We start from the raw sequence: 57671 nt of genomic DNA, 5'->3' as shown, positions 1-57671 counted from the left end.
TCGTCCCCTTCTTCGGTTTCGACGTAATGGTCAGTACACCATTCAATAAACGGCTTCGCGTACGCATGTTATTGAGGCCATTGATCGCGCGTAGGTTTTTTTCATCGGTTGGCACCGTTTTCATAACGAACCCTTTGCCATCGTCGTCAATAGTCAGAACCAGTTTACTGGTTTGTTGCTGTAAGGTAATTTTAATTAGCTGCGCATCGGCATATTTCACGGCATTGTGCAACGCTTCCTGCGCAATACGATATAAACCAATCTCCATGGCCGAATTCAGTCGCCGGGCATCCGTAGGGCCGTTAAAGACAATGTTAAGGCCCGTTGAGCGCGTTGTTTGTTCGGCCAGTAGCTGCAACGTCGAGCCCAAACCGAAATCGCTTAATGTCGATGGCATCAAATTATACGAAATCTGCCGTGTCGTTTGAATCGTGTCGGCAATGAGGTCGCATAGGTCGGAAAAACGAAGTCGCTGTTTTTCGTCGACAAACGAAGTCGACTTCAACTTCTCTGCCTGTAGCTTCAAGCCGGTCAGCATCTGGCCTATGCCATCGTGCAGCTCGCGGGCAAAGCGTCGGCGTTCCTCTTCCTGGCCTTCCAGCAAGGCCGCCGACCGAACCGTATCTTCAGCCAATTGCAGCTGATACTTTTCCTGAGTCGTGCGAACCAGTTCCTGCTGGGTATCCACCAGTTTTTGATTCGAGGCTGCCAGGTTCTGATTGGTTGCCTCCAGCTCGCGGTTAGCAATTTCCATACGGTTATTGGCGAGCTGAAGCGCTTTTTCTGACCGTGCCAACTGACGAATGACATGCCTGGTATGATTGACCACTGGTCTGAAAATAAACAGGCCCTCGATCAATAACGTCAGCAGGGTGGCCATCGTCAGCAGCCATTCTATTCGTTCAAGTTGCTTGACCCGATCAAAGCTTTCCGTATCGAACTGAAAAACAATATCGTTCATCTGTTGCAGAAAAGGAAACTCATTCTGCAGAATAACCCCAAGAGCGGCTTTTTTGTCGTTAAGCGTCGTTTTCGGGTTGTTGATCCGAACAAAACTCTGGTAGATCGACTGGAAAAGTGGCTCAATGCGCGTAAACATGCTATCGAGCTGTCGGCTTTTCCGAACGGTATACAGCTTTTCCATAGGCAGTATACCCGTTCGTAACTGTATGTGGCTTTGGGCCCAGGAATGAAGCAGTGAGTCGGCCGAAACGGTATCGGCAGTAGCGAGGCCCTGGATTTGGAGCATGGCCAGTTTGGTCAACCGCTGGCTCAGCATCCGTTGGCGCCCAGCCACGTTCATAACCCGGCTGTCGTTGTAATGCGTGCTGATTGTGTGCTTGATAAACAGTAAACCACTTAGCGAAAGCACGGCAATGACGGCGAGGGCCATCATATAAAACCGGGTTAATCGGCTGGCTACCTGTTGATCGAGTTGAGTCATGAAAAGTCGGTTTGCGGTGTACGGTATTTGGCAGGCGAACAGGAATCTGTTTTTCTGTAAGGGTTTCCGTGGGGGCAGATGGTTGCTCATTCCTGTGGGGGCAGGTTTGAGAACCTGCCCCCACTAAACAAACCGTACCCCGAATCTCATAGTCCAATATACACAATCCCATCCACGGCCTTTACGGGAAACGTATTTATTGCGTACCCGTCGTCGTTGAGGCAAGCGCCCGTTTCAAGCGAGAATGTTTTTTTGTGGAATGGGCAGGCGACCTTAGGTTCTGCGCCCTGACTACCGATCATACCGCGGGACAGAGCCATTTGCTGGCGGTGCGGACATTCGTTATCCGTGGCATACCACTCGCCCCGGCGGGTGAAGTTGAAAACGGCGATCTGCCGGCCATTGAGCAAAACGCAGGCACCGCCATCTTCAGGAATGTGGTCGGTTGCACAGGCCGCGTGCCAGGTGATTTTATTGGTATTGATTGTGAGCGTTTCCATGATTGTACTAGGATTTTGATTTAGTAACGGCTTTGATCTGCCTGGCCGAAGCCGTTATTAAAAATGATAAAACTAAACCCACTCTTTTGCTCGTTTCTGATCGCGTAACGACTCGAAGGCAACGCTTGGATCTTTCTGTTCGGGCGCATTGACGAAGTGCGCAAACCGCGCGCGTAGCGCCGGGTTTTCGACAGCTTCTTTCCATTCGCATTTGAACGTATCGACCAGCAATTGCATCTCGCGCTCAAGATCACTGGCGATTCCAAGTACGTCATCGACGACAACGGCGCGCAGATACGTCATGCCGCCTTCCAGCTTGTTCATCCAGGTTGCCGTACGCGTGAGTGGATCGGCCGTTTTGATGTAGAACATCAGGAATCGGTCGATGTAACGGGTACAGGTCTCTTTGTTTACATCGGATGCAAGCAGCTGGGCGTGCTGGGGCTTCGAGCCTCCGTTGCCACCTATGTACAGATTCCACCCTTTTTCGGTGGCAATGATGCCAAAATCTTTGCTCTGCGCTTCGGCACACTCCCGGACGCAGCCCGAAACCCCCGATTTGAGTTTGTGCGGGGACCGAATGCCCTTGTATCGTTCCTCGACCTCGATGGCAAACGAAACCGAGTCCTGCACGCCGTACCGGCACCAGGTGCTGCCTACGCAGCTTTTCACGGTGCGCAGCGACTTGCCGTATGCGTGACCGCTCTCGAAGCCAGCCGCTATGAGTTCCTCCCAAATGACGGGCAGATCACCAACGTGAGCCCCGAAGAGATCAATGCGCTGGCCCCCGGTAATCTTGGTGTAAAGGCCGTATTTCTTGGCAACCTGACCAATCACGATCAGCTTGTCGGGCGTGATCTCGCCACCCGGAATGCGGGGCACAACCGAATAGGTGCCGCCTTTCTGGATATTGGCCAGAAACCGGTCGTTTGAATCCTGAATTGTCGCCCGTCCTTTTTCCAGAATGTTCTCGTTCCATAGGCTTGCCAGAATCGACGCCACGGCGGGCTTACACACTTCGCACCCATCGCCTTTGCCGATGTGGTCCAGAACCGTATCGAACGTCTTCAGTCTGTTGATTTTGACCAGATCCAATAGCTCCTGTCGTGTGTAGTCGAAGTGTTCGCACAGGATATTCCGAATATATACGCCTTTCTGCTTCAGCACGCCCTGAATGATGTCTTTCACCATGGGCGTGCAGCCTCCGCAACCCGTGCAGGCTTTGGTCGCTTTCTTGAGTGCATCAACGGTATTGTGGCCATTCTCCCCAATCTCGTGGCAAAGCATGGCTTTGGTTATCGCTTCGCAGGAACAAATCAGCGCATCGTCCGGAAGGCCCATGACACCTGCTCCTGCTTCCTCGCCACCCCTTGACCCCAGAATCAGATCTTCGGGATCGGGCGGGAGAATGGTTTTGTTTTTGCAGGTTTGCAGCAGCATATTGTACTGTTCGGCATCACCAACCAGAATACCGCCCAATAACTCTTTCCCATCCGCCGAGATATTGACCCGCTTATAGATACCTTTTGCTTTATTTTCGTAGACAATCGTTTTACAGTCCGACGCAAATGGATCGCCGAAGGAACCCACGTCAGTGCCGATCAGCTTCAGCTTCGTGGACATGTCGTACGGCTTGAACTCTTTTTCAAACCCCGTCAGGCGGGCGGCTACCACCTCGGCCATCTCGTAGCCGGGGGCCACCAGCCCATAAATCATGTGGTGAGCGACGGCACACTCGCCAATGGCAAAAATAGACGGGTCCGATGTTTGCAGGTAATTGTCGACCAGGATGCCCCCGCGCGGATGGGTCTCAAGGCCCGATGCTTTAGCAAGTTCATCGCGGGGACGAATACCGGCCGATATAACCAGCATATCGACGTCAATGTGTGACCCATCCGCAAACTGCATTCCGGTAATGGCATCGTTGCCCGTGATTTCCTGCGTACTCTTCGATAAGTGAATCGTTAGCCCCAGCGATTCCAGTTGATGCTGCAGAATGCCCGATCCGGCGTCATCAATTTGCCGGGGCATCAGCCGGGGGGCAAACTCAACGACGTGGGCTTCGTCCAGGCCCAGATCGAGTAGAGCTTTAGCCGCTTCCAAACCTAATAAACCGCCACCCAGTACGGCCCCGCGCCTGGTTAATCCAGGTCGGACTTTGCGCGCATAGTCTTGAATAAGGTCGAGGTCTTCGATCGTACGGTACACAAACACGCCGTCTTTTTCCACACCAGCTACGGGCGGCACAAATGCCCCCGAACCCGTAGCCAGTACCAGATAGTCATAAGGTACTACGATGCCGTGGTGTGAGCGAACCTCTTTCCGTTCCCGGTCGATGTCTACGACCGGATCGGTGAGGTAAAGCGTAATATCATTTTCGGCATACCAGCGCTGGGGCGCCAGTGTCAGATCGTCGGCCGTTTTGCCATCGAAATAAGCACTTAAATGAACCCGGTCGTACGCTACGCGCGGTTCTTCCCCAAAAACCGTAACGGTGAATTGTTGACCATTTTTTTCTTTAGCTACCAATTTTTCGCAGAATTTGTAGCCTACCATGCCATTGCCAATGACGACGACACGCGTGTTTTTGTTTGTGTTCATAGTTAATTGTAACTATATCATTATGAAAACCCCGGTTTATTATTGCACTTTACTGATAAATATGCCTTTTTCCTCCCAAAATAGGCAAGTCAAAAGTAAGAGGTGTTTTTTGTAAATCCTAGCCTATTATTCGGTTATAGGTTGATTATGAAACACATTTTTTTGAAAAAAGCTTGTTTTTAAGAATTTCATATCTACTTTTGAACTGAAAATAAGGCATAGTATAATTCGCCTATAGATAGTTAAATAGTACTATTCCAGTATAAACGGTAAAGTCAAATGATGCCAAAGCTAACACTCGTGGGGGCGGGTCCGGGCGATGGCGAACTGATCACTCTGAAAGGAGTCAGGGCGCTTCGGCAGGCAGATGTCGTTTTATATGACGATCTGGCCAACCACACATTACTGGATTTCGCACCTGAACAGGCGCTGAAAATCTACGTAGGTAAACGGGCGGGTCAGGCGTCGTTTACACAAGAAGAAATCAACGAGCTGATTGTTCGGTGTGCGCAGGAGCATGGCCATGTGGTTCGGCTTAAAGGGGGCGATCCGTACGTATTTGGGCGTGGCTTCGAAGAGTGTGAATACGTACGGCAATACGCCATTGACTGCGAAGTTGTGCCGGGCGTATCGAGTAGTATAGCCGCACCGGCGTCGCAGGGTATTCCCGTAACGAGCCGGGGTGTTAGCGAAAGCTTTTGGGTCATTACCGGTACTACACGGAATGGCGAACTTTCGGATGATCTGTACCTGGCCGCTCAGTCGAAAGCAACCATTGTTGTGTTGATGGGCATGCGCAAAGTAAAGGAGATATGCACCATTTTCTGCACGGCCGGACGCGGCCATTTGCCCATGGCGATTGTGCAGAACGGGACGCGTGCCGATGAACAGTGCGTCATTGGTCAGGTCTGGAATATGCCACAATTGGCGGCAGAGCAAGGCGTGGGGGCGCCCGCTGTGCTGGTCATCGGTGAGGTTGTTTCGTTACATCCGTCTTACCTGGCGGAGTCGATGCGCAACTTTTCTATGGCCTATTAATCAGTTTGCTGATAAGGGTTCTGTCGTTGGCGGCAGCGAACCAGAAATGGCAAACCACAAACAAAAAAGCCGATCCGGTGTGGGGGCACCTTTGGATCGGCCAAAACAGGGTTGTCTATGCGAAAAACACAAACATGTCAAAGAAAATGAAAAAAAGCAGCTAAAGCAAATCGACCTCTCACCGCCACTGGCCGCACTGTAGCCCGCCAGTCTTCGCCGTAGTCCTTTCAGAACCACCCGTCCGGTCTGGTACACACGTTCTTACCCATTTCTGGGCAGGTACACTCGCTATTGTCTTCGCTGTTCATTTTCTTCTTAATCGGATTGCCTATTCTCATGAAGTATACATTCAACCGATTGGCCATTGCCGGTATTCTGCTGCTGGTAACCTGGTCAACAGGGGTCGCACAAATCTCACTTGTCGGGCAGCTTCGTACCCGAACCGAACGGCGAAATGGCGTTGGTAACCTGCCGCCGAGAGATGCTCCGGCTGCTTTCTTTACGTCGCAGCGTACTCGGCTGACGTTCGGCTATAAATGGGATCGTGTCCAGTTTCAGACCGTCATTCAGGACGTTCGGGTGTGGGGGCAGGACGCATCCACGATCAATAACGCCGATGGCAATCGTCTGATGGTTCACGAAGCCTGGGCCGAAGTGAGCCTCATCAACAGAGCGGACACAACCATTAAATTTCGACCTATCCAGCATCTTTCCCTTAAAATTGGCCGTCAGGAGCTGGTATACGATGATGTTCGGCTATTGGGTAATCTCGACTGGCTCCAGCAGGGGCGTCGCTTCGATGCGGCTCTGCTGAAAGCGCAGCACATGGGCTGGGCGCTCGACCTCGGGGTTGGATTCAATCAGAACACCGATGCCTTTGGTACGGTGGGAGATAACTACACGCCGGGAAACGTCCCCGTATCGGCCCTATCGACCCAGAACGTATCACTAAACATTCCGGCAGGCTTCATCCCGACGGCCGGTAAAGGGGGAGCTCCGGTCTTGGCAACTCCCCTGAGCACAAACGGCCAGAACCAGCAATTTAAGTCGTTCCAGATGGTTTACCTGACACGCAAGTTTGGCGGTCCGGCATCCGGGCAGACGAAATTCTCGGCGCTACTCTTTAAAGATGATTTTCAGAAGTACCGGCCCGATTCGCTGGGAAGTGCTACGGCAGGTTACGTATATGGGAGACGTTACGATGTAGCGGGTACTAATTCGCGGGTAACGTACGGGGCCATGCTGGTCGGTCAGCTAGGGAGCGACGCAGCTAAATTGGGTAAAGTACAGTGGCAGGTGTTTGCTTACGGGCAAAATGGCAAAGACCGCGACGGCCTCAGTATCAGAAAAGCCTACCATTACGGCGGTAATGTCATGTTTCAGAAAGGACTATTGAGCTTTGGCCCTGGTTATGAGGTGCTTTCGGGTAACAATGCCACAACGATCCAATCGGGTGAAACCAGCCGCTTCGACCCGCTATATGGCACACCGCACCGCCACTGGGGTTATATGGACTACTTCTATGTAGGAACGGGATCGCCCGCGGGCGGCTTGCAGGATGCGTTCCTGAAATTCAAATACACCAGTACCCGACTGACAACCACCTTCGATGTTCACTATTTCGCGCTGGCTGCACCGACGTACAACAAAATGCCGGATGCACCCGTCGGAGCACTGCTCTCGAACAAACTGGGTATAGAATATGACTTTGTGGCCAACTATGTGCTCAACAAATTTACCAGTCTGGAATTCGGCTACTCGGTTATGAATGGAACGAACAGCCTGGAATACACCAAACAGGGGACGATGGGTGAGAAGAACCACATCGGTACCTGGTCGTACCTGATGATCAATATCCGCCCGGATTTCTTCTATACGAAGCCGACGGCAATTAAGCCGTGACGGATGTGCTAGTAAATTGATAAACAGGCTATTGCCTATTAATCGTAAACTCTTTTAGTTGATCAAACCATGCAAACGAATAAACCTCTCGAATCGTTGAATGTCTTCCGTTTTAGCGGTGTGCAGATGCGTACTTTCCACATCACCTGGCTCACCTTCTTCGTCTGTTTCTTCGGCTGGTTCGGGCTGGCCCCGCTGATGCCCGCTATCCGGGCTGACTTAGGGCTGACGAAACCGCAGGTGGGCAACACCATTATTGCTGCGGTATCCGCTACGATCCTGGCCCGACTGGTGATTGGTCGGCTGTGCGATACCTGGGGACCGCGGAAAACCTACACCGCTTTGCTCGTATTGGGTTCTTTGCCGGTCATGTTCGTTGGGCTGGCGTATGATTACACCACTTTCCTGTTGTTTCGTCTGGCCATTGGCGTCATTGGGGCCTCCTTCGTGATTACGCAGTTCCACACGTCGATTATGTTTGCGCCTAATATTAAGGGAACAGCCAATGCCGTGGCTGGTGGCTGGGGTAACCTGGGCGGTGGCATCACGCAACTGGCCATGCCGCTGATTATGGCCACCATTGTTGGGTTTGGCTACACCAAGCACGAAGCGTGGCGTCTGGCAATGATCGTACCGGGCGTTCTGATGCTTGTTATGGCGTTCATTTACTACCGCTTCACGAAAGATACGCCTGCTGGTAACTACCGGAGCGCCGGACCGGACGAAATTGAGCGCTCGGTGGCAACCAGTGAGAAAGTAAGCTTCTGGGCCGCCTGTGCCGATATTCGGGTGTGGGCGCTGGCGCTGGCCTATGCCTGCTGCTTCGGTATGGAAATTACGTTTGATGGCGTAGCCGCCCTTTATTTCTTCGACAACTTCAAGTTGGCTGAAACTGAAGCCGGTTTCTGGGCAATGTTGTTTGGGGGGATGAACATCTTTGCCCGCGCCCTCGGCGGTATCGTCGCCGATAAAGTGGGTAGCAAATACGGTATGCGTGGCAAGGGTGTTTTGCTGGCAGGTATGCTGGTGCTGGAAGGTGTGGGCATTATGCTGTTTGCCCAGGCGGGTAGCTTACCCATGGCGATTCTGTCTATGATCACGTTTGCGCTGTTCCTGAAAATGTCGAATGGCAGCACCTACGCTATTGTGCCTTTCGTGAATCCGAAAGCTGTCGGTGCTATATCGGGTGTGGTTGGTGCCGGAGGCAATCTGGGCGGTATGCTGATGGCGTTCCTGTTCAAGTCGCAATCAATCAGTTACGGGCAAGCGTTCCTGTACATTGGGTGTGCTGTAGCGGCCATAGGACTGCTTTTATTTCTGGTGAATTTCAGCAAAGCGGTCGTTGTCGAACCGGCCGAAACCGAATTGCAGCCAGCTTGACTAGTGAGGAATAAGTCGTGAATCGTGTAGCGTTCAGAATAACTACGTTGAAAGCCAATCTCATTCCGAACGCTACACGATTCGCTCTTAATATAAAGAACAATGACTCATCAAACGACCTGTTGCTATTGTGGTGTTGGCTGTGGAATTGTAGTCAAACAGGAACCGAACGGACGATTGACCGTTGAGGGCGACAAACAGCACCCATCCAATCGGGGTATGCTGTGCTCGAAAGGCATGAATCTGCATTACACCGTCATGGATCAGTCGGATCGGCTGCTGTATCCGCAGATGCGTCTCAACCGCAATATGCCTATGCAACGGGTGAGTTGGGATGCCGCGCTGGAGCGGACAGCTGCGGTATTCAAAACGTTTATTCAGAAATACGGTCCGGACTCAGTTGCGTTTTATGTGTCGGGGCAATGCCTGACGGAAGAATATTACCTGGTCAATAAACTCATCAAAGGCTTTATCGGCTCAAACAACATCGACACCAACTCCCGCCTGTGCATGAGTTCGGCGGTGGTGGGCTACAAACTGTCGCTGGGCGAAGATTCGGTGCCGGTTTGCTACGATGATATCGAAGAAGCCGACGTTTTTCTGGTCGAGGGGGCCAATCCGGCCTGGTGCCACCCTATTTTATGGCGACGGATTGAAGCCCATAAAGCGGCCAATCCAACCGTCAAAATCATTTGTGTCGATCCGCGCCGAACCGATACGGCCCGTTCGTCGGATCTTCATTTGCCCCTTCGGCCCGGTACCGACATTGTGTTGAACAACGCCATCGGTCGATTGCTGATCGAGAATGGTGATATTGACGCTGAGTTTATTGCTAACCATGCCGATGGATTTACCGCCTACAGCGAGCAGGTGATGCAGCGCAGCCTTACTGAAGCCGCCGACATTTGTGGTGTTTCGGCCAATGCCATTCGGCAGGCAGCTGAGTGGATCGGCCGGTCGAAAGGCTTTCTGTCGCTCTGGACGATGGGGCTGAACCAGTCGGTCATCGGGGTAAACAAAAACCTGTCGCTTATCAACCTACACCTGATTACGGGGCGCATTGGCAAGCCCGGCAACGGCCCATTCTCGCTCACGGGTCAGCCTAATGCGATGGGTGGTCGCGAAACGGGTGGTTTGGCCAACGTGCTGCCTGCCCACCGCGAGGTAACGAATGCCGCTCACCGGGCCGAGGTCGAAGCCTTCTGGAATAGCCCGGTTAACATTGCGGCAAAGCCGGGTCTGACGGCCACCGAAATGTTCGATGCGCTGGCTGATGATAAATTGAAGGCCATCTGGATTATCAACACCAATCCGTTGGTTAGTATGCCGGATGTCAATGCTGCCGAGGCCGCTCTGAAAAACGCGCGGTTTGTTGTCGTGCAGGACGTATCGAACCGGGCGGATACGGTGCCGTTTGCCGATGTAGTGCTGCCTGCTGCGGCCTGGCTCGAAAAAGAGGGAACGATGACCAATGCCGAACGCCGGATTGCGCACTTGCCTAAAGTGCTCGACGCACCCGGCGAAGCCTTACCCGATTCGGAAATTATCTGGCGATTTGCGCAGAAAATGGGTTATGATGATGCCTTCTCCTATGCGAATACGTCGGCTGTTTATGACGAGTACGCCCGGCTTACTGAAGGGACCAACGTCGATATAACCGGCGTAAACTATGAGTTGCTCAGGCAAAAGCGCACCATTCAATGGCCTTATCCAAAAGAAGAAAGTAAGGAGCTAAACCGGAAACCGCCTATCCCGGCGGGAAATCGCGAAAACCAGACCGGAACAAAACGGCTCTTTACCAACCATACATTCTACACGCCTAACGGTCGGGCGCAAATCTATGCTGTGCCCGACGAGAATACTTCCGAACCTACCGACGAAGACTTTCCGCTCATCTTAACCACTGGTCGTATCCGCGACCAGTGGCACACCATGACCAAGACCGGGCGTGTGGCCAAGTTGAATCAGCACAGTCCACAGCCCTTCCTGCAAATCCACCCGGCCGATGCGAAAGCACGGGGCATTGAAGAGGGGCAATTGGTTGAGGTTCGGGGTCGCCGGGGAGAAGTTCGGGTAAAGGCGCAACTCACGGAGGATGTTCGTCCTGGTTTGTGTTTCTTACCCATGCACTGGGGAAAGGTAATGGCCGGATCGTCGGAGGGTCGCCACCTGAATCGGGCCAACAACCTGACGAATGCGCTTGTCGATCCCCGCTCTAAAGAACCAGATTTTAAGTTTTCGGCAGTCGAGGTTGTTCCGTATAGCAAGCCCGTCGAAAAAATTATCATTATCGGGGCCGGATCGGCCGGACTAGGCTTTATCAATGCGTATCGAGCCTTGAAGTCAGGCCGTGTTGAGAGTCCTGTAACGCCGGTCGATGACGAGCTTCATGTTTTCTCCAAAGAAATCTACCCGTTCTATAACCGTGTTTTGTTGCCCGATTACATCAGCGGAGCGCAATCGTGGGACCAACTGGTCAAGTTGCGGGAAGACCAGTTTGCCGAAGCCCGCATCGTTGTGCATAAAGGGGTAGGCATTGCCCATATCGACCGGAACGCGAAGGTGGTGATCGACACCAACGGTGTGGAACATACCTACGACAAAATTATACTCGGTACGGGTAGCCGGGCATTTATGCCTAAAGGAATTCCCCGTTTGCCGGGAATCTTCAACATGCGCTCGCGGCTCGATGCGGATTCGCTCCTGCCATTCCTGAATCAGAACGACCCACATGCCGTCATTGTGGGTGGTGGACTGCTGGGGCTTGAACTAGCCGCTTCGTTGCGGCAGATACAGGTACGGGTAACGGTTATTCAGCGGGCCGGCCGGTTTATGGAACGTCAGCTTGACTCGCTAGCCAGCGAACTGCTGTACCTGGAACTCATTGACCGGGGTATCGAAATTTATTTTAACGAAGAGGTGCAGACTTTTATGGGAACCGATACCGTTGATGGAATTCAACTGAAGTCGGGCAAAAAGCTTCATTGTCAGGTAGTGGTGATGGCTATTGGTACGGTTCCCAACATCGAACTCGCCCGCGAAGCCGGTCTCAGCTGCAACCGGGGCGTGGTGGTGAACGATTACCTGCAAACTTCCGACCCCGACATTTTTGCCGCTGGCGAAGTGGCGCAGTGGAATGGCGAGATGTGGGGCATTACCCTTGCCGCCGAGCAACAGGCCGAAACGGCGGCTCGCTTCATCGCCGGTGATATTTCACAGCCTTATAAGGGCAGCCTCGCCATCAGTATTCTAAAAATGGAAGGCTTGCACCTGTGCAGTATGGGACTGACCGAAGTGCCCGTCAATGCTGGGCGCGACTACGAAGAGATCGTCTTTATCGACAAGTCGAAACGGTACTATAAAAAGTGCATCGTTCAGGGAGATAAGCTAGTCGGAGCTATTTTAGTGGGCGACAAGAATGAGTTTGCCGAGTTTCGGGAATTGATTGCCAATGGCACCGAACTATCCGAAAAACGACTTCAACTCCTGCGGGCCAGCAAACAAGTTGATCCGCTGGAAGGCAAGCTGGTCTGTTCCTGCAATACGGTTGGCCAGGGCAACCTGGAGCGGGCTATCCAGGCAGGTTGCACGGATTTTCAGCAGTTATGCCAGAAGACCGGGGCTGGAACCGGCTGTGGCTCATGTCGCCCGGAAGTGCGAAGTATTCTTTTATCCATGAGCGAATTAGTGTAGAGACGCACATTTGCGTCTTAGCTTTCTAGTGTTGCTGCCGCATGCTGAGACGCAAGTATGCGTCTCTACAAAACAAAAACAATGCGCGACTACTACAACGTAAAAATCAACATGCCCGCCGGGATTGTTTCGCCCGGCACGCTGCAAACGATATTGTCGCTGGCTTATGAAGCGAAGGTTCGGCGGGTACGCTTTGGTGCCCGTCAGCAATTACTAATGACGGTGCATTACGAAGACATGCGGTTTCTGGAAAAAGACCTGAAACAGCATCAGATTGCGTACGAGTTGAATACGGAGCAGTACCCCAATATCATTAGCTCCTACTGCGGAGAAAATGTGTTCCGAACGGGGGCCTGGCTGCGGGAAAGCGAATACCATACGGTGCTGGACCAATTTGATTATCAACCACAACTCAAGGTAAACCTGTCTGATTCGAACCAGAGTTTTACACCGTTCTTCACCGGAAATCTCAATTTTATCGCTTCATCCGAACCTCATTTCTGGTATCTGTACGTCCGCCCGAAACAGCACAATGGCCTGTTTCGATGGCCGGAGCTGGTATACACCAACGACATTGGTCGACTGGCCAAGGCGGTTGAAGAGGCTATGCTAAAACAGGAGTATGTGCGCGAAGAAGCTTTGTATAAGCTCGTTACGGGCGGACAGAATTTTATTACCCAACCTGCCCATGAAGAGGTTGAACTGCCTGATTTTTCGCTGCCCTACTACGAAGGATTTAACCGGTACGGGGAGCGTTCGTGGTTGGGGCTTTACCGTCGGGATGAGCAGTTTTCGATTGCTTTTCTACTGGATGTCTGTGCCTTATGCCTCAAAACCCGCATCGGAGAATTGTGTGTTACTCCCTGGAAATCGCTCATTGTCAAAGGCATTGAAGAGAAAGACCGTGCTGCCTGGTCGTATGTATTGGGTAAACACAACATCAACGTGCGCCATGCGGCCAATGAGTTAGCTTGGCAAACCGAAGACCATACCGATGCCGGTACGGAATTGAAGAATTACGTGATCCGGTATTTCGAGAAAAATGACACCCGGACATTCGGCCTTTGTTTTGGTGTCCAGACGCGCGCTAAATCAGAAGTGTTCGGGTCTGTTTTAATTCGAAAACGTCCTTTAATTCGGCTAGGGCAATTGGCCCTGTTCAGCGTGTATGATTTGTATTACACAGAGAATTTTAATCCCAACAGCCGGACTTATCACCTGGCTGAAAAAGGATTGTTGAAAATGCACGTGCCCAACCAGTTAAATCGTTTGTGTCGGAAGTTTAACGCGCGCCGGTCGCAGGAGCGGGTAGAAACGGTTCGGGTAGAAAAAGAAAGAACAGAATCAGCTCTACCCGCAGATACTACAGTTGTCCACCAGTGTCGCCACTGCTTTACGGTCTACGACGCTCACTACGGAGACGCTCGACGCGGCATCTTCGCCGGCATCGCCTTCCGTGATTTGCCAATTGATTATACGTGTTCAACCTGCGACGCGCCGAAATCAGATATGCGTGAAATCGAGACTGCGTTCGTTTCCTGAAGCAGACACGACATGTAAAAACAAAAATCAGTATTATTAGGGTATGAGCAGTCATACCAACGAACTCAAACAGCAAATCGAACACATTCTACGCTGGGAGCAGTCGTCACACTGGCGTCTGCGCGATTTTGAGTCGTTGAGCCAACTGATTTTCCTTCACACAAACCGTCAGGTAGACGCCCACGAGTTGCAGGCATTCTGGGTATCGTCGGCCGTTTCCTCGGCATCGTTTCTGGATACTCTGGCCTGCTATGCCGACTATTCGGATTGGAACGAGTTCTGCTCCCGAAATTTCTATGGTGAAGTCGGCCTCGACGATGAATCGGTGACGCTTCATGCGCCGATGTGGGAAATTCCCATTAAATGGGTCATTTTACTTTGCTGGCTATCCCTGATCGCGTCGGTTCTGGTTGCCATGCTTCTGGTGTGGAAACACTAAACGATTCCCTCTTTCGCAGCGTTATTATTCCATAGTTCCTAGTCAACAACCAAAACCCAATTCAAGCGACCGAATGGTACGTTTTCCTTTATGCCTGAGCCTGTTGCTCAGCGCAACCCTGGTGCTGGCTCAATCTGCACCCAAAGCTAAGTCAGCTGCGACAAAGCCCACCCTCCGGTCCTCGCAGACCACATTTTCCAACCTCAACAGCCCGATCCCACTCGACCCCGACGTTAAAGTTGGGAAACTGCCCAATGGGCTGACCTATTACATCCGTAAAAATGCAGAGCCAAAAAAACGGGCTGAACTGCGGCTGGTCATTCGCGCGGGCTCGGTGCTGGAAAATGACAACCAGCAGGGGCTGGCCCACTTCATGGAGCATATGGAGTTTAATGGCACGAAGAATTTCCCTAAAAATGAACTGGTCAACTTCCTGCAATCGGCAGGGGTGCGTTTCGGGGCCGATCTGAATGCCTACACGGGCTTCGACGAAACGGTCTATCAACTGCCCGTTCCGACGGATTCTGCCCATGTCTTCCGTCAGGCCTTTCAAATCCTCGAAGACTGGGCACACAACGCGACCATAGACCCAATCGAAGTCGATAAAGAACGCGGTGTCATTCTGGAAGAACGGCGGCTAGGGCGCGGGGCCGGTCAGCGGATACGGGATAAGTATTTTCCGGTTCTTCTGAACAACTCGCAGTATGCCAAGCGACTGCCCATCGGAACCGAGCAGGTGTTGACCACGTTCAAGCCCGAAGTGCTGCGGCAATTTTACAAAGATTGGTATCGCCCCGATTTGATGGCCGTTATTGCCGTTGGGGATTTCGATATGAAGCAGGTGGAAGGAATCATCCGCGAAAAATTCGGCCGGATTCCCGCGGTTAAAAGCCCTAGGCCGCGTACCGAATATGACATTCCGGCGCACAAAGACACGAAAGTAGTTATTGTTACGGACCCCGAACAGCCCAATACGGTAGTGCAGGTCATTTACAAGCGGCCCGAAATCAAGGAAAAAACACTGAACGATCTACGGGAGAGCATCAAACGGGGCTTATTCAACACCATGCTTGGCAACCGGATTCAGGAATTGACGCAACGTGCCGATCCGCCATTTTTGGGTGGTTACAGCAATTACAGCGATTTCCTGGGCAACCTCGATGCGTTTACCTCCATTGCCGTGGCAAAAGAAGGAAACGTTGAACGGGCTATCCGGGCGGTGCTCGATGAAAATGCCCGTGTGAAACAGTTTGGCTTTACACCAACGGAGCTGGCTCGTGCCAAGCAGGAGTTTATGACCAGTGTGGAACAGGCCTACAGCGAACGGGACAAAACCCGTTCGGCCAATTACGTGAATGAGTACGTACAGAACTTCACGGATAAAGAACCATACACCAGCATTGAGTTTTATTACAACTTCCTGAAGAAAGAGCAGGATGGTATCAAGCTCGCCGAAGTCAATGCGCTCGTCGATCAGTTTATTCACAACGACAACCGGGCCGTTATCGTTATGGCCCCCGAGAAAGAAAAAGCCAATCTGCCAACGGTGGAGCAGATCATTGGCTACGTTGATGATGCAGGGAAAGGGCTGACGGCTTATGAAGACAAAACGCTTAGTACGCCTTTGTTGGCTACCCAGCCAACTGCTTCGCCGGTGGTAAGCGAAAAGCAGATCAAGGACATCGGCGTGACCGAGTGGACGTTGAAAAATGGTGTTCATGTGGTCGTGAAACCCACTAATTTCAAGAACGATCAGATTCTGTTTTCGGCGAGTAGCCTTGGCGGAACCTCCCTGTATGACCTGAAAGACTTTCAGTCGGCGCGGTTCTCGTCTACGCTGGCGGCAATGGGCGGAACGGGTGCCTACAATCAGATTCAACTGGGCAAGTTTCTGTCGGGCAAACAGGTGAGCGTGTTTCCGTATGTGGGCGAACTGAGCGAAGGCGTCAACGGCAGCGCGGCTCCGAAAGATCTGGAAACCGCGCTTCAATTGCTCTACAGCTACTTTACGCAGCCGCGCAAAGATTCCGACGTGGTGAAAGGTTTCCTGTCAAATCAGCGGAGTGCTTTGCAAAACCGGATCAATACACCAACACCACAGGGCGTATTTCAGGATACGTTATCCGTTACGCTGGGCAACAACAACCCCCGGCGGCAACCGCTCAAACCCGAAGACCTGGACAAAATCGATCTTGACCGAGCGTTGGCAATCTACCAGGAGCGATTCGCGAATGCCGGTGATTTTACGTTCTATTTCGTTGGTAATGTCAACGAAGCTCAGTTAAAGCCGCTGGTCGAAAAATACCTCGGTGGTCTGCCTGCTACGGGTAAATCGGAGAAATTTACGGATCTCGGCATCCGGGCACCCAAAGGGCAGATTAGCAAAACGGTTTATAAAGGCGTTGATCCCAAAGCCGCCGTGCAGCTGATTTACACGGGCGATATTACGTGGTCGCCGGAAACCGCTACCCAACTGGATGCCTTGGCCGAAGTGCTGGAAATCAAGCTGATCGAGAAACTTCGGGAGGAAGAAAGTGGCGTATATGGCGTTGGGGCTACTGCCGCTTATGCCAAGTATCCGGTGCCGCGCTATACTTTCCGCATCAACTTTGGCTGTGCGCCCGAAAATGTTGACAAACTCGTTGCCAAAACGCAGGAATTGATCGATGATCTCAAACAGAAAGGAGCTTTACCCGCCGATATTGCTAAGTTCAAGGCCGAAACCCGTCGTGAAACCGAAGTGCAACTGAAGGACAATCAGTTCTGGCTGGGCTATCTCCAAAATCAGTACTACAACGGCGATGCGCCGGACGAGGTTTTGCACGAAAGTGAGCAGTTGAATAAGGTGACCGTAGAAAGCACAAAAGCCGCAGCCAATCAATACTTTGGTCCGAATCTGATCAAGTTGGTACTGATGCCGGAGAAGAAGCAGTAAGAAATTTAACGATCTTTGTTGGCTACCAGTCAATAGCTTATGGAACTGAACAAACAAGCTATCCTACAATTTATACAGCGTAACCGCCAGCACATCAAGTCGTTCGGTGTAGCTCGAATAGGCCTGTTTGGCTCATTTGTGCGGAACGAGCAACGGGTGGATAGTGATATTGATCTATTGGTTGATTATGAAGCAGGGCAGGCATCGTTTAAAAATTTAATGAACCTAGCTTTCTTTTTTGAAGATTCATTTCACCGGAAAATTGAACTTGTCACCCCTTCGTCGTTGAGTACCCGATTACAACAGTACATAGCTAAGGAAGTGGAATATGTCACGCTCACTGATTGAGTATCTGGAGCATATTGCCGAAGAAACTAATTTTTTAATCAATGTATCTACGGACCTATCGCTGGACAAGTTGTTGTCGGATGAGATACGGAAGCGAGCCATTGTCCGAAGTCTTGAAATAATAGGTGAAGCTGCGAAAAAGGTAGATGATGAAACTCGCCATGCCTATCCCGAAGTTAGCTGGCGGGCCTTTGCCGGTATGCGGGACATTCTTATTCATCAGTACTTCGGTATTAACTATGACATCGTTTGGGAGACATTGCAGAACGAAATTCCTGAACTGGCTTTTCAGATTAAGGAAATTATTGCTGATTTACAGGCCCGAGGTATAGAGTAGACCAAACATCATCCGGTTGATGCTTATGCCGGAGAAGAAGGGATAGAAAGTTGCCAGTTGTCAGAGGAGGTAAACACCTTTGACAACTGGCAACTTTTTTAATGTGGCAACCGATCTCGGATGGCTCCATATACCCACGTGCCGCCAATAGCACTAAGCAAGGTGACAAGCACAACGGAATAACCCGCCCCAATCTGGGCAAAAAGTGGCCCTGGACACGCACCGGTAATGGCCCAGCCAAAGCCAAATAAGAGGCCGCCAACTACCTGACCCTTGTTAAACTGTTTTGGCTGGATAGAAATCGGATCACCCTGTAACGTTTTGATCGATAGTCGTTTAATAAGTTGAACGGACAACATGCCTACGGCTACAGCGGTGCCAATGACCCCATACATGTGGAAGGAGTCCAGCCGAAACATTTCCTGAATGCGAAACCAGGAAATGACTTCTGCTTTCATAAACACAATCCCGAAGAAGATGCCCACCAGGCCAAATCGCCAGTTAGCTGTTCCGGGGGGAGTTTTTGCGGTTTCTGTACCCGCTTTCTGTTCTGTGGAAATCATCGACTTATGGGTTTGTATGAATGATTATAGCGTAGGCATAGATTCAAAAGCCGACCCAGTGCATCAGATGAGGCAAAAAAAGGTGCGTCATCGTGAAGCCGCCAACCATAAAGCTTAGGGTAGCTACCAGCGATGGCCATTGTAGATTCGACAGGCCCATAATGGCATGTCCTGACGTGCAGCCACCCGCGTAGCGTGTGCCAAAGCCGACTAGAAAACCACCGATGACAAAGAATAGAAGCCCTTTGGCGGTAAACAGATTTTGCCAGGTGAAGATATCCGTCGGCATTAATCCGCTTGTAAAGTCGTGAATGCCCAGCTTCTGTAAATCCTGTAGTGTGTCCGGAGCGATGGTCATGGCGACTGGGTTTTTCAACAACGTACCGCCGATAAATCCACCAATCAGAATACCCCCGACAAACCACAGGTTCCAGGCTTCTTTACGCCAGTCGTAGTTAAAAAAACTAATGTTGGCTGGTAGGCAGGCCGCGCAAATGTGCCGTAGGGATGAGGAAATCCCGAAGGCTTTATTCCCCAGAATAAGCAGTGTCGGTACTGTCAGGCCGATCAGTGTACCGGCTACGTACCAGGGCCAGGGTTGTGCGATGAAGTCGAGCATATCAATATAATCAGTGATTAGTAAGTCGTTCACTAACGACTGGTATATCAACTTTACGAATGGCTGCCAGGCCGCCAGCCACATTCACGACGTTATCGAATCCCCGCGCTTTCAGGATAGAATTGGCCACCATCGAGCGGTAACCACCCGCGCAGTGAACGTAAACGGGTTCGGTGCGGCTGATCTCGGCCATGTGGTCGTTGAGGTTGTCAAGAGGTAGGTTTTCGGCCCCTTCAACGTGCTCTCCGGCAAATTCAGCGGGTTTACGCACATCAATAACCGGGATAGCCGGGTTCTGCTGCCAGCGTTTTGCGAACTCCTCTGCCGAAATGGATTCAATGGTATCGACTTCTTTATTCGCCTGTTGCCAGGCTGAAAAACCACCCTCCAGAAAACCAATGCAATGGTCGTAACCAACGCGGGCCAGCCGCAGAACCGTTTCGCTCTCCTGCCCGTCGGGTGCGACGAGCGCAATCGGTTGGGTCAGTTCCGGAATTAAGGCACCTACCCAGGGGGCAAACTGGCCGTTCAGGCCAATATTGATCGAATTGGGAATGAATCCTTTGGCAAAATCAGCGGCTTCTCGTACATCCAGAATCAACGCACTGACCTCGTTAACGGCGGCTTCGAAGGCGATGGGTGAGAGCGCCTGGCTACCCCGCTGCATCACGCGGTCGATGGGTTCGTATCCCTCTTTATTGAGCCGGGCATTCTCGGCGAAATAAGCCGGTGCCGCTGTCAGGCCGTCAAGTACTTTCTCGATAAAATCGGCCTTCGATTTGGCCCGGAGGGCGTAATTAAAGCGTTTTTGGTTGCCAAGCGTATCCGTCGTTTCCTTGCTCATATTCTTTCCGCAGGCTGAGCCAGCGCCGTGGGCTGGGTACACGATCACGTCGTCGGGAAGAGGCATTATTTTGGCCTGGAGACTGTCGTAGAGCATACCGGCCAGGTCATGCTCGGTCAGATCACCTTTGATCGCCAGATCGGGCCGACCGACATCGCCGATAAAGAGGGTATCACCCGTGAAAATTGCCCGTTCCTTTCCCGTCTCGTCGATGAGCAGATAGGTCGTTGATTCGGGTGTGTGGCCGGGCGTGTGTAGCACCTTTATGGTCACGTTGCCCAGCGCAAAGGTTTCGCCATCGGCTGCATGGTAGGCTTCGTAACGGGTCTTGGCAGTAGGGCCGTAAACGATGGTTGCGCCCGTTTTTTTCGCTAAGTCGAGATGACCTGACACAAAATCGGCGTGAAAGTGTGTCTCGAAAACATACTTGATTTTTGCCCCTGCTTTTTCGGTTTTCCGGATGTAGGGTGATGTTTCGCGTAGCGGATCAATGATGGCGGCTTCGCCGTTGCTTTCGATATAATAGGCTCCCTGAGCCAGACAGCCCGTGTAAAGTTGCTCGATGGTCATACGTAATGCGAACAGGATGCCCGCGTTAAATCAATTCTCTCAAAATCATATACATGGCTACGGCCAGCACAAACCAGCCAAATCCTTTTTTGAGTTTATCGGGTGCAATGAACTGAGCCAGATACATGCCGATAAAAATACCAATGATGGATAAACCCGTAAAAGGCAACAGAAAATTCCAGTTCAGGTCGGTGTGGTGAATATCGCCCAAAAAGCCAACGATTGAATTGACGGCAATAATCAGCACGGACGTCGCCACGGCCCGCTGAACGGATAAGCCTGCCAGCAGGACCAGCATGGGAACAATTAGAAAACCGCCCCCTGCGCCGATCGTACCCGTAAGCAAGCCTACGGCCAGTCCGTCGAGTCCCAGACTACTGTACCGTGGCCGTCCATCGGCTGCTTCACCCTGCTCGGGGCGGTCACTGCGAATCATGGCCCGAGCCGCGATGATCATAACGATGGCAAAAAAGTAAAGAATGGCCTGACTCTTTGACAAAATAAATTGCTCAAACTGAAACAGCGGGTCAGGCAGTGCCGGAACCAGAAACCGGCGACTCAGATAGACGGAAACAAACGACGGCAGAGCAAACGCGGCCGTTACCCGCAAATCGACCCGTTTGTTCCAAATATGATTTACCGAGCCGACGATTGAGGTGGCCCCAACAATAAACAGCGAATACGTGGTTGCCAGAACGGCCGGTATATGAAAGACGTAGACGAAAATGGGAACTGTCAGAATAGAACCTCCGCCCCCGGCCAGGCCAATAACCAAACCCACAATAACCGCTGATGCGTACCCAAATAGTTCTGCTGATGTCATGTAATAACGTAACCCTTTCGCCGGTCAATCGCGCTGTCGAACCGCCCTACTGCTTTATAGAAATCGGACGAGGCCTGATGTATGCCGATGTTTATTCTAACGACGCCATCCCCCGGCTGGCCTGGGTAAAATAGCCATCGGTATACTCTTGTGATCTGTAGGCATGTCGTTGCTTTGTTTATTGATTAACTCAACGAAGGTAATGCTGCCAGATGAATCGGTCTGTGATAACAGTCACATAGATCACTCGCTAGTGTGGCTGCTGGCTAGGCAGACTGATTTTGTTACGGGCTACCGTTACCCATCCCCGCCGTTCCAGTTGTTTCAGCAGGCGGGAAATAACTTCCCGAGACGTATGCAGATCGCGGGCAATGGTTTCGTGCGTAACGTATAGATGTCGACCGCCAGCAAGGGTTGCTTTCTGATTCAGGTAAGCCAGAAGGCGCTCATCCAGTTGCCGAAAGGCAACCCAATCGAGCGTTTGAAGCAGGTTATCAAACCGCTTCTGGTATGTCTGAAAGACAAATTTTCGCCAGCTTGCATAACGCCCCAGCCAGCTTTCGGCTTGCGCAACAGGAATCATCAGGATTTTCGCCTTCTCTTCTACAACGGCCAGAATAGGGCTACCGTCACCCGATAGCAAACTGCTCATTGATAACGCGCACGAATCGGCTGGATTCAGGTAGTATAACAGCAGCTCGCCCGAGTTCTCATCGGGACGAATGATCTTAACACTTCCATCCAGAACAATCGGTACGTACTGCATGGGCTGACCCGGTTCTATAAGCACCGTTCCCGCATCGACTGTTCGGAATTGCGCCACCAGATCAAGTTCTGCCAGTAGGTCCGGTTCAAATGGGTAAACGGAACGAACGGTAAGAGAAACAGCAGGCATAGCTTACTGGTTAGATTGCTTTGTAAACATAAAATGGCCCCTAACAAGTTGCCAGGGGCCATTTTTATAAAAATGGATAGAGCGGTAACCGTCTATTCACCAGGATTATTCAAATGGCTGTGTTTGCGGCTGTAGGTAAAATAGACGATAAGTCCAATTACGCACCAGATCACGAACGAAATCTTGGTATCGGTCCGTAGGTTATACATTAAGTATAGATTGGCCAGAATACCAAGCGTAGCAATAACGGGTAGCAAGGGTGTTCGATAGGGGCGCTCCAGATGGGGTTCACGGACCCGTAACAACCAAACGGCACCGCAGATCATGGCAAAGGCCAGCAACGTTCCGGAACTGGTCAATTCGGATACTTTGTCGATGGGCGTTAAAGCGGCTACAATCGACACGATAATACCAACTAAAATTGTGCTCTTCCAGGGTGTTTTAAACTTGGGGTGAATAGACGCAAACAAGCCCGGTGGAATCAGGCCATCTTTCGCCATACCCAGGAAGACCCGTGTCTGGCCAAGCATCATCACGAGCATAACGGATGTTAATCCACCCAAAGCAGCAATAGTGATGATATAAACAGCCCATGTTAAGCCCTTATCGGCGAATGCCTGCGCAACAGGGGCTTTCAGATCGAGGTCTTTAAACGGCACCATGCCCGTCAGAACCAGCGAAACCAGAATGTAGAGTACGGTACAAATGATAAGCGAGGCAATAATGGCGAAGGGTACGTCCTTCTTCGGGTTGATGGCTTCACCCGCCTGGGTCGAAACCGCATCAAAGCCGATGTAAGCAAAGAAGACTATGCTGGCGGCTGTGACAATACCATTGAAGCCATAATGCTGCTGGCCTGTTTTATCAATAACAGGTTCGGGCAGGAAGGGATGCCAGTTAGCCGTGTCCACATAAAAGGCACCGGCGATAATCACGAAAATAACCACGGCTACCTTAACGATCACGATGATGTTGTTGGTGCTGGCGGCCTCCTTAATCCCGCGGACCAAAATGTAGGTTACAACAAGGACAATCAGGAACGCGGGCAGGTTGAAGGCAAACGAAAAGTCTGGAACAGCCACACCTGTCGCTCGCAGGGCTTCTGCTTTTTCCTGAGCCGTAACGGGGTCGTTCATCAACCAGATTGGTGGTTCGATATGAAACAAGTGAAGCAGTTTTTCAAAGTAACCCGACCAGCTCACCGCCACCGTTGTGGCGCCCATCATGTATTCGAGAATGAGGTTCCAGCCAATGAGCCAGGCAAAAATCTCACCAACGGTTCCGTAAGAGTAGGCGTATGCCGATCCTTCAACAGGAAGAATGGAAGCAAACTCAGCGTAGCAAAGTGCCGCAAATGTACAAGCAACCCCAGCCAGTACAAATGATAAGGCCAGCGCCGGGCCAGCCCAGTCGTGCGCAGCAATACCCGTCAATACAAAAATACCGCCACCGATAACGGCGCCAATGCCGAGCGATGTTAATCCCCAGCGAGTTAGCACCCGTTTAAGTTCACTCTTTTTCATGTCGGCTTCATAAGCCGCCAGGGGCTTCTTACGCCAGATACTTGTATCAACAGTTTTTAATTTGGTCTCCATGCAGGAAGAGTTAGAGTTTGGTGAAAGTGCCGATTAGGAAAATAATTACGAGGATTTAGGCGAAATATACGAAATATAATGAGCGAAAGAATGAAAGAGTGGAAGAGCGAAGAAAACGGTTTACTGGTTTTCGCACTTTCACTCTTTCATTCTTTCGCACTTCCACTTACGACTGCGAAGGCCGGATCAGCGGTTTTTTGTCTTTCTTTTCCTTCTTTGCCGTGAACTCTTCGGGCGTAGCGGGTGCTGCGCTGGTAAAGTCAGCCGGAATCGCATCGAAGCCGGTTTTCTTGTCGGCTGCGATAACGGTTGGCGTAATGGTTTCCTTATCCTGATCGCGGCTCAAGGCGTCGACCACAATCGGCGTCGCTACGAACAGTGACGAATACGTACCCACAATAACCCCGATCAGCATAGCGAATGAGAAACCACGAATCGTTTCACCGCCGAAAATGAACAGGACCAGGAGCACCAGAATCGTCGAGAAACCCGTTACGGCCGTGCGGCTGAGTGTACTGTTCAGAGCGTTGTTAATGATCGTCGCGATGGATTCTTTCTTGCCTTTGTTTTCGGCCAGGTATTCACGAACCCGGTCGAATACAACCACCGTATCGTTCATGGAGTAACCCATGATCGTTAGCAAGGCGCCCACAAAAGCCTGGTCTACGTCCAGCGAGAAGGGCAGAATTCCGTTGAATATTGAGAAGATAGCCAGGATGATCAGGACATCGTGGAACATAGCCACGACTGCGCCATAGCCAAAGGCCAGCTTTTTGAAGCGGATGAGGATGTAAACAAATACGACACCTACCGCCAGCAGAATAGACCATAACGCCGATGTCAGCAAGTCATAAGCGATCGTTGGCCCTACTTTTTGCGAACTTTCGATCTTTGCCGGATTTCCTTTAATGGTGCTTAGGCCTTGATAAACCGTTGCTTCGGCCTTTTTGTCGGCTCCCTGCGAATTGTCATCGACCAGATAAGGCGTCGTTACTTTCACCTGGTTCGACCCAATACCAGTACCGCCATAGGTTTTCACCTCCGGCGATCCGCCTAAGACGGGCTCCAGTGCATCACGAACATCGTCTGTACTGACGGCTTTTTCAAAGCGGATGACATACGAACGCCCCCCTTTGAAATCAACACCCAGGCCAAAGCCTCTGAAAATAGCCGAGATAATACCTAAACCGATAATTACCGACGAGACGGTGTAGTACAGTTTCCGGCGTGATACGAAATCAAAATCAGAATCCTTGAAAAGGTTTTTTGCCCATGAGGAGGTAAACGACAGCGTTTTACCGTTCCGGATGTAGTATTCCAGCATCAGGCGGGTGATAAAGATAGCCGCAAACAACGATGTCAGAATACCAATGATCAGGGTCGTTGCAAAGCCCAGAATCAGACCTGTTCCGAAGATAAACAAAACGACACCCGTCAGGAAGGTTGTCACGTTTGAGTCGATAATCGACGAAAGCGCATTTTTGAAACCATCCGCAACGGATTGCTTGAAGGTTTTGCCCAGGGCCATCTCTTCTTTAATCCGCTCAAAAATCAAGACGTTCGCATCCACGGCCATACCGATGGATAAAACGATACCGGCAATACCCGGCATGGTAAGCACCGCCCCCAGCGAGGCCATAACGCCCATCAGGAAGAACAGGTTGACAATCAGGGCAATGTCGGCAATAAGACCCGCCCGGTTGTAGTAGAATACCACAAAGGCCAGCACAAGCAGAATACCGATAATCGACGACAGGACACCGGCGCTAACCGCTTCCGAACCCAGGGTAGCGCCCACGATGTTTTCTTCAACGATGTTCGTTGGCGCTGGTAATTTACCCGCTTTCAAGACGTTGGCCATGTCTTTGGTCTCTTCAACGGTGAAGTTACCCGAGATGCTCGACCGGCCGTTAGGGATTTCATTCTGTACGTTTGGTGCCGTATAAACCAGGTTATCCAGCAGAATAGCTACCGGCCGACCCACGTTGGCTGCCGTCAGGTTCTTCCATTTACGGGCACCTTCGGGGTTCATATTCATCGTCACTTCAGGGCGACCCCGATCGTCATAGTCATTGGACGCTTCGGTAATTACGTCACCTTCGAGCGGAGCGCGGCCACCTGGCTTCTTCAGGAAATAGATCGACAGAATTTCCCGGCCATCGGTTGCTTTGAATGTCTTACGATCCCAGGCGAAAAAAGCATCGGCAGGAAACAAACTTTTTACTTCAGGAGCATTCAAAACGGCGTTTGCCCGGGCAGTATCTTTCAGATAAACACCCAATTGGTCCTGACCAACGGGCAGGAATAATTGCGTTAATGCCGTACCCTGCGCAGCTGCTGCGCTTGTGTCATTTTTAGCCGTCGAATCTTTCTTGGAACCCTGGGCCAGTTGCGACTCCAGGCTGGATGTTCCTTTAGCGGCCGTTCCGGCTGCTGGCGCGGTTGTTTTCAGGGCTGCCTTACGGGCGGCTTCCTGGCTGAGCAGGTACGCACCCATACCTTCCAGGGCGGGGGCTAGTTCGCTCAAGCGATATACTTCGGTAAATTCGAGCTTGGCTGCACCGGTCAACAGGCGACGGATACGTTCGGGGTTATCAACACCCGGCAGTTCGATCTGGATACGGCCCGAACCGGGTAACCGTTGGATGTTTGGGTTTGCAACCCCAAATTTATCGACACGCGCCTGAATGATCTGGAACGCCCGCGTCGTTGCACCGTTTACTTCGTCGTTCAGCAACTTCCGAACTTCCGTATCGGTCGACTGATAGTTGATTTTTCCCCGGTTTGCGCTGGTTGCAAATACGGTTGCCAGTTTGGTGTCCGGCGAAATCTTGCTGAATGCGTTGGCGAACAGATCGACAAAGCTGGTATTGCTCGATTTCTGATCATCAATGGCCTGTTTCAGTGCCTGATTGAATTTTGGATCGCGGTTGTTTCCTGACAGGCTGCGCAGAATATCGGCGGGTGAAATTTCGAGTACCACGTGCATACCGCCCTGCAGGTCAAGGCCAAGACCGAGTTCACGCTCGGTAACTTCCTGAAGTGTACTGCCCAGATACACGGGCTCTTTCCAGAGCGAATCCAGATAATGTTGTTTTTTAGCGCGGTCAACAACGCCCTGTTTGTTGGTTGCATAAGCCTCGGCGTCGGATTTGATGCTCCGCGAGACGAAGGTAAATGACAGGAAATAAATGCAGATGGCTGCAAGAACACCTGTCAGAATGAGAATTCCGGTTCTGTTTTGCATTGGGATACACAGGCAGCTGCCCGTGAGTTGGCTATAAAATACTAAGGTGATTAAGTAGGGAGTCAGCTTTTGGTGGGCATTGACTCAGAAAAAGAAACGGTTGAGGCCAGTAGGGAACGCTGAGTTGGCCTGTACGTATATACTAGGGCGCATTGGTGGCAATGTGGTGCCCAAATACGTGCCTGAAATAAGAAAAATAGTAATGCGGTAAGGTGAAGAAGCGTAGTAGAGGAACGCTCAACAATAACAAAATCAGTAGCGTTGGTGCTGGAAGCAGGAAAGCGCTCTGCCCCGATTCGCCCAGTTGAATAGCGGGAGTAACAACGGCTTCAAACTGAGCGGTAGTTAGCTTCGCAGAGGCAGGCGCATCGGTTGCTTTACCCGACTTGGCCTGTTCTGCAACGGCTTTGTGCGCTAGGGCTGCTTTCGCCTGTGTTACATTGCCATGTCCCCAGGCAGCTGTAAACAGCAGCAGGGTGGCCAGTACAAGACTGGAAAGGCGGTGTATGACACGGTGTTGCTTCATATATTTCCTTAGCGGATGACAAATTTCGTTCCAATTCCGGAAGAATGCAAGAGCCTGTAACAGGTTTTCAGCGCCTTTGTTCAGAAACTTTCGTTATTGCATAATAGCTAGCTGGGAACATCGTAAAACTTGGCCTGCCTATTGCTTATATAGTTTCAACAGTCAGAGTATCAGGTTATTTTAATTTACGCGGATATGTACAAAACATATTTTGTGTAAATAGTTTATATATGTATCGCGCCTAAAAATAACTTATATGGTAAAAGGACTACTCACTTTCTTCTGCGTTTTGTGCACCCTGTTGAGCAAGGGACAAACCGGATCGGCTCCCACCCGACTTACGGTTGTATCGGTCACCGCCAGTGAAAACACCGGTCAGGACTATTCTCCCTGGTTAAGCGATGACCTTGGTAAGCCGGTGCAAAGTGTCTGGGGAACAAATGCTAAATGGGTACAGGTAACCCTCAAGCTGGAGAAAAAATGTTTGTTAGCTAATCTGTCCCTATACGACGCCGATGGGTCTTTTACGGACAAACCGGCTTTGCTTTACGCCATGAACGGCAGCCAGCGTGTTCTGATCGGGTCTTTTGACGGATCAGCCTATAACAGTTGGGTAACGCTGACGCCCTTTCAGCCGATCGTTGCCGATGCCATCATGATTTATAAGTATGGCAATAATATACCGCAGAAAATCAAAGCCTTTGGCCAGCCCATAACGGCCGCAACGGCGATACCACGCCCGCTCGATCTGTTGACCCTTGCCTCCGCGAAAGACAATCCGGTAACCGGCGAGGATTATTCGGCATATCTGAATGACAACATAGCCAGTCTTGTTCCTACCTATTGGGAGCCCGCTAATTTTCAATGGACTGATGTTACGATCAAGTTCAGTAAGAAAAGCCTGCTGACAAAGCTGGATCTGTACGATTTTGAAGGCACGTTTGAATCGGCTCCGGCTCAGATCTACGCGGTAAATGGAAAAGAAAAAACACTGATCGGTACGTTCACGGGTGACAGTTATATGGTGTTCAAGCCGTACACGTTGACCGAGCCGCTGGTTGCCGATGGTATTGTTATCCATAAATACTGCAACAACATACCGGTCAAAATAAGGGCCTATGGAAAAGTACTGCCCGCCGATCCGCTCGACGCAATCTTATATGCCCAGGAACGAGTGAAAATAACGAGTGTCGTATCGAGTTTGCCCACCACACAGAGTTACACTCCCTATCTGAATGATGATATGAGCAGTCTGGTGCAAACCAGCTGGAACAGTGCCGACTGTGTATGGATGGATCTTACCCTCAAACTGGAAGCGAAAAGTACACTGACCAAACTGGAACTGTACGACGGCGAGAACGAATTTTCGGGCACACCAGCCGTGATTTACGCCCTTAACGGAATGCAGAAAACGTTACTCGGTACGTTTACAGGACCTTCGTTCGCCGTCTGGCAGGAACTGTCATTTCCGTCGGTGGTGGCCGATGCCATCCTGATTCATAAATATTGCAATGCCCTACCGCTCAAAGTTCGGGTGTATGGCCACCCGCTGGACGGTTCGGTAACGACAACGCCGGTCAGTACCACCACGACCCCGCCCGTTACGACCACGTCGCCCGCGACATCAACAACTGCAGCCGTTTCATTAGGAAGTAAAATTCCGATTGATGCCAGCCGATGGTATCAGCTTAATAACGTCAGCAGTGGGCTGGGACCTCTGTTCGATGGGAAAGTTACGGATGATATACAAACTGGATGGGGTAAAGTGCTGAGTAATTACGATGCCTATTATCCATTGCAAACCGGCGAGTCGATGGCTATCAAAGCCATAAAGTTTTACGATGGCAATGGAAGCAATGCCACCGCTCCTATGCGGTTGTCCATTATTACCCGTGACTGGCGACGCATTGAACTGGCTCAGTTTCAGGGACTGGAGTACAATGCCTGGGTAGGGCCTTATCCAACCCGCTCGACCACGGGCGATACGAAGTTTCTGCTGGATAGTATCGTGACGGGCGCACGGTATCTGGTTATTAACACCACCGATTTCTGGCCCCGTGAGATCGAGCTTTATGGAACGTATCAGGCGGGTAGCACAACGGCGGGAGCCGCGCCCAGGAAGAGTCCGGTGTTCAAGAATTTGCTCGGCATAAATGGGTTCGAATGGGATTTTTATCAGTCGGGCGTGCCGGGTATTTCAGCCCCCAAAATGAAAGCTATTCAGTCGTTCGGCGTTATCCGGCACTATATGGACTGGGAGAAGCTGGAACTGACCGAGGGCAATTATACCTTCAACCCAACCCATGCCGGTGGCTGGAATTACGATCTCATGTACGAACGCTGCAAAGCAGATGGCATCGAAGTAATGGCCTGCCTGAAAGACATGGCACCCTGGATGAAGGCAACCTACCCCGCCGACCAGCAGGAGAATGATAATGTGCCGGTGCGTTACGGGAAAGATTTTTCTAACCCAGCATCCTACATTGAGCAGGCGAAAGTAGCGTTCCAGTACGCTGCCCGCTACGGGAAAAACACCGCCGTAAATCCGGCCCTGGTTAACGTAAACACCGCTATTCGCTGGACATCTGACCCGCCAAACGTTGTGAAAATTGGCCTTGGGTTAATTAATTACATTGAGTGCGATAACGAGCGCGACAAGTGGTGGCGCGGTCGGAAAGCTTACCAGACGGGTCGGGAGTATGCGGCCAATATGTCGGCGTTTTACGATGGACATAAAAATACCATGGGGGCGGGCGTTGGTGTGAAAAATGCCGACCCAAGCATGACGGTGGTCATGGGCGGTCTATGCTCAATTGCCAACGGTACCGATTACATTCGGGGTATGATCGACTGGTGCAAAGAATTTCGGGGCTACAAATCGGATGGGCGCGTCGATCTGTGCTGGGACGTTATCAATTATCACCTTTACCCTGATAACTCCAGCTCCATGCAAAATGGTAGCGGTGCCTCGGCACGGGGAGCCGCCCCCGAATTATCGGTTGCCGCTCAGGTGGTCCGCAATGTATTGAAACTGGCACACGAAGCCTGTTATGACATGCCAGTTTACGTATCCGAGACGGGTTACGATCTGAACCAGGGCAGCCCGCTCCGCGCTATTCCCATCGGTTCCAAATCGGTTTTGAGTACGCAGGCCGACTGGAATTTGCGAACGGCCCTGTTGTATGGTCGGGAAGGTGTAGACCGAATTGACTTCTATCAAACCTACGATCTGAATCTGGATTGCCCAACTCAGTTTTGCTCCATGGGCTTTATGAACGCCGATTTCACCCGTAAACCGACCGCCGATTATTTTTATCAGGCCAAAAAGCTCATTGGCGATTATGTGTTCAAGGAAACCATCCGTACAAACCCGAATGTGGACCGGTACGAACGAAATGGCCAGTCAGCTTATGCTCTCTGGATTCCCGACGAAGTTGGCCGGACAGCCCAATATTCCCTGAACTTGGGAGCGGGTTCAATCGCCCGGATATACACACCTCAGGCGGGGCGTGATACGATGGCTCTGCAGATACGCCCAACAATAAACGGCCAGGTTACCCTGACCTTGACGGAGACGCCCCAATTTGTTATCGCAGCTTCGGGTGCCAACCGGCTGTCGGCCGATTTACCGGAAAACAACGACGAATCACTGCGGGTTTACCCAAATCCGTCAGTAGAGAAAGTCGCGATTCAACTTAACAATGCGTATCTGGGTGATATCGAGGTTAGTGTGATCGATGTTAACCTGGGTATTACCCGGCAGCAAACTACTCTGCAAAAGAGTGCCCGTTCGTTTGCGGGCAGCATCGATTTAACAACCCTCCCATATGGCGTTTATCTTCTGGATATAAAACAGGGTAATGAACGAACCGTGCGACGAATTTTGAAAGTACGTTAATCGCTTTTCCGCCAACTGACCCGCCGTTGATGTTCTGTAGAAACGAATAATCTGCTACCTTGCAGACATGAATTTACATGAATTTATCCAACTGGCGCTGGCCGAAGATGTCGGTGACGGTGATCATACATCCTTATCCACCATCCCGGACGATGCGCAGAAACGGGCCCGGTTATTGGTTAAAGAAGCCGGGATTCTGGCGGGCGTCGAAGTTGCGCAGGCGATTTTTTCGGAAGTCGATCCGACCTTTGTTGTGGACGTACTTATGCCCGATGGAGCGTCTATCAAACCCGGTGACATTGTGCTGACCGTTAGTGGAAACGCCCGTAATATTCTGACTGCTGAGCGGTTGGTGCTGAACTGCATGCAACGGATGAGCGGGATTGCAACGCATACCCGAGAACTGGTTAACATGCTGGAAGGCACACGGGCAAAATTGCTGGATACTCGTAAAACCACACCCAATTTTCGTATTTGCGAGAAAATGGCCACAAAGATTGGGGGTGCCGTAAACCACCGATTCGGTCTGTACGACCAGATTCTGATCAAAGACAACCATGTCGATTATGCCGGAGGCATTGAAGCGGCCATCACCAAGGCGGTCGCTTATCTGAAAGAAACAGGGCGTCAGTTAAGAATCGAAATAGAAACCCGTAACCGGGCCGAAGTGGAAGAAGTGCTTCGGATAGGGCAGGTAGACATTGTTTTACTGGACAACTTCTCGCCCGACGGTATCCGCGACATGGTGCGACTCATCAATGGCCGCTTCGTGACCGAAGCTTCGGGTGGCATTGACGAAACCAACTTACGGGCTTATGCTGAAACGGGTGTCGATTATATATCTTCCGGTGCCTTAACACACCAGGTAAAGAGTCTGGATTTGAGTTTGAAAGCGTATTAGGTAAGCGTCTGATTGTGTGCCAGACCAGGTTCAAAACTGGTCTGGCTTTTTTATGGACATCATTTCTCTGGGTTCTCGTCGATGCCTAACCTCGGAAGCGCCGGGTTCAGCACACGCGGCACAACTTTGATTCGAAAAACGCGTGCGCCGGCAATATTGAAATCGCAACTATAAAAATCCCGTTGCTTTACGCCCCGATACACCGCCGTGTAATTTACCTTGGGTGGCCAGTTATTCAGGGCGAGTTCGGCCGTAATGGCGTCTACTGCTTTACGAAGATTTGAAAAGAATATGACGGTTGGCTCACGCTGACGCAACGCCGACAAAGAGCCCACATGCTGAATCGTAACTTCGTAAATTATACGACCACTCAACTTAAGAACAGCGTGTTTTGGCGTGTTATCAGATAAATCATTCATACGTACTAATAATACGAAAAACTATTTAACTATTTTTCAGTGACTAAACTTTCCACAGCCTCTTGTGGTTTTACCTATACTTGTATCAAATACATCGCCCGGCTGTCGAAAGACAGCTGGGCTTTTTTGTTTAGAAAAAAAGCGTCGACCTGATGGGTCGACGCTTTTGGGTTGTGCAAGTCTAACTTGCAGGTATGTAATGGCACCCTATTTTTTATACATCACAGTTTCTACTGCCTGCAAGGTGCGCTTCACATTAGGCAAAATAGCTTCGATGAGCGTTGGCGCGTAAGGCAATGGCAGGTCCATGCTGTTGACCCGAACAACGGGAGCGTCCAGATAATCGAATGCGTTACGTTGAATATTGTAGGTCAGCTCCGACGAAATAGCAGCTAACGGCCAAGCCTCTTCAACAATGACACACCGGTTGGTTTTCTTCACCGAATTGATAATTGTTGCGTAATCAATCGGGCGTACAGACCGCAAGTCGATAACTTCCGCCGAAACGCCATTTTTGGCTAACTCATCAGCAGCAGCAAGCGCTACTTTCATGATCTTGCCGAATGATACGATCGTTACATCGTTACCTTCCCGGACCACATTGGCCAACCCAATAGGAATCAGGTATTCTTCTTCAGGAACCTGACCTTTATCGCCGTACATCAACTCCGACTCCATGAAAATAACGGGGTCATTGTCGCGGATACACGACTTAAGCAGTCCTTTGGCATCGTAAGGATTCGAAGGAACAACTACTTTCAGGCCTGACGTATTAGCAAACCAGTTCTCGAAGTTCTGCGAGTGTTGCGAAGATAGCATCCCGGCATTTCCGGTTGGTCCGCGGAATACGATCGGACAAGAGTATTGCCCACCCGACATCGACATGATTTTAGCGGCTGAGTTGATGACCTGGTCGATCGCGACGAGCGAAAAGTTGAAGGTCATAAACTCAATAATTGGCCGAAGTCCATTGATGGCGGAACCCACACCAATACCGGCGAAACCAAGCTCGGCGATGGGGGTGTCAATGACACGCTCCGGGCCGAATTCGTCCAGCATTCCCTGACTAACTTTATAAGCGCCATTGTATTCGGCAACTTCTTCGCCCATCAGATAAACTTTCGAATCCCGGCGCATTTCTTCCGTCATGGCCTCCCGCAGGGCTTCACGGAATTGTATTTCTCTCATAATGAGTGCGTTGATTGCGTTTGGTTACTCATTCGGTTCATGTTGACACCTAAATGAGATGGCAGAAAACCTGTCAAAATTAGGCAAAATGCCCTGATTCGTCAAATAGCGGGTGAAGGCTTATTTTAATACAACCAATATGGAGGCATGTCGGCTCGTCAAACCCTGACTTATTCTATCAACATCGGGCTAGATTGAGGGCTTTTCTAGTGACTCGATACCGGCATTAAGCCGCTTTTGACTCAGATCAAGGCTGTAAATATAGTCTACAGGTGTATGCATTGTTGATTCAGATTTCATCAGTTCTAATAGGGGAGTGCTTTCGATGAGCGGGTTGAAATGTTAAATTTCTATAACGATACAGGCTCTTGTTTTACAGACACATAGCTTTGTCACAAATTCCGTTAGAGCAGCCGAATGACTGTTGCCCTTCCGTAAACACACTGGTATGAAACACCTATTCCTGATCCTTTTTTGTCTGATTTCATCACGGGCTTTTGGCCAAACAAACCCCGGCCAGGTTAGCGGAACGCTCAGCGACTCACTCACAACGAAGCCAGTTCCTTTTGCCACCGTGTCTATTCAAACGCTGGATAACAAACTAATAACCGGCGTAACCACCGACGAGAAAGGCGGTTTCCTGCTTAATAAGATTGCGATCGGTACCTATAAAGTGGTCATTTCCTTCGTGGGTTATCGAACCAAAACACTTGACAAACTGGCAATTACGGCCGAGAAGCCGCTCGTCGATCTGAAACGAATCGTGCTTTCGCCCGATAGCCGTGACTTAAAACAAGTGGATGTGGTTGGGCAGAAGGCACTAGTGGAAGATAAAGGGGATCGGCTGGTGTACAATGCTGAAAAAGATGTGTCAAACACCGGTGGCACAGCCGCCGACGTATTACGAAAAGTGCCCATGCTAACTGTTGACCTGGACGGAAACCTCAAAATGCGCGGGAGCAGTAATATTAAAGTCCTGGTCAACGGCAAACCGTCGAGTATCATGGCTCGCAATCTGGCTGATGCCTTGAAACAAATGCCGGCCAACATTATTAAATCAGTAGAGGTGATTACCAGCCCCGGCGCTAAATACGATGCCGAGGGATCGGCCGGTGTTATTAACATCATTACCAAAAAAGCAGTACAGGGAACCAATGGTACGGTAAATCTAACGGCAGGTAATTTGAACCGTTCCGTAGGGGGTAACCTGAACATGAAGGGAAAAAAACTTGGTCTGGCTATTTCGCTGAATGGGTATCAATATCGGAACATTGGTGAGAACACCGGTACGCGTACAGCCCTTACGGATGGGCAACCTGCCAGCGTTTTACGTCAGAATACGTATCGCGACAACACTGGTACGGGCGGCTATGGGGAGATGAGCCTCGATTATGATCCGGATTCGACCAACCGCATCAACTTTTCGGCCAACGCCTGGGGGGGCAACTTCCCCTCGAATAGTACACTGGATAGTCGCCTGACCAATCCACAGGGCGGTGTCTTACAGGAATATCACCGTGATATTCAATTTCGGAACCCCTACGGAAATACCGAGTTCAACCTCGGCTGGACGAAGTCATTTAACAAATCGGGCAAAGCCACGGCGGGCCGGGAATTCTCGATTCTGACGCAGTACGCCCGGATGCCTGATAATTATTACTACTCGATCCGTCAGACTGGTACGCAGTCGGAAGTGCCGACCTACCTGGAACGAAGTACTAATTTGAGTCGCAACAATGAATACACGTTTCAGGCTGATTACACGCACCCATTTACGGCCCATACCAAACATGACACGCTCGGTTTCAAACTGGAAGCGGGGGCTAAAACCATTCTGCGCGGCATAGGTAGCGAATTTGTAGTTGATCAATCTACGACCGGGCTCGACGCTGATTATACGCTCGATCCATCCCGGTCGAATGAGTTTACGTATGACCAGCGGGTAGTTTCGGGTTATACATCCCTTAAGGTGGACTCGAAGCGAAAATGGAACCTGACCGCGGGCGCACGTTTGGAGCATACGACTATTCAGGGCGATTTTGTGTCAACCCAGAGCAAGTTCAGCAGCCAGTATCAGAACCTGATTCCGAGCTTTACGGTAGCTAAAACCATTCACGACAAGCACACCATTAAGTTAAGTTACACACAACGGATTTCGCGTCCCCTGATCTGGTACCTCAACCCGTTCCGGAATTCCAGCGATCCGAAAAATATTCAGACCGGTAACCCGCTACTAAACCCCGAACTAACCCACGCGACTGAAGTATCGTACAGTACATTTGGCAAGGAAGGGGCGTCTTTTAATGCTGCCCTGTTCTGGCGGCAGACAAATAACTCAATCGAGTGGTTATCGACGGTCGATGCAGACGGCGTAGCGCTATCATCCCCGCAAAATATTGGTCGGAATGCCAGCTACGGTGCTAACCTCAATCTCTCGCTTCAGCCGAACAAGCAGTTCAACTTTAGCGTCGGATCAGATATTACGTACGTAGATCTTACCAGCGTTGCGCTCAACCAGCGGACGAGCGGCTGGGTGTGGAGCCTTAGCCCGAATGCCGCCTACAAATTGCCGAAAGATATTACACTGCAAGCCAATGGCTACGTTGGGTCGGGCTGGATATCGTTGCAAAGCCGTAATTCGGGCTGGTATTACTACGGCGTATCGGCCAAAAAAGAGTGGATGGACAAAAAAATGAGCCTTACCCTGAACGTCAATAACCCATTTGACCGAAACGTCCGGATGTCCAGTGATCAATTTGCGCCCTCCTACACGGCTCAAACGACATCGCTCTTCGTTAACCGATCTGTACGCCTGACCCTTAGCTATAAATTTGGGCAGATGAGCGCTGGCGGTAAGCAAAGCAAAAAAATTCGTAACGACGACGGCAAAGGGGGCGGGCAGTAGAAAAGGCGAACGTCGCTGACGAATTGAATGTCGGTCGAAGTCTGTTAATGCTGCACAAGCATCTGCCGACTTTCATCCAATAGCGAGCGTCGGTGCTCAAGGGATAGATTAAGGGGCAGTTGCGGTTCTCCAAGCAGACGGCGCATTAGCTCAACGCCCGTGAATTGATAGCGCAGGTTATCATTGAAATGAGCCGGTTTTACATACTTGGCCAGCACGGAGTCTATCGTTGCTGAAGGCTGCTGAGCCAGCATCAGGTGTGCGATCAGGACGCCCAGATCGAACTCGGCAGGACCGTAGAAACAAAACTCGGGATCAATTACTTTGAGGTGTTTATGGGACGTCTGGAGCCAGCTTCCGGGGTAATAGTCCCCATGCAGCAGTGTTTTTGACGCGTTTACCTGGGGGTAGCTATCATCTGACAAATACAACTGGCCCAATTGCCGGACACTCTTTTTCAAGGGTATATCCTGCTTATAAGCCATTGCCAGCTCCGCCAAACCCGGCTGCGCAGCATCAAGAGAAATTCCATTGGACTCCTGAAAAGGAGCCACAAAAATAGACTCATGGTTGAGCAACCGCATTGCCTGATTGGTGAAGATCGGGCCGGGTTTTTCGGTAGCAAAATGATAATGAAGTTCGGATAGGTAGTCCGTTAGGGTTAGTGTATCGGCTTCTGACAGGAGTTGTCCTGGTTGGTATAAAAACGTATAGGTCTGGGTGTTGCCCAGATCTTCCAGAACCAGAATATTATTTTCCCGATCAGTTCCCAGCAGCAAAGGCATTGCATTGGCCAGCATAGGAATGGGCTGTATCTCCTGATAAAAACTGCCTTCGACAACAGTCCGATCGACGGGAGCCGGTAGCGTTGGGTATTTCTCAATATACGCCCGCGACTGTTTGACAATGAGTGATCGAATGGAGGTTTTTACCCGGAGGGTGTAGTTCAGGGTGCCCTCACCGGGAATCTCAACTGACGCAACAACTTCCTCATTGTCGAGCCAGCCACGTCGGCGCAAATAATCTTGCAGCGCATCAGTCTGTAAAATGTCTAAATGCATAAGCAGGCAGTTGGAAAATTTGGCTAGTCTAATATACAACCTGTCGGCTGATTAGTAGCAAGCATTGGTTAGCGAACAACGGCCAGTTTGCCTGCCAGCCCTTCGGACCCATCGACATTCACGACAACAATCAGGTAGATACCTGTCTGGGCCATGCGACCCTGATAATCCCGTAATGTCCAGGTGGCTGTCCCGCCCTGCGACCGGGTTTCATAAACTAGTTGCCCGCCCGCGTTGAGAATTTTCACTGTTGCGTTCTCCGTTAACCCGTTGATACCGACTGTACCGGTAAAATCTGGCCGAACGGGATTTGGAAAAATAGTTATCTGGTTGAGGGTTGCGGCTGGTTCCGTTGCTGCGCCCTGGTACGAGACTATTCCCCTCGGTTGATCCGCTGTGCCGGTCGCAATGAATACTTTGCCGGAGGTAGGCTCAATGGCCAGCGACTGCACCGTATTGCTTGGTAAAGGGCTATTGTCGGCCGTAAATGTATCGAGCAGTTGTGATCCATCGGGCGCAACATGATACAGGCCACTACGTGTACCAAGCCATTTCTGGTTACCCCCGTCAACAGCTATTGACGTGATAAGCTCATTGGCCAGCAACCGCCGTCCGTTGATAACGGGAGACTGTGCTTTTATTATTGGATCGAAAGCACCGTAAGGATTATCGTATACCATCGGGCCAAGATCTGTACCAACCCAGATGACGCCGTTGCGATCTTTTGCCAAAGCCCGAACGCTGTTGGTGAGCAGTTCCCCCTGGTTTGTCATTGTACTTAAAGCCCGGCTGCGGTTTGTTTGAGGGTCAAAAACCAGCAAGCCACCACCAACATCGGGCCGTAGCCACAGAAACCCGTTGTCGTCGGACACAATCTGTACAATGTTTAGCTGATTTATGGCTGGAAAGGATTGATACTGCCCATCGGGTCGGCGAACGTGCAAGGTAGCCTGCTGGGCATTGGCCCTGCCCGTTGCAATCCATAAGTTTCCGTCGTTATCAGTGGCCAGGCTGTTGATGAAGGGGCTGATGGTAGCGGGTAGGACAACTGGCGTTGGTGGCTGGTCGGTTGCCTGGCTCCAGAGTCCCCCACCAAAATTTCCCATGTAGAGTTTTTGCTCCGTTAATACGTAGGCAGCTGAGTTGAATCCACGCGCTGAGCCAGTAGCCAGGCTGCCGGTCCATCGTTCAGCAGGCACCGATAGTAACTCAACCGGCGGCTGGTTCTGCACCAGAGACGTGGTTTCCTGTGGGCCGTTGGAGAGGGCTACCAATGTTTGCGGATAGGTGTACAACTGGGCAAACTGATCGCGCGTTGGACCTTCCGGGGCAATGCGCTGGAGTGTACCGGCGGCTGTGGTTAAAAGTCCATTTCGAGCGTCGGCGATCCAGAGCGTATTTCCATCGGCCTGTACTTCGCGCGGATCGGCCAGCAGAAAACCCGTGAATGAGCCTCCTCCCGGTAAGGTTACAACCTGGTTGGCCGCTACAATAAGCCCTGCTGGGGTGGGGAATTGCCTGACAATGGGACTCGTAAGCGACTGAGTCAGCGTCCAGCGGCCGAGTTGCCGGTCAAACGTGCCCTGCCCATTGACTGTTGCGGATAAACGCCCCTGACTGGCCACTATCGATTCTGTTCGCGGGCCGGGTGTATCGAGTACGCGCCAGTTTGCCGGATCAACAATATTGACATTCGCGGCAAAGCGAACCGCCCGAATTTGGCGCTGGGTGCCTGTTGTGCTCAATGGGGCCGTTAATACATACAAACTATCGCTTGTAGCGGCCGACTGCAGAACGGGAAGGGCAGACCCATCGGGCCGTTGGCTAAAATACGTATCCCGAATTTCATTTTTTAGCAGATCCAGCACGACAAGACCGAAATCGGTGCTCAGATAAACGTTGTTACCAATTCTAGTAAGGTGATTGATGCCTCGGGTAGCTGGCAGAGACGATGCGGTAATGATTGTGTTTACATTTTCGACGTTGCCCGGTTCGCCGGTATCGGTTAAATTCAGAAAATCCAGATTACCGTCCTGGTAGGCAATAAACAGCCGCTTTTGATCAGCCAGGTATAATAGTCGACTAATACCGGCATCACTCAGTCCATCCTGCTTGCCAAGGGTTCGGGTCTCCTGGGTAGTTTTATCGAAGTAGAATAACCCGTTCTGCGTAGCGGCATAAACGATAGTGCCAACGACTGCCACCGATTGGCCAGACTGGTAGCTGACATGCGTTTGCCAGACGCCGATCTGTGAGAATGATAAATACGGAAGAATCAGAAAGAGAGCGATGAAGGAGCTCCGTGATCTATCGAGTAAGGCGCGGAAACCTTTTTTTTTCAAGAAGAGACAAGTCAACTCATTCATCATTCTCAACGTTCTCGTAGGCCCATTCTTTACGGCCAGCGTCGCTACCCAGGTTAAAGCAGCGTCGGCAGCGGGCTTCATAGCTGTCGGTTTCGCCCAGCAGTACGCGATCCTGAGAGGGTACGAGCCGGTAGGAATAGTGGGCAATGTCGCCACAAACCACACAAATAGCGTGAACTTTCGTAACGTATTCGGCAACGCTCATGAGTTGAGGCATGCAGCCAAACGGTTGTCCGGCGAAGTCCATATCAAGCCCGGCCACAATAACACGCTTGCCCTGGTTGGCCAGTAAGTTACAGACAGCCAGAATATCTTTATCAAAAAACTGGGCTTCATCGATACCAACAACGTCGCAATTACCGGCCAGAGGGGGGATTTGGTCCACCGTTTGTACGGGGTTCGAATGAATCGCCTGGGCTGAATGCGAAACAATGTTTTCGTCGTGGTAGCGAGTATCCAGTGCAGGTTTAAAAATTTCAACGTTTAGCTTGGCGATACGAGCACGATTAAGTCGTCGAATCAACTCTTCGGTTTTCCCCGAGAACATCGATCCACAGATTACCTCGATCCAGCCAGTGCGGAGGTGGGGCGGTTCGCGTCGCCGGGATGGTTCAATAAACATTGGAAATTGATTGATAAAGGACGATAAAACGGGCAGAGAACGAAAAAAGCGCAAGGGTGTCCATGACAAATCGGAATGAAATTTGTTTTAATTACCCGCAGGGTTTACCCGTTATAGAACTGGATTATGGTATAAAGCCCGTTGCATTTGATTTCTTCATGGACAACCGCCGGTTTGTAGCCGAAAGTTATATATTTACAAAACAAAGGCTTTTCCTAATGTCGAACAAGTTTAACGCCAACGTCCTTACCGAATACAGCAAGTCTTATGCTCGTCGGATTGCGTCCGATTTCTACCAGCATCATGCAACCATCAGTGGCCAGCAAATTCTGTCGCTGACGCCCATTAATCAGATCAACCTGTTCGTTATTAGTACCTTATCTGATAAGTGGCAGGCCGACGCGTCCAAGTTTCGTAGCCCTTACTTCGATTTTACCAATGCCGACGTAGAGGAGGCTTTGCGTAATTTCATGAATGTGGTGTCACAGCATATTTCAGTTCGGCGCGAGCACCTCGAACCACTGCTGGCAGATGCCACTCGCCGGACGATCATTATGATTTTTGATCCCCGGGCTTACTTCGATGATGTGCTCCGGAGCCAGCCTGAGTTTACGGTAACGGCCGATGTACTTCGGCAAATGATCCGGTATACAAAGATTAACCAGTTTATCCCGACGCATATCATGCAGCGCATGAACGGTAAGCCGTTCGTGTATGTCAATCAGGCACTGGGTTTTTTAGACGAAGTCCTGAGCCAGCGGGCCCATGAGCTCGAACATTACGACAAGTTTGTGGCGCTTTTCTCGGAGAAACTGCCTATGGATGTGGCCGCTCTGCTCCGTAGCCATGTGCCCGATAGTATTCCGGGTGTGCCCCAGCGCTCATTTTTCGATACCGCTACCGAACCTGCCGTTCCACCAGCGCCCCTGGTTGCCATGGAGGCCCCTATACCGGCAGAGGTGTCTGCGTCTAACGGTATGGTTAACAATACACCTGAGACAGCCTCACAGGAACTTCCGGCACGTTCAGCATTTGCCAGAGCCGATGACGAATCGACAGCTACGACGAGTGGTCCCATGTTCCTTGACCGAAGTAGTGGACCAGATCCTGTTTCGCCTATCAGCCAACCGTCGCAGTTACCAACCACCGACATCACTCAACCTGGCCTACCTCAAGCGTCGGAGCCTGACTCCCCCGTTGAAGCCAAGTCAACGTTGAATGACACCTTGCGGGAAAGCACGCCCGCCGAGCCTACTACAGTAGCCGAAACGTTCCATCGTGCTCCTATCGAAAGTGTTGCCCGCAGTATTTCGCTGAATCAGAAATTTCGGTTCATCAACCAATTGTTCAACGGAAATTCAAGTGCCTATAATCAGGCCGTGGAGGAAATCGACACGCTGAACAATTATGGTCAGGCGCTCGATTTGATCTCTTATCGCTATGCTTCGCAGTATCTGTGGGACATGAGCAGCGATGAAGTAAGTGAACTGGTTGAGATCCTGAAACGCCGGTTTGCCTGAGACAATACACACAAACCCATCGGGACAGCTAGACCCTGACACATGGCTTCGCTGTCCCGATGGGTTTGTTGTAATCAGTATGTCAAGTTTCGGTTTTACAGAGTACATGTAACTTTTCTGACGCACATTCGTCATAGGCCCTATCATATCCACTTGGTATAAAGGGCTTTGCGAACTGTTTATCTGCTTACCGTAGCCGGATGGCTGATCGTTTCTTCGGCTTTCTGCCAGGCCGACAAACCTGCCAATCAAGGTGCTGATCGACCCGCCGATGTCCTGAGCCAGCGTCTACAGGACTTATTTCCGGTGCAGACCGAAGGCGTCGATTACCAATCGGTGTACGATGGCCTGGCACAGCTCTACGCTAATCCTCTCGATCTGAATGCTGCCACGCGTGACGAATTGGAGGCCACCTATCTCCTCACACAACGTCAGTTAAGCAGTCTGGCCACGTACCGGCTTGAATTCGGTGATCTCCTGTCCGTTTACGAATTGCAGGCTGTCCCAGACTTCGACGTGCCGACCATCCGGCGGCTGATGCCTTTTGTAACGGTGGCTGGTAACCAGGGGTTATTTGGTGCTTATGCAGACCCAACGGATAATTACCTGATTGTTCGTTACGAACGACTTATTGAACAGCAAAAAGGATTTTCAGACGCTACGCCCGATAAAAAAGGAAACCTCCCAACGCGGTATCTGGGTAGTCCGGGTCAATGGTATGCCCGCTATCGGTACAGCCGTCCTCGGGCGTTTAGCATTGGCCTGACTGTGGAGCAAGACCCTGGTGAGCAAATGGGGTGGCAGCCTTCGGCCCGTCGGTACGGTGTTGATTACGTATCCTTTCACGCTCAAGTGCAGAACCGGGGCAAATGGCGGAATTTGCTGATTGGTGATTACCAGTTGCAAATTGGGCAAGGGTTAGTGCTGTCGGCAGGCTTCGTATTGGGCAAAAGTGCCGAAACGGTGCAAACCGTTCGTCGCCCAACACTGGGTGCCCGGCCTTTTACATCGCTCACCGAATATGGTTATTTCCGGGGCGCAACGGCTACTTACACGCTGCAATCCAATCTGGATTTAACGCTCATGGCCGCCCGTAACCGACGCGACGCCAATTTGGCAACTGATAGTTCAGGAGCAGGTGTTGTGGCTACATCATTACAAACATCGGGTTTACACCGTACGTTAGCGGAGCGCGACGATCAGGGAAGTTTACTGGAAACAAATATTGGCCTGCACCTGCTCTATCACAATCGACAGCAGGTTCAACTGGGGTTAACGGTATTACGAACCAGCTTTGATACGTTTTTCCGTCGGCGCGATCTGGCTTACAACCAGTACGAGTTTACCGGGAAGCAAAATGTAGTGGTTGGCCTTCACGGCGGATACGTCTGGCACAATTGGAACCTGTTTGGTGAACTCGCCCGCAGCAGCGGCTCGGCCACGAATTCTGGTGGTATCGGGGCTGTGGCGGGGGCGCTGGTTAGTTTGACGAAAAAGATAGATATATCGCTGGCACTGCGGCATTATGACCGCAATTTTCATAGTTTCTACAGCAATGGATTCAGCGAAGGGAGTCGGACAATTAATGAAACCGGGGCTTACGTGGGATTGAAATACACCGTTTACCGCAGGCTAACTTTGGGGGGCTTCGTTGATTATTTCAGATTCCCGTGGCTGAAATACCTGGTTGATAAACCATCCAAAGGGTTTGACTATTTGCTTCAGGTCCGTTACTCGCCCAACCGGCAAACAACCTTTTACGCGCTCTACCATGAAGAGCATAAAGAGAAAAACCTGACCGTCGATAAAGCCAAAAGCGTAGTTGGAACCACACGCCGAAATTATGTGCTTAATGCAGATTATCTACTCCGGCGTGGATTATCACTTCGGTCGCGGGTGCAGTGGGGTAGTTTTCGTTATGCGGGCCAGCCGCCCTCACGAGGTTTTGTTGTGGTGCAGGATGCTACGCTGGAGGTTCGTAAATTTAGCCTGAGCGGCCGGGTTGCTCTGTTTGGGACGGATGATTACGACAGTCGGCAGTACGTTTATGAGCGCGATGTTCTGTATTCGTTCTCTTTTCCGGCGTACTTTAATCAGGGCGTCCGGCATTATTTACTGGCTCAATATAACCTGAGCCGCCACCTGGACGTTTGGGTGCGCTGGGCCAGAATAGACCTCACCAATCAGGATACGGTAGGCTCCGATCTCGATCAGATCAACGCATCCCATAAGTCCGAAATAAAAGTACAGGCCCGATGGCGATTTTGAGGGTCTGAGCCGTCAAGCTTAGTTATCCTTTTCCATTTCACGGATCAGCTTATTCGCATTTATAAACTCATTCAACTCCTTCACGTTGGAATGGGTGAGTGTGCTGCTATTGCCTTGCCAGAGTTTATGGCCTTCGTAAAGAAACATGATCTGCTCGCCAATCTCCATCATAGAGTTCATATCGTGAGTGATCACGACGGTCGTAATTTGATACTCATCCGTGATTTCAGAAATGAGCTGATCAATTTTTATAGATGTTAGCGGATCAAGGCCGGAATTTGGTTCATCGCAGAATAAATATTTGGGATTCAGAACGATAGCCCGAGCGATACCAACCCGTTTTTTCATCCCACCACTAATTTCGGATGGCATCCGATCTCCAGCCTTGTCGAGCCCGACGCGCCGTAGACACTCCTGCGCCCGGTCTATCTTTTCACTTTCCGATTGGTTGGTAAGCATATCGAGCGGGAAGCGAACGTTTTCCAGAACCGTCTTCGAGTCAAACAGCGCTGAGCCCTGAAACAGAACGCCCATTTCGCGTCGAATGGCCTTTTGTGCGTCCAGGTCGCTGGTCAGAAAGTCCCGCCCATCGTACAGAACCTGGCCAGAGTCAGGTTTGACGAGGCCAATCATACACTTTAGCAGCACACTCTTACCAGTGCCGCTACCCCCAATGATCAGGCTTGTATCGCCGGGTTTGAAGCTGCCATCGATACCCGCCAGTACTTGCCGATCACCGAAGGATTTCGTAATGTTTTTGATGTCAATCATATTAAAGAGCAAAAGAGCGAAAGAGCGAAAGAGCGAGAATAGGCGCGTCAGCCACTCTTTCGCTCATTCACTCTTTCACTACGTAAGTAACAACTGCGTAAGAACAAAGTCGGCGGCTACAATGGCAATGCAACTGTTCGTAACCGCCGATGTCGATGCGGCCCCTACTTCGAGCGCCCCCCCGCTAACGTTATATCCTTGATAAGCCGAAATGGTGGAGATCAGGAAAGCGAATACGGTAGTTTTAATAAGCGCAAACGCAATACCGAAAGGTTTGTAATCGAACCGTAAACCGGTGACATAGTCTTCAGAAGATATGACACTCGCCAGCGTGCCGGCAATATAACCGCCCAGAATGGCTAGAAAAGCAGCCATAATAACGAGAAGCGGAAACATCAGAACCGACGCAACCACTTTGGGCAGTATCAGATAGGAGCTTGAATTGATCCCCATAACTTCCAGCGCGTCGACCTGTTCGGTAATGCGCATTGTCCCTAATTCACTGGCAATGTTCGAGCCCACTTTACCGGCCAGTACAATACACGACAGGGTAGGGGCCAGTTCCAGAATAGAACTATCGCGTACAATGAGGGCAATAATATACTTCGGAACGAACGGATTGGTCAGGTTATAGGCTGTCTGAACGCAGGTAACGGCACCAATGAATATATTGACCAGGGCAACGATAAAAATAGACCCGACGCCAATCGACATACATTCATTCAGAATGAGACCCACGTAAACACGGAATTTCTCCCGGTTACGGAAGAGGGTACCCAAAAAAATAAAATAACTACCTATTCGTGACATATAAGCGTGTAGAAAACAGTTGAACCTCGTTGATGGCGGTCAGGGTTGGTATCCATTCGGGAGAACCCTCGTAAAGATAGAATGGTTTCTAACGTAACTTGCGGCACTGCTTATCTCGATGGATAGTGGTTTTAAGGTAAAGCAGGTTTAGCTGCGTAGGTTGACTCAGATTATCGTTAGTTATGAACCCATTGATTGTGGTAACCGGTGGCTCTAAAGGCATCGGCCGTGCGATTGCCAACCGATTTGTCGCCGAAGGCTTCGACGCTCTCGTCTGTGCCCGTTCTGTCGACGGCATCCAGGAACCCGGTTTCCTGCCTTTTGCCGCCGACCTGTCGACGCGCGACGGCGTCAACAGTTTACTCCACTATATTCATTCGCTCGATCGACCGGTCGATGTGCTGGTCAATAACGCGGGTGTTTTTCTGCCGGGTCAGATTCAGGACGAAGCCGAAGGTACATTCGAGCAACTGATGAACACCAACGTGGCGAGTGCGTATCACCTGACCCGCGGATTGGTAGGTACTATGGTGGCCCGCCGGAAGGGTCATATTTTTATGATGTGTTCCACCGCCAGCATTACGGCGTATACAAACGGTGGTTCCTATTGCCTTTCTAAATTTGCGCTACTGGGCATGAGCCGGGTATTGCGCGAAGAGCTGAAACCACATGAGGTGAAGGTGACGGCCATCTTGCCGGGAGCCACGCTTACCGATAGCTGGGCTGGAACGGATTTGCCCGAAGAGCGTTTTTTAAAGCCGGATGATGTGGCCGATAGTGCCTGGGCGGCCTACACGCTTTCCAAAAGCGCCGTTATTGAAGAAATGCTTATTCGGCCTCAATTAGGCGATATTTAAGCGGAATAAAGGTCCGGATTGGGCAGGAACTAAGCAATCGACTACCAACGAATGCCCAAGGACTACCTACTTTTTGTATCTTGCGCCGATTTATGTGTTCCTGACCTGCTAATTGTTCACCATAAACTGACCAATATTAAGAATGGCTTCCGTTGAGTATTTGGGTATCGACGTCGGCGGTACGAACGTCAAAATGGGTATTGTCGATGCCAATACCGGTAAAATTTCTAATTTCTACAGCCACGACACCATTAGTTGGCGGGAATCAGGACACTTTGTTGATCGTTTCGGTGATGCCGTTGCGCTGCAGTTATTTTCTAATAAAGAGGTAAAAAAAGTTGGTATCGGTTTGCCGGGCATGATCAATAGCGCGCGCACAATTCCCCTCGAAATTACGGCTATTCCGGAAATTGATGGTGTCCCGATGGTCGATTTGCTGAGTAAGCGGTTTCCGGGGGTTCAGTTTTTTCTGGCGAATGATGCCAATGCCGCTGCGTTGGGCGAATATTATTTTGCCGAAGAGAAGATTACGGAAAACTACATTTTCATTACGCTCGGCACAGGAGTTGGTGGTGCAGCCATTATCAACAAAAAGATATTTACCGGGGGCGACGGCAATGCCATGGAGCCGGGTCATATTCCATCCCGCAATGGTCGGGTGCTGGAACGGAATATCGGTAAAAAAGAATTGCTTGATTTAGCGAACGAGCGTCGGAAAGAATACAAAGGCGAAACGCACCTGGCCGATGATGGTACAATTTCGACAACGGGCTTGGTCGCTGCTGCGGCTGAGGGTGACGAATTGGCACTCCTGATCTGGACCGAAGTTGGCGAAATGCTGGGCGAGGGATTAGCTTCGCTCATCAAAGTGTTAGACATTAAGCAGGTGCTGATTGGCGGGGGCCTGTCTGCTTCGTTCGATTATATTCTGCCCGCGGTCAATAAAACGCTGGATTATTGGTTGAATCCTTACTATAAAAACGGCTTGAGCATCAAGCGGGCTACGCTCGGCAATGACGCGGGGCTGCTCGGTGCTGCTTCGCTTTGTTTCGACTAATAAATAAACTGGACCATGCAAAAGGCCTCGATGTAGAAGACAAGTTTCCTACATCGAGGCCTTTTGCATGAGTCGTTCGTTAAATGACGTTTACTTCCGGCGAAATCGTTACGCCGAAGGTATCCAGCACCGATTGCTGAACTTTCCTGGCCAATGCCATAATTTCATCCCCGGTAGCTTTATCGTAATTGACCAGTACCAGGGCTTGTTTTGTGTGGACTCCGGCATCGCCGGATCGATAGCCTTTCCAGCCAGTCTGTTCGATTAGCCAGCCTGCTGGAACCTTAATCACATCGTCGCCTACTGGATAGCCTGGCAAGGTCGGATACGTTAATTTCAGACTATCGAACTGATCTTTAGAAATTTCAGGATTCTTGAAAAAGCTTCCTGCATTTCCGATTTGAGCCGGATCAGGTAACTTACTGCGTCGGATTCGGATAACGGCATCGCTGATCGCCTTGATGGACAACGTTTCGTCCGTTATGCCCATTTCGGTCAACGTCTCCTGAATAGCGCCGTAACGCGTATGGAACGTTGGCCGCTTATCGAGCTGAAACGTAACGCTGGTAATTATGTATTGGCCTTTTAATTCCCGCTTAAAGACACTTTCCCGATAACCAAAGGCACAATCGGCGTGCGTAAAGGTTTTCTTTTCGCTGGTAAGAACGTGAATCGCGGTGAGCGATTCAAATACCTGCTCCAGTTCAACGCCATAGGCACCGATGTTCTGCATAGGTGCTGCTCCCACTGTGCCGGGTATGAGCGACATGTTTTCCATACCTGCGTAGCCGCGACTAACGCAAAACAGAACCAGCTCGTGCCAATTAACCCCCGCGCCAGCCGTTATGTATACATGGTCGTCATCTTCACGGATGACATTGATGCCCTGAATATTTATTTTAACAACCAACCCATCGAAGTCATGGCATAGTAGTACATTACTACCACCACCAAGGATCAATTTAGGTTGATTGATAAAGTCATTTAATTGAAGTACCGTCTGAAGGTCTTCCTCACTATTAACTTCAACCCAATAGCGTGCGTTGGCATTAATTCCAAACGTGTTATAGGGTTTGAGCGATACGTGGCTTTGTATGTTCAGCATGTACTAAGCGTAATAAACGGCCAAAATTAACCAAATTATAGAAGGGGTTTATACGGATGATCGTCGGTTTGATTTATTCCAGCCGCAAATGACTATTTTTACCCATTAATTCAAAAATGGTTATGCGTTGCCGACTTGCGGAAAGTATTACGTTGAGTTTATTAATTATGACGGGTTGTGCTACCAGCCGCTCGGTTACAACGGCTGTTGATTACAATAGTTATAACGAAGATTTGTCGTCGGTACGTCCTGTTTATACCCCAGTCGCAGCCCCGCTTCCAACCAATACGCCACCACCAGCGCCATCTGCTGCGCCTACTCCTCGTCGAACAGATACGCGTAAACCCAATGCACCCATAGAGGCCCTTCACATTAACCGGCGGCTCGATATGGTGTTAGACACTATTGCCACACAGAACCGCTCGATACGATACGCTCCCGGCTTTCGTATTCAGGTTTACGTAGGGACCCAACGAAAGGAGGTTGATGCTGCCAGATTACTGCTGTCTCAAGAATTCCCGGAGTTGAGTCCTTATCTGAGTTATACGCAACCGACGTATAAACTTAAGGTAGGCGACTTTATGCGCCGTATGGACGCTGAACGCTATTATGCATCCATACGACGCCATTTCGAATCGGCGCAGCTTCAGGCCGACAAAGTAGACATCCGTCGTAGCCTGTTAATAAAATAAGTTATAGAATTTGGCTGCCGGACATTACCTTTGGTCAATTTGATACACCTTTAGGCATTGGTCTTGACCAGTTTATACTGATATGAAAAAAGCATTAGTTACCGGAATTACCGGACAAGATGGGGCTTATCTGACCCAATTACTATTAGAAAAAGGATATGAAGTACATGGTATCAAGCGCCGTAGCTCCCTTTTTAATACACAGCGGATTGACCACCTGTACGAAGACCCGCACGAGAAAAATGTCCATCTGAAACTTCACTACGGCGATCTTTCCGATTCAACTAATATTATCCGTATCATTCAGGAGGTTCAGCCCGACGAGATCTACAACTTGGGCGCTATGTCGCACGTGCGGGTTAGCTTCGATGAGCCGGAATATACCGCTCAGGTAGATGGTATCGGTACATTACGTATACTGGAGGCAGTTCGGCTGCTGGGCCTGACCGAAAAAACACGTATTTATCAGGCGTCAACGTCTGAGCTGTATGGTGGTGTTCAGGGTCACGCTCAGTCAGAAACAACTCCCTTTTATCCCCGATCGCCCTACGCGGTTGCTAAACTGTATGGTTACTGGATCACGGTAAACTACCGCGAAGCTTACAATATGTATGCCTGTAACGGGATTCTGTTCAACCACGAGTCGCCATTGCGGGGGGAAACGTTTGTGACACGTAAAATTACACGAGCTGTAGCCCGTATCGGCCTTGGTTTACAGGATAAGGTATATCTGGGTAACCTGGACTCGTTGCGCGACTGGGGTCATGCCAAAGACTATGTGGAGGCTATGTACTTGATTCTGCAGCAGGAAAAACCCGAAGACTTCGTTATTGCAACGGGTGTAACAACCAGTGTACGGGATTTTGTCCGGATGTCATTCTCGGAAATTGGCGTCGAACTGGCATTCACCGGCGAAGGGGTTAATGAAGTTGGAACAGTCATTAGCTCGACTAACCCTGATTTCCCAGTTGCAGTTGGCCAGGCCGTTGTGTGTGTCGATCCTCGTTATTTCCGTCCAACGGAAGTAGACCTGTTGTTGGGCGACCCCACCAAAGCGATGTCGAAGCTAAACTGGACGCCGAAATACGATCTTCCTGCACTCGTTAAAGACATGATGACGGCCGATATCAATCTGTTCCGTCGTGATCAACTTCTGGCCAGCAGTGGACACCAGGTTCTGAATTACTTCGAATAATTGCCAGCCTGATTCTGGCTTCTTTTCTTGTACGGTCGGGTTTTAAAGCCCGACCGTTTTTTTATGCGCAAAAAAAGCGTCGGGTTCTGGAACCCGACGCCACGTACTAACGTAAGAACACACTGCTTACACAGGTACTGCATAGTAATACATCCGTGAGCTGTTGGGATACATACCGATAAGCATCAGTCCTTCGCCCTCTTTCACCGAAGCCATGATTGCTTGAAGGTCTTTCGCTGTTTTAACGTTCTTACCGTTCGCTTTTACAATGATGAATCCTTCCTCTACATCGGTTTCGGCTAGTTTGCCATCCGTAATTTTCTTCACCCGAACGCCCCCAGTAATGCCCAGTTGTTTGGCATCCTGTGCCGATAAATCTTCAAAGCTGGCCCCGAGGGTGCTCAATGATGTGTTGGAAGCTGCTACATCTGCTTTCTTGATCACATCCCGGCCACCGTTGCGGTTACGTAGCTCAACTTTGAAATCGCGCTCGGTACCATCACGATTAACGGTTACGTTAACAATATCACCTGGGCGACGACGACCAATGATTTCGCGCATCTGTGCATCCGAATCAAGCGTCTGGCCTTCCATTTTCACGATAACGTCGCCTTTTTTCAGACCAGCTGCTTCAGCCGCGCCTTTTTCGACAACGCTCTCCACATAAATACCACGGCCAATTTTTGCCCCTTTTTCTTTGGCTACTGTGCTATTCAGTTCAATGGGCAGGATGCCGATATAGCCACGTTGTACATTACCATATTTAAGCAGGTCAGCTGATACCTTCTTGACCAGCGATACAGGAACAGCGAACCCATAACCACTGTAATAACCGGTTGCTGAAGCGATAGCTGAGTTGATACCAACCAATTCGCCACGCAGGTTAACCAGCGCCCCGCCCGAGTTACCTGGGTTGATGGCGGCATCCGTTTGAATAAATGCTTCTACGGGTGAATCAGGTTTAGCATCCGTCTTGCTGATATTCTGATCTAAAATACCGATCCGACGGCCTTTTGCGCTAACGATACCGGCGGTAACGGTCGATTCCAGATCAAGCGGATAACCAACGGCTAATACCCATTCACCTAATTTCAACGCGTCCGAATCGCCCAGCGTAATGGCTGGAAGGTTATTGGCATCTACTTTAATGACGGCTAAGTCGGTTAGGGGATCGGTACCGATAACTTTTGCTTTGAAGCTCCGTTTGTCGGTCATGATAACTTCTACCTCATCAGCATCCTGAACAACGTGGTTGTTGGTGACGATATAACCATCCTTGCTGATGATCACCCCCGAACCGGAAGCTTGTCCTTGCTGGCGACGTGGCTGCCGCTGGCCACCACCAAATTCATCCCCAAAAAACTCCCGGAAAATATCGGGAACCTGTTGCTGACGCACTGTGCGCGTCATGGTAGTCCGAATGTGAACGACCATCGGTGTGACGGCTTCAGCCGCCGTAGAAAAATCGCCGGGAACACCGCTTGGGTTGCTTCCGGGCATTGAGGCTAGTCGCCCAGTAATCGTCTGTATTGGCGACGATTCGTTTAAAATTACATCCCGGTTGTTGAAGCCCAACAGGTTGTAAGCAGCCAACGTTACAACACTCGACAGGAGTGCCATTAACGCCAATAATTTCCAGTTGCTTTTCATGATAAATTGGGAAAATCTAATTGCTTTCTTTTTGTGTTAAAGGCAGTGATTGCCTGTCTGATACTATAACGGAAAGTAGCGGTTGAAAAATCCGGCTGCTATGCGTCCTTAACAAAATTTAACAGGGCATTGTTACGAGAGAATTAGCTAATGAAAAGCCCGTGAGCACGATACGTATCGTGCTTTTTTCGTTGTACAAAAACAGCCTTAATTAGCCAGTAATGTCAATCTGCCGTGGTGGTTTCACTCTTGCCTCTTCGCGTTTGGGAACCTCGATTTTTAGAAGCCCATCGCTATAGCTTGCCTGTATGCGTTCGGCATCTATGGATGTGGGCAACGTAAACGTCCGCTGGAACGAAGAGTAGCTGAACTCCCGACGGATATATTTTTCAGAACCTTTTTCCCCTTCTTCTTGCTGCGTTTCCTGGCTGGCAGAAATAGTCAGGTTATTGTGGTTCAAATTAAGTTTGAAATCTTTTTTCTTCAAACCAGGAGCGGCAACTTCGATGCGGAAGCCATTCTGATGCTCGACTACGTTTACTGCTGGAATGTTTGTTACTCCAGAACCACGGGCATTAAAAAAGTCGTTCATGTCGCGTACGAATCGAACCGCCGGAGCGGCATTCTCGATCAACGATGAAAAATGGTCGTTGGTGCGCATTAACGTATTCATGATTCGTATGGTTTTAGGTTTGAAAATAGGTCAACTAATCCAAATAGTTATTTTCAAACCTTATGCCAGTTCACCCATCAATCGGATTTCAGAAATTTTGACAGTTGTAAAGATATAGTAAAAAGGAGAAAACTGCCAGGATGACACGTGAGGGCACTTTTTGCCATCAATGTCGGCAAAACTGACAAAGAATCGTACCGTGTAAGTAAGGTACTTACAGGCGAATGAACGGGTTACTTAAGTTCCAGCAATTCGAAGGCTTTCTCGGCGGCAGCCTGTTCGGCTTTTTTCTTACTATAGCCGCTACCTGTTGAGAAGGGCTCGTCATCGACGAGTACCTGTGAAATAAACTCACGAAAATGGCTATTGCCCTTTTCCGATACGATTTCGAAACGAATCTCTTTGCCTTCGCGTTGTGCCCATTCGATCAGGCGGCTTTTATAGTTTCCGTTGTTTTGCACGACGGATTCAATATCATAGTGCGCCAATAAATCCTTCAGGATAAACCGGCGGGAGAAGCGGAATCCTTTGTCCAGATATACGGCTCCAACCAGCGCTTCGAGCGCATCGCCATACATGGATGTGCGGGCCGGCAGGCTGCGGGTGCGGCTTCCGTCGTATTCAATGAGCTGGTCGAGACCAATTTTACGGGCAATACCATTCAGCGTCTCGCGATTGACGATCCGTGATCGAATTTCCGTCAGAAACCCTTCGTCTTTGTAGGGATACTTTTTAAAAAGAAACTCGGCGATAACCATACCCAAAACGGCATCGCCTAAATACTCCAGCCGTTCGTTCGATTCCCGAAATCCCTCGATCGCCGTCGCTTTCGACGCCGATGTATGGCGTAAGGCGAGTTGGTAAAGGCCTAAATTAGATGGGCGTGCACCAATGATATGGGCGATTGACCGGCGCAGATTCTTACGAGGATCAGCGTTATCAGGCCGGAACCAGTCGAGGGGGTTAAATAAACTGCGTGGCAGAGCGATTTGCACGACTCAGCTAAGTTTACGGAAAATAACGATAGCGTTGTGACCTCCAAACCCAAAGGCATTACTCATCACTGTTGTGATGGAGCGAGCCTGTGCTGTGTTGACCGTTAGGTTAAAGCGGGAGTCGATTTCCTCGTCGTTCGTAACGTGATTGATCGTTGGTGGAACAAGTTGGTGTTCCATCGCTTTAATACCGGCAATAGCTTCAACCGCGCCCGCAGCGCCCAGTAAGTGACCTGTCATCGATTTCGTCGAACTGATATTCAACCTGAACGAATGCTCACCAAACAACTGGTAGATGGCTTTCAATTCCTGCGGATCACCGATGGGCGTTGATGTGCCATGCGTGTTGATGTAATCGATCTCGTCGGGGGCAATATTGGCATCCCGGAGCGCATCTTCCATCGCCAGGAACGCCCCTAAACCTTCTGGGTGAGGGGCGGTGATGTGATAGGCATCCGATGACATACCGCCACCAATCAGTTCGGCGTAAATTTTGGCTCCCCGCGACTGGGCATGTTCGTATTCTTCCAGAATAAGTGCGCCGGCGCCTTCGCCCAAAACAAATCCATCGCGGTCTTTATCGTAAGGACGCGACGCTGTTTCCGGCGAGTCATTACGCTCGGAGAGAGCCCGGTTGGCATTGAATCCGCCAATCCCTGCCCGGGTAACAGCGGCTTCTGAACCACCTACCACGCACATATTTAGCCGACCTAACCGAATATAGTTGAACGCATCAATGATAGCGTTGTTGGTAGAGGCACAAGCCGAAACAGTTACATAATTGGTGCCCCGGAAACCGTAGCGCATCGAAATCTGACCGGATGCACTATCCGCAATCATACGGACGATGAAGAAAGGATTGATACGAGGTGTACCGTCGCCTTTGGCGTAATCAATCATCTCGTCCTCGAACGATTTGAGCCCACCGATGCCAGAACCCCAAATAACGCCAACCTTATTTTTATCGACTGTATCCAGATTCAGACCTGAATCCTTCACGGCTTCGTCGGTAGCGATCAGGGCGTAATGCGTGAACGCATCCATTTTGCGGGCTTCCTGACGAGGAATATACTGCGTAACGTCTACGCCTTTCAGTTCGCAGGCAAAGCGCGTGCGGAATTTGCTGGCGTCAAACTTCGTAATGGGACCGGCCCCGCTTACACCGGCGGCTAAGCTGTTCCAGTAAGAGGCTACATCATTGCCGATTGGTGTCAACGCACCGAGGCCGGTCACTACTACTCGCTTGATTGTCATACGGGTTTACTGCGTAATTAAAAAAGAGAAACAACGCCGATACCGTATTTGTTGGCGTTGGCTTCGTTGCTCAGTATCCGTCCCGATTGATTGGATAGGTACCGAGATAATTCGTTATACCGTCTGCTAAATCTCGTTGAGACTTATTTGCCGATGTTTTTCTCCAGGTATTCGATGGCCAGGCCAACCGTAGAGATTTTTTCAGCCTCGTCGTCGGGGATAGGCAGGTTGAATTCTTTTTCAAATTCCATGATCAGCTCAACCGTGTCGAGTGAATCGGCCCCTAAATCGTTGGTGAAGCTTGCTTCAGGCGTCACTTCTGATTCTTCAACGCCTAATTTTTCAACAATGATATTCTTTACTTTCTGTGCAATGTCCGACATTTTAGTAGTCTGTTCGAGTTAAAAAACTGCGCAAAGAAACGTATTTACCTTTGTATTATCAAACAATTTTTTAATCCAAAAATCGCTCGTTAATATCCCCGTAAATAGGGTAACATTCTTATTGTTAACGATTTATACTTAAAATTGATGCTGAATTACCGAATGACAACTGACTTGCAAACATGGGTAGGAATAATGCCTGTACTCCGAATCAGAACCTCGGCATCCTGCGGTTGTGTGTTTCCTGTGAGTACAAGGACGGTGTCGAGCCCAAACTTATTACCTCCCAAAATGTCGGTTCGGAGGGTATCGCCCACCATCAGCACATCGCGTTTGCTAATCTGAGTCGCGTTTTCCAACCGCTCATAGGCAAACATGAAGAGTTGTGCATCGGGTTTGCCAAATTGAATAAACTGCTTTCCTACGATCGATTCAATCATCCTGGCCACTGCCCCGATGGCAATAGCGATTCGGGTTTTCGATACCGGATACGTCGAATCGGTATTGGCAACGATGACCGGTATATTTCTTTTTCGAAGGAGGTTAACCGTTTTGGTTAGGTCTGTATTCCAGTCAAATCCCTCATCATCAAGCAGAACCAGCGCATTGATGTCTGCTACATCTTTTAGGTCCACCTGGCTGATGGGTAATGTTTTTAGACCAGTGGTTTCTAGGTAATGGGCCGATTTTTCCGTCCCCAAATAAGCTACTGTACCACTGGCTACTTTAAGATCCAGGTACTCCCGCGCCAACATGCCCGATGAAATAATTCGCTCCGGCGGAATGGCATAAAAGTTCTGTCTATAATAAGACTCCGCTAATTCCTGCGGACTCCGAGAGGCATCATTCGTCAGTACGTAAAAATCCTTCCCATTTTCTTTTAGCCAGTCGAAGGTGTGTTCAATTCCGGGTAAGAGGCCTTCCGAGTTTTTCAGGACGCCAAAGGCATCGAAGAAAATTACTTTATAATTAGCCGCTACAGTTTTGAAATCAGTGAGTTGCATGGAGCACGCATGAAAGATGAATAGCCATGTGCGAACCTTCGTGTTAACCAAGATTGCTTTGACGCTTGAATTCCAGAAGAATATTGGTAAAAATACGACAAAGGACGACGTTTAAATCTGTTTTTCTATGAAGTTGTCTAAAGTTTGAGATGGCGCAATAACAGCGTACAAAATGCCAGCCAGTGGAAGGCCAACCAGTTACTGGCCTTGGTTTCAAAACGAACCAATAGATTCTT

44 protein-coding genes (1 of these 44 running past the window's edge) are annotated in these 57671 nt (G+C 50.3%); 19 read left to right on the top strand and 25 right to left on the bottom strand.

What is annotated here, in order from left to right; all coding sequences use genetic code 11:
• The 3 genes from ACYU8Y_RS06200 to nirB all read right to left on the bottom strand — a co-directional run.
• On the bottom strand, positions 1-1444 hold the 5' portion of the coding sequence (locus tag ACYU8Y_RS06200) for an ATP-binding protein (protein WP_460935286.1). The gene continues 41 nt to the left of window position 1, outside the view; only the first 1444 of its 1485 coding nucleotides appear in the window; its start codon is at positions 1442-1444; its stop codon lies beyond the left edge, outside the window.
• Between the two features lie 146 nt (positions 1445-1590).
• Complete coding sequence (gene nirD / locus ACYU8Y_RS06195; protein WP_460935285.1) at positions 1591-1944, bottom strand: nitrite reductase small subunit NirD; 354 nt, start codon at positions 1942-1944, stop codon at positions 1591-1593.
• A 72-nt stretch (positions 1945-2016) separates the two neighbouring features.
• The gene (nirB, locus tag ACYU8Y_RS06190; RefSeq protein WP_460935283.1) at positions 2017-4545 is read right to left on the bottom strand and encodes a nitrite reductase large subunit NirB; all 2529 of its coding nucleotides are present in this window, start codon (positions 4543-4545) and stop codon (positions 2017-2019) included.
• Between the two features lie 279 nt (positions 4546-4824).
• Here nirB and cobA point away from each other — a divergent pair, with 279 nt between their 5' ends.
• The 9 genes from cobA to ACYU8Y_RS06145 all read left to right on the top strand — a co-directional run bounded on the left by cobA (position 4825) and on the right by ACYU8Y_RS06145 (position 18159).
• Positions 4825-5583: a uroporphyrinogen-III C-methyltransferase gene (gene cobA, locus ACYU8Y_RS06185; protein ID WP_460935281.1), complete on the top strand. Its 759-nt coding sequence runs from the start codon at positions 4825-4827 to the stop codon at positions 5581-5583.
• A gap of 336 nt (positions 5584-5919) precedes the next feature.
• Positions 5920-7485, top strand: coding sequence for an alginate export family protein (locus ACYU8Y_RS06180; RefSeq protein ID WP_460935279.1), 1566 nt, complete (start codon positions 5920-5922; stop codon positions 7483-7485).
• A gap of 69 nt (positions 7486-7554) precedes the next feature.
• Entirely contained in the window at positions 7555-8865 is a 1311-nt protein-coding gene (locus tag ACYU8Y_RS06175) for a NarK family nitrate/nitrite MFS transporter (RefSeq protein WP_460935277.1), read from the top strand.
• A 102-nt stretch (positions 8866-8967) separates the two neighbouring features.
• Complete coding sequence (locus ACYU8Y_RS06170) at positions 8968-12558, top strand: molybdopterin-dependent oxidoreductase (RefSeq protein WP_460935275.1); 3591 nt, start codon at positions 8968-8970, stop codon at positions 12556-12558.
• A gap of 81 nt (positions 12559-12639) precedes the next feature.
• The gene (locus tag ACYU8Y_RS06165; RefSeq protein ID WP_460935550.1) at positions 12640-14100 is read left to right on the top strand and encodes a rubredoxin; all 1461 of its coding nucleotides are present in this window, start codon (positions 12640-12642) and stop codon (positions 14098-14100) included.
• 43 nt (positions 14101-14143) lie between these two features.
• Positions 14144-14539: a hypothetical protein gene (locus ACYU8Y_RS06160; RefSeq protein WP_460935273.1), complete on the top strand. Its 396-nt coding sequence runs from the start codon at positions 14144-14146 to the stop codon at positions 14537-14539.
• Between the two features lie 73 nt (positions 14540-14612).
• The gene (locus tag ACYU8Y_RS06155) at positions 14613-17474 is read left to right on the top strand and encodes a M16 family metallopeptidase (protein WP_460935271.1); all 2862 of its coding nucleotides are present in this window, start codon (positions 14613-14615) and stop codon (positions 17472-17474) included.
• Positions 17475-17513: 39 nt separating this feature from the next.
• Entirely contained in the window at positions 17514-17822 is a 309-nt protein-coding gene (locus ACYU8Y_RS06150) for a nucleotidyltransferase family protein (RefSeq protein ID WP_460935269.1), read from the top strand.
• Complete coding sequence (locus ACYU8Y_RS06145; RefSeq protein WP_460935267.1) at positions 17803-18159, top strand: HepT-like ribonuclease domain-containing protein; 357 nt, start codon at positions 17803-17805, stop codon at positions 18157-18159. The genes ACYU8Y_RS06150 and ACYU8Y_RS06145 overlap by 20 nt, the downstream gene beginning before the upstream one ends.
• A 98-nt stretch (positions 18160-18257) precedes the next feature.
• On the opposite strand, the gene ACYU8Y_RS06140 is transcribed toward ACYU8Y_RS06145, so the two are convergent.
• From ACYU8Y_RS06140 to ACYU8Y_RS06125, 4 genes are read right to left on the bottom strand one after another with little or no spacing between them, the layout of a single operon-like run.
• Positions 18258-18722 carry a DUF6691 family protein gene (locus ACYU8Y_RS06140; RefSeq protein WP_460935265.1) on the bottom strand — a complete coding sequence of 155 codons (465 nt, stop codon included), beginning with the start codon at positions 18720-18722 and terminating at the stop codon, positions 18258-18260.
• A 43-nt stretch (positions 18723-18765) separates the two neighbouring features.
• A complete protein-coding gene (locus ACYU8Y_RS06135; RefSeq protein WP_460935263.1) occupies positions 18766-19341 on the bottom strand; it encodes a YeeE/YedE family protein in 576 nt (191 codons plus the stop codon).
• A gap of 10 nt (positions 19342-19351) precedes the next feature.
• A complete protein-coding gene (locus tag ACYU8Y_RS06130; RefSeq protein ID WP_460935261.1) occupies positions 19352-20755 on the bottom strand; it encodes an MBL fold metallo-hydrolase in 1404 nt (467 codons plus the stop codon).
• Positions 20756-20780: 25 nt separating this feature from the next.
• Complete coding sequence (locus tag ACYU8Y_RS06125) at positions 20781-21578, bottom strand: sulfite exporter TauE/SafE family protein (protein WP_460935259.1); 798 nt, start codon at positions 21576-21578, stop codon at positions 20781-20783.
• On the opposite strand from ACYU8Y_RS06125, the gene ACYU8Y_RS06120 reads away from it, so the two are divergent.
• Positions 21572-21712: a hypothetical protein gene (locus ACYU8Y_RS06120; protein WP_460935258.1), complete on the top strand. Its 141-nt coding sequence runs from the start codon at positions 21572-21574 to the stop codon at positions 21710-21712. The two genes, ACYU8Y_RS06125 and ACYU8Y_RS06120, sit on opposite strands and share 7 nt — an antisense overlap.
• A 116-nt stretch (positions 21713-21828) precedes the next feature.
• Here ACYU8Y_RS06120 and ACYU8Y_RS06115 read toward each other — a convergent pair whose 3' ends face one another.
• The 4 genes from ACYU8Y_RS06115 to ACYU8Y_RS06100 form a co-directional block, all read right to left on the bottom strand.
• A complete protein-coding gene (locus tag ACYU8Y_RS06115; RefSeq protein ID WP_460935256.1) occupies positions 21829-22473 on the bottom strand; it encodes a Crp/Fnr family transcriptional regulator in 645 nt (214 codons plus the stop codon).
• A gap of 92 nt (positions 22474-22565) precedes the next feature.
• Entirely contained in the window at positions 22566-24068 is a 1503-nt protein-coding gene (locus tag ACYU8Y_RS06110; RefSeq protein WP_460935254.1) for an APC family permease, read from the bottom strand.
• Between the two features lie 166 nt (positions 24069-24234).
• Positions 24235-27315 carry a protein translocase subunit SecDF gene (secDF, locus tag ACYU8Y_RS06105; protein ID WP_460935252.1) on the bottom strand — a complete coding sequence of 1027 codons (3081 nt, stop codon included), beginning with the start codon at positions 27313-27315 and terminating at the stop codon, positions 24235-24237.
• 142 nt (positions 27316-27457) lie between these two features.
• A complete protein-coding gene (locus tag ACYU8Y_RS06100; protein ID WP_460935250.1) occupies positions 27458-27841 on the bottom strand; it encodes a hypothetical protein in 384 nt (127 codons plus the stop codon).
• 256 nt (positions 27842-28097) lie between these two features.
• Here ACYU8Y_RS06100 and ACYU8Y_RS06095 point away from each other — a divergent pair, with 256 nt between their 5' ends.
• Together ACYU8Y_RS06095 and nadC are read left to right on the top strand one after the other, a co-directional pair.
• Positions 28098-31739 (top strand): T9SS type A sorting domain-containing protein, encoded by a 3642-nt coding sequence (locus ACYU8Y_RS06095; RefSeq protein ID WP_460935248.1) that lies wholly within the window; start codon positions 28098-28100, stop codon positions 31737-31739.
• A gap of 67 nt (positions 31740-31806) precedes the next feature.
• Entirely contained in the window at positions 31807-32640 is an 834-nt protein-coding gene (gene nadC, locus ACYU8Y_RS06090; RefSeq protein ID WP_460935246.1) for a carboxylating nicotinate-nucleotide diphosphorylase, read from the top strand.
• Between the two features lie 59 nt (positions 32641-32699).
• Here nadC and ACYU8Y_RS06085 read toward each other — a convergent pair whose 3' ends face one another.
• Both ACYU8Y_RS06085 and ACYU8Y_RS06080 read right to left on the bottom strand, forming a co-directional pair.
• Positions 32700-33059 carry a hypothetical protein gene (locus tag ACYU8Y_RS06085; protein WP_460935244.1) on the bottom strand — a complete coding sequence of 120 codons (360 nt, stop codon included), beginning with the start codon at positions 33057-33059 and terminating at the stop codon, positions 32700-32702.
• A 207-nt stretch (positions 33060-33266) separates the two neighbouring features.
• Entirely contained in the window at positions 33267-34247 is a 981-nt protein-coding gene (locus ACYU8Y_RS06080) for a pyruvate dehydrogenase complex E1 component subunit beta (protein WP_460935242.1), read from the bottom strand.
• 448 nt (positions 34248-34695) lie between these two features.
• On the opposite strand from ACYU8Y_RS06080, the gene ACYU8Y_RS06075 reads away from it, so the two are divergent.
• Positions 34696-37152, top strand: a complete 2457-nt coding sequence (locus ACYU8Y_RS06075) for a TonB-dependent receptor (RefSeq protein ID WP_460935240.1) — start codon at positions 34696-34698, stop codon at positions 37150-37152.
• Between the two features lie 44 nt (positions 37153-37196).
• Here the strand turns inward: ACYU8Y_RS06075 and ACYU8Y_RS06070 are convergent, their stop codons facing one another.
• The 3 genes from ACYU8Y_RS06070 to ACYU8Y_RS06060 all read right to left on the bottom strand — a co-directional run bounded on the left by ACYU8Y_RS06070 (position 37197) and on the right by ACYU8Y_RS06060 (position 41201).
• On the bottom strand, positions 37197-38213 hold the full coding sequence (locus ACYU8Y_RS06070) for a phosphotransferase (RefSeq protein WP_460935238.1): 1017 nt from the start codon (positions 38211-38213) through the stop codon (positions 37197-37199).
• 68 nt (positions 38214-38281) lie between these two features.
• Positions 38282-40555, bottom strand: a complete 2274-nt coding sequence (gene porZ, locus ACYU8Y_RS06065) for a type IX secretion system anionic LPS delivery protein PorZ (protein ID WP_460935236.1) — start codon at positions 40553-40555, stop codon at positions 38282-38284.
• Between the two features lie 16 nt (positions 40556-40571).
• Complete coding sequence (locus tag ACYU8Y_RS06060; RefSeq protein ID WP_460935234.1) at positions 40572-41201, bottom strand: thymidine kinase; 630 nt, start codon at positions 41199-41201, stop codon at positions 40572-40574.
• Between the two features lie 218 nt (positions 41202-41419).
• Between ACYU8Y_RS06060 and ACYU8Y_RS06055 the strand changes: the two genes are divergently transcribed.
• Both ACYU8Y_RS06055 and ACYU8Y_RS06050 read left to right on the top strand, forming a co-directional pair.
• Positions 41420-42721: a hypothetical protein gene (locus ACYU8Y_RS06055; RefSeq protein WP_460935232.1), complete on the top strand. Its 1302-nt coding sequence runs from the start codon at positions 41420-41422 to the stop codon at positions 42719-42721.
• 168 nt (positions 42722-42889) lie between these two features.
• Positions 42890-44989 carry a helix-hairpin-helix domain-containing protein gene (locus ACYU8Y_RS06050; RefSeq protein WP_460935230.1) on the top strand — a complete coding sequence of 700 codons (2100 nt, stop codon included), beginning with the start codon at positions 42890-42892 and terminating at the stop codon, positions 44987-44989.
• Positions 44990-45007: 18 nt separating this feature from the next.
• Here the strand turns inward: ACYU8Y_RS06050 and ACYU8Y_RS06045 are convergent, their stop codons facing one another.
• Entirely contained in the window at positions 45008-45760 is a 753-nt protein-coding gene (locus tag ACYU8Y_RS06045; protein WP_460935228.1) for an ABC transporter ATP-binding protein, read from the bottom strand.
• Positions 45761-45838: 78 nt separating this feature from the next.
• Positions 45839-46570: an MlaE family ABC transporter permease gene (locus ACYU8Y_RS06040; RefSeq protein WP_460935226.1), complete on the bottom strand. Its 732-nt coding sequence runs from the start codon at positions 46568-46570 to the stop codon at positions 45839-45841.
• A gap of 182 nt (positions 46571-46752) precedes the next feature.
• Between ACYU8Y_RS06040 and ACYU8Y_RS06035 the strand changes: the two genes are divergently transcribed.
• Entirely contained in the window at positions 46753-47427 is a 675-nt protein-coding gene (locus tag ACYU8Y_RS06035; RefSeq protein ID WP_460935224.1) for an SDR family oxidoreductase, read from the top strand.
• Between the two features lie 142 nt (positions 47428-47569).
• A complete protein-coding gene (locus ACYU8Y_RS06030) occupies positions 47570-48484 on the top strand; it encodes an ROK family protein (RefSeq protein ID WP_460935222.1) in 915 nt (304 codons plus the stop codon).
• 79 nt (positions 48485-48563) lie between these two features.
• Here the strand turns inward: ACYU8Y_RS06030 and murB are convergent, their stop codons facing one another.
• Entirely contained in the window at positions 48564-49589 is a 1026-nt protein-coding gene (gene murB, locus ACYU8Y_RS06025) for a UDP-N-acetylmuramate dehydrogenase (protein ID WP_460935220.1), read from the bottom strand.
• Between the two features lie 122 nt (positions 49590-49711).
• Between murB and ACYU8Y_RS06020 the strand changes: the two genes are divergently transcribed.
• Entirely contained in the window at positions 49712-50281 is a 570-nt protein-coding gene (locus ACYU8Y_RS06020; protein ID WP_460935218.1) for an SPOR domain-containing protein, read from the top strand.
• A gap of 82 nt (positions 50282-50363) precedes the next feature.
• Positions 50364-51476: a GDP-mannose 4,6-dehydratase gene (gene gmd / locus ACYU8Y_RS06015; RefSeq protein WP_460935216.1), complete on the top strand. Its 1113-nt coding sequence runs from the start codon at positions 50364-50366 to the stop codon at positions 51474-51476.
• Positions 51477-51602: 126 nt separating this feature from the next.
• On the opposite strand, the gene ACYU8Y_RS06010 is transcribed toward gmd, so the two are convergent.
• From ACYU8Y_RS06010 to ACYU8Y_RS05985, 6 genes are all read right to left on the bottom strand, one after another.
• The gene (locus ACYU8Y_RS06010) at positions 51603-53126 is read right to left on the bottom strand and encodes a Do family serine endopeptidase (protein WP_460935214.1); all 1524 of its coding nucleotides are present in this window, start codon (positions 53124-53126) and stop codon (positions 51603-51605) included.
• A 211-nt stretch (positions 53127-53337) separates the two neighbouring features.
• The gene (locus ACYU8Y_RS06005; protein ID WP_460935212.1) at positions 53338-53799 is read right to left on the bottom strand and encodes an Hsp20/alpha crystallin family protein; all 462 of its coding nucleotides are present in this window, start codon (positions 53797-53799) and stop codon (positions 53338-53340) included.
• 233 nt (positions 53800-54032) lie between these two features.
• Positions 54033-54794: a ribonuclease III gene (rnc, locus tag ACYU8Y_RS06000; protein ID WP_460935210.1), complete on the bottom strand. Its 762-nt coding sequence runs from the start codon at positions 54792-54794 to the stop codon at positions 54033-54035.
• 3 nt (positions 54795-54797) lie between these two features.
• Positions 54798-56048: a beta-ketoacyl-ACP synthase II gene (gene fabF / locus ACYU8Y_RS05995; protein WP_460935208.1), complete on the bottom strand. Its 1251-nt coding sequence runs from the start codon at positions 56046-56048 to the stop codon at positions 54798-54800.
• 143 nt (positions 56049-56191) lie between these two features.
• Entirely contained in the window at positions 56192-56431 is a 240-nt protein-coding gene (locus ACYU8Y_RS05990) for an acyl carrier protein (RefSeq protein ID WP_012929621.1), read from the bottom strand.
• Between the two features lie 155 nt (positions 56432-56586).
• Positions 56587-57435, bottom strand: coding sequence for a TIGR01459 family HAD-type hydrolase (locus ACYU8Y_RS05985; protein WP_460935205.1), 849 nt, complete (start codon positions 57433-57435; stop codon positions 56587-56589).
• Between the last annotated feature and the right edge of the window lie 236 nt (positions 57436-57671).

Source organism: Spirosoma humi (assembly GCF_054776575.1).
Note: the sequence above shows the minus strand (reverse complement) of the source record. Positions and strands in the feature narration are given on the sequence as shown.

Bases quoted from the DNA above. Each gene is read 5' to 3' on its own strand.
- nirD (WP_460935285.1), bottom strand. From the start codon at position 1,944: ATGGAAACGCTCACAATCAATACCAATAAAATCACCTGGCACGCGGCC.
- nirB (WP_460935283.1), bottom strand. From the start codon at position 4,545: ATGAACACAAACAAAAACACGCGTGTCGTCGTCATTGGCAATGGCATG.
- cobA (WP_460935281.1), top strand. From the start codon at position 4,825: ATGATGCCAAAGCTAACACTCGTGGGGGCGGGTCCGGGCGATGGCGAA.
- ACYU8Y_RS06180 (WP_460935279.1), top strand. From the start codon at position 5,920: ATGAAGTATACATTCAACCGATTGGCCATTGCCGGTATTCTGCTGCTG.
- ACYU8Y_RS06175 (WP_460935277.1), top strand. From the start codon at position 7,555: ATGCAAACGAATAAACCTCTCGAATCGTTGAATGTCTTCCGTTTTAGC.
- ACYU8Y_RS06170 (WP_460935275.1), top strand. From the start codon at position 8,968: ATGACTCATCAAACGACCTGTTGCTATTGTGGTGTTGGCTGTGGAATT.
- ACYU8Y_RS06165 (WP_460935550.1), top strand. From the start codon at position 12,640: ATGCGCGACTACTACAACGTAAAAATCAACATGCCCGCCGGGATTGTT.
- ACYU8Y_RS06160 (WP_460935273.1), top strand. From the start codon at position 14,144: ATGAGCAGTCATACCAACGAACTCAAACAGCAAATCGAACACATTCTA.
- ACYU8Y_RS06155 (WP_460935271.1), top strand. From the start codon at position 14,613: ATGGTACGTTTTCCTTTATGCCTGAGCCTGTTGCTCAGCGCAACCCTG.
- ACYU8Y_RS06150 (WP_460935269.1), top strand. From the start codon at position 17,514: ATGGAACTGAACAAACAAGCTATCCTACAATTTATACAGCGTAACCGC.
- ACYU8Y_RS06145 (WP_460935267.1), top strand. From the start codon at position 17,803: ATGTCACGCTCACTGATTGAGTATCTGGAGCATATTGCCGAAGAAACT.
- ACYU8Y_RS06140 (WP_460935265.1), bottom strand. From the start codon at position 18,722: ATGATTTCCACAGAACAGAAAGCGGGTACAGAAACCGCAAAAACTCCC.
- ACYU8Y_RS06135 (WP_460935263.1), bottom strand. From the start codon at position 19,341: ATGCTCGACTTCATCGCACAACCCTGGCCCTGGTACGTAGCCGGTACA.
- ACYU8Y_RS06130 (WP_460935261.1), bottom strand. From the start codon at position 20,755: ATGACCATCGAGCAACTTTACACGGGCTGTCTGGCTCAGGGAGCCTAT.
- ACYU8Y_RS06120 (WP_460935258.1), top strand. From the start codon at position 21,572: ATGTCATGTAATAACGTAACCCTTTCGCCGGTCAATCGCGCTGTCGAA.
- ACYU8Y_RS06125 (WP_460935259.1), bottom strand. From the start codon at position 21,578: ATGACATCAGCAGAACTATTTGGGTACGCATCAGCGGTTATTGTGGGT.
- ACYU8Y_RS06115 (WP_460935256.1), bottom strand. From the start codon at position 22,473: ATGCCTGCTGTTTCTCTTACCGTTCGTTCCGTTTACCCATTTGAACCG.
- ACYU8Y_RS06110 (WP_460935254.1), bottom strand. From the start codon at position 24,068: ATGGAGACCAAATTAAAAACTGTTGATACAAGTATCTGGCGTAAGAAG.
- secDF (WP_460935252.1), bottom strand. From the start codon at position 27,315: ATGCAAAACAGAACCGGAATTCTCATTCTGACAGGTGTTCTTGCAGCC.
- ACYU8Y_RS06100 (WP_460935250.1), bottom strand. From the start codon at position 27,841: ATGAAGCAACACCGTGTCATACACCGCCTTTCCAGTCTTGTACTGGCC.
- ACYU8Y_RS06095 (WP_460935248.1), top strand. From the start codon at position 28,098: ATGGTAAAAGGACTACTCACTTTCTTCTGCGTTTTGTGCACCCTGTTG.
- nadC (WP_460935246.1), top strand. From the start codon at position 31,807: ATGAATTTACATGAATTTATCCAACTGGCGCTGGCCGAAGATGTCGGT.
- ACYU8Y_RS06085 (WP_460935244.1), bottom strand. From the start codon at position 33,059: ATGAATGATTTATCTGATAACACGCCAAAACACGCTGTTCTTAAGTTG.
- ACYU8Y_RS06080 (WP_460935242.1), bottom strand. From the start codon at position 34,247: ATGAGAGAAATACAATTCCGTGAAGCCCTGCGGGAGGCCATGACGGAA.
- ACYU8Y_RS06075 (WP_460935240.1), top strand. From the start codon at position 34,696: ATGAAACACCTATTCCTGATCCTTTTTTGTCTGATTTCATCACGGGCT.
- ACYU8Y_RS06070 (WP_460935238.1), bottom strand. From the start codon at position 38,213: ATGCATTTAGACATTTTACAGACTGATGCGCTGCAAGATTATTTGCGC.
- ACYU8Y_RS06060 (WP_460935234.1), bottom strand. From the start codon at position 41,201: ATGTTTATTGAACCATCCCGGCGACGCGAACCGCCCCACCTCCGCACT.
- ACYU8Y_RS06055 (WP_460935232.1), top strand. From the start codon at position 41,420: ATGTCGAACAAGTTTAACGCCAACGTCCTTACCGAATACAGCAAGTCT.
- ACYU8Y_RS06045 (WP_460935228.1), bottom strand. From the start codon at position 45,760: ATGATTGACATCAAAAACATTACGAAATCCTTCGGTGATCGGCAAGTA.
- ACYU8Y_RS06040 (WP_460935226.1), bottom strand. From the start codon at position 46,570: ATGTCACGAATAGGTAGTTATTTTATTTTTTTGGGTACCCTCTTCCGT.
- ACYU8Y_RS06035 (WP_460935224.1), top strand. From the start codon at position 46,753: ATGAACCCATTGATTGTGGTAACCGGTGGCTCTAAAGGCATCGGCCGT.
- ACYU8Y_RS06030 (WP_460935222.1), top strand. From the start codon at position 47,570: ATGGCTTCCGTTGAGTATTTGGGTATCGACGTCGGCGGTACGAACGTC.
- murB (WP_460935220.1), bottom strand. From the start codon at position 49,589: ATGCTGAACATACAAAGCCACGTATCGCTCAAACCCTATAACACGTTT.
- ACYU8Y_RS06020 (WP_460935218.1), top strand. From the start codon at position 49,712: ATGCGTTGCCGACTTGCGGAAAGTATTACGTTGAGTTTATTAATTATG.
- gmd (WP_460935216.1), top strand. From the start codon at position 50,364: ATGAAAAAAGCATTAGTTACCGGAATTACCGGACAAGATGGGGCTTAT.
- ACYU8Y_RS06010 (WP_460935214.1), bottom strand. From the start codon at position 53,126: ATGAAAAGCAACTGGAAATTATTGGCGTTAATGGCACTCCTGTCGAGT.
- ACYU8Y_RS06005 (WP_460935212.1), bottom strand. From the start codon at position 53,799: ATGAATACGTTAATGCGCACCAACGACCATTTTTCATCGTTGATCGAG.
- fabF (WP_460935208.1), bottom strand. From the start codon at position 56,048: ATGACAATCAAGCGAGTAGTAGTGACCGGCCTCGGTGCGTTGACACCA.
- ACYU8Y_RS05990 (WP_012929621.1), bottom strand. From the start codon at position 56,431: ATGTCGGACATTGCACAGAAAGTAAAGAATATCATTGTTGAAAAATTA.
- ACYU8Y_RS05985 (WP_460935205.1), bottom strand. From the start codon at position 57,435: ATGCAACTCACTGATTTCAAAACTGTAGCGGCTAATTATAAAGTAATT.